Origin of the sequence: Antrihabitans auranticaus, from assembly GCF_016481275.1 — a bacterium.
In the GTDB taxonomy this organism is placed as follows: domain Bacteria; phylum Actinomycetota; class Actinomycetes; order Mycobacteriales; family Mycobacteriaceae; genus Antrihabitans.
The window spans coordinates 1-57,327 of record NZ_JAEMNW010000012.1 but is presented as its reverse complement, the minus strand read 5'-3'; the positions used below and the strand labels follow the sequence as shown (position 1 = coordinate 57,327).

Annotated in this window: 53 protein-coding genes and 1 tRNA gene (1 of these 54 only partly in view); 26 read left to right on the top strand and 28 right to left on the bottom strand. The window is 64.3% G+C overall.

Annotated elements, in window-relative coordinates; all coding sequences use genetic code 11:
- The 4 genes from JGU72_RS28750 to JGU72_RS28735 form a co-directional block, all read right to left on the bottom strand.
- Positions 1-650, bottom strand: the 5' portion of a protein-coding gene (locus tag JGU72_RS28750; protein WP_199687721.1) for an ammonium transporter. Its footprint begins 37 nt before the window's first position; only the first 650 of its 687 coding nucleotides appear in the window; it begins with the start codon at positions 648-650; the stop codon falls past the left edge of the window.
- A gap of 441 nt (positions 651-1,091) precedes the next feature.
- Positions 1,092-4,136, bottom strand: a complete 3,045-nt coding sequence (locus tag JGU72_RS28745) for a (Fe-S)-binding protein (protein ID WP_199687720.1) — start codon at positions 4,134-4,136, stop codon at positions 1,092-1,094.
- A 131-nt stretch (positions 4,137-4,267) separates the two neighbouring features.
- On the bottom strand, positions 4,268-6,208 hold the full coding sequence (locus tag JGU72_RS28740) for a dipeptidyl-peptidase 5 (protein WP_199687719.1): 1,941 nt from the start codon (positions 6,206-6,208) through the stop codon (positions 4,268-4,270).
- Positions 6,209-6,224: 16 nt separating this feature from the next.
- Positions 6,225-7,112, bottom strand: coding sequence for a DUF4344 domain-containing metallopeptidase (locus JGU72_RS28735; protein ID WP_199687718.1), 888 nt, complete (start codon positions 7,110-7,112; stop codon positions 6,225-6,227).
- A 168-nt stretch (positions 7,113-7,280) separates the two neighbouring features.
- On the opposite strand from JGU72_RS28735, the gene JGU72_RS28730 reads away from it, so the two are divergent.
- Both JGU72_RS28730 and JGU72_RS28725 read left to right on the top strand, forming a co-directional pair.
- Complete coding sequence (locus tag JGU72_RS28730; protein WP_199687717.1) at positions 7,281-8,543, top strand: pyridoxal phosphate-dependent aminotransferase; 1,263 nt, start codon at positions 7,281-7,283, stop codon at positions 8,541-8,543.
- A gap of 313 nt (positions 8,544-8,856) precedes the next feature.
- Positions 8,857-10,158 carry a YibE/F family protein gene (locus JGU72_RS28725; RefSeq protein ID WP_199687716.1) on the top strand — a complete coding sequence of 434 codons (1,302 nt, stop codon included), beginning with the start codon at positions 8,857-8,859 and terminating at the stop codon, positions 10,156-10,158.
- 10 nt (positions 10,159-10,168) lie between these two features.
- Here the strand turns inward: JGU72_RS28725 and JGU72_RS28720 are convergent, their stop codons facing one another.
- From JGU72_RS28720 to dcd, 3 genes are all read right to left on the bottom strand, one after another.
- On the bottom strand, positions 10,169-11,602 hold the full coding sequence (locus tag JGU72_RS28720) for an Hsp70 family protein (protein WP_199687715.1): 1,434 nt from the start codon (positions 11,600-11,602) through the stop codon (positions 10,169-10,171).
- 187 nt (positions 11,603-11,789) lie between these two features.
- Positions 11,790-13,298: a sugar transferase gene (locus JGU72_RS28715; RefSeq protein ID WP_199687714.1), complete on the bottom strand. Its 1,509-nt coding sequence runs from the start codon at positions 13,296-13,298 to the stop codon at positions 11,790-11,792.
- A 174-nt stretch (positions 13,299-13,472) separates the two neighbouring features.
- Positions 13,473-14,051 carry a dCTP deaminase gene (gene dcd / locus JGU72_RS28710; RefSeq protein WP_199687713.1) on the bottom strand — a complete coding sequence of 193 codons (579 nt, stop codon included), beginning with the start codon at positions 14,049-14,051 and terminating at the stop codon, positions 13,473-13,475.
- A 90-nt stretch (positions 14,052-14,141) separates the two neighbouring features.
- Here dcd and JGU72_RS28705 point away from each other — a divergent pair.
- Positions 14,142-14,212: transfer RNA gene (locus tag JGU72_RS28705), tRNA-Gly, on the top strand.
- On the opposite strand, the gene JGU72_RS28700 is transcribed toward JGU72_RS28705, so the two are convergent.
- Both JGU72_RS28700 and JGU72_RS28695 read right to left on the bottom strand, forming a co-directional pair.
- Positions 14,204-14,359: a hypothetical protein gene (locus JGU72_RS28700; protein WP_199687712.1), complete on the bottom strand. Its 156-nt coding sequence runs from the start codon at positions 14,357-14,359 to the stop codon at positions 14,204-14,206. The genes JGU72_RS28705 and JGU72_RS28700 overlap by 9 nt on opposite strands.
- Before the next feature lie 119 nt (positions 14,360-14,478).
- On the bottom strand, positions 14,479-14,868 hold the full coding sequence (locus JGU72_RS28695) for a hypothetical protein (protein WP_199687711.1): 390 nt from the start codon (positions 14,866-14,868) through the stop codon (positions 14,479-14,481).
- On the opposite strand from JGU72_RS28695, the gene JGU72_RS28690 reads away from it, so the two are divergent.
- Positions 14,867-15,085, top strand: coding sequence for a hypothetical protein (locus JGU72_RS28690; protein ID WP_199687710.1), 219 nt, complete (start codon positions 14,867-14,869; stop codon positions 15,083-15,085). The genes JGU72_RS28695 and JGU72_RS28690 overlap by 2 nt on opposite strands.
- Positions 15,086-15,593: 508 nt before the next feature.
- Here the strand turns inward: JGU72_RS28690 and JGU72_RS28685 are convergent.
- The 4 genes from JGU72_RS28685 to JGU72_RS28670 form a co-directional block, all read right to left on the bottom strand.
- Positions 15,594-16,604, bottom strand: a complete 1,011-nt coding sequence (locus tag JGU72_RS28685; RefSeq protein WP_199687709.1) for a hypothetical protein — start codon at positions 16,602-16,604, stop codon at positions 15,594-15,596.
- Positions 16,605-16,623: 19 nt separating this feature from the next.
- Positions 16,624-16,899 (bottom strand): hypothetical protein, encoded by a 276-nt coding sequence (locus JGU72_RS28680; RefSeq protein ID WP_199687708.1) that lies wholly within the window; start codon positions 16,897-16,899, stop codon positions 16,624-16,626.
- Between the two features lie 190 nt (positions 16,900-17,089).
- Positions 17,090-17,638 (bottom strand): ImmA/IrrE family metallo-endopeptidase, encoded by a 549-nt coding sequence (locus tag JGU72_RS28675; RefSeq protein ID WP_199687707.1) that lies wholly within the window; start codon positions 17,636-17,638, stop codon positions 17,090-17,092.
- Positions 17,639-17,666: 28 nt separating this feature from the next.
- Positions 17,667-18,041 (bottom strand): helix-turn-helix domain-containing protein, encoded by a 375-nt coding sequence (locus tag JGU72_RS28670; protein WP_233533180.1) that lies wholly within the window; start codon positions 18,039-18,041, stop codon positions 17,667-17,669.
- A gap of 111 nt (positions 18,042-18,152) precedes the next feature.
- Here JGU72_RS28670 and JGU72_RS28665 point away from each other — a divergent pair, with 111 nt between their 5' ends.
- From JGU72_RS28665 to JGU72_RS28655, 3 genes are read left to right on the top strand one after another with little or no spacing between them, the layout of a single operon-like run.
- Positions 18,153-18,437: a multiubiquitin domain-containing protein gene (locus JGU72_RS28665; RefSeq protein WP_199687706.1), complete on the top strand. Its 285-nt coding sequence runs from the start codon at positions 18,153-18,155 to the stop codon at positions 18,435-18,437.
- Positions 18,412-19,599 carry a ThiF family adenylyltransferase gene (locus JGU72_RS28660; protein ID WP_199687705.1) on the top strand — a complete coding sequence of 396 codons (1,188 nt, stop codon included), beginning with the start codon at positions 18,412-18,414 and terminating at the stop codon, positions 19,597-19,599. Before JGU72_RS28665 ends, JGU72_RS28660 begins: the two co-directional genes overlap by 26 nt.
- Positions 19,596-20,051, top strand: coding sequence for a ubiquitination-like system serine protease family protein (locus tag JGU72_RS28655; RefSeq protein WP_199687704.1), 456 nt, complete (start codon positions 19,596-19,598; stop codon positions 20,049-20,051). The genes JGU72_RS28660 and JGU72_RS28655 overlap by 4 nt, the downstream gene beginning before the upstream one ends.
- A 362-nt stretch (positions 20,052-20,413) precedes the next feature.
- Here JGU72_RS28655 and JGU72_RS28650 read toward each other — a convergent pair whose 3' ends face one another.
- Positions 20,414-22,027: an anti-phage dCTP deaminase gene (locus JGU72_RS28650; RefSeq protein WP_199687703.1), complete on the bottom strand. Its 1,614-nt coding sequence runs from the start codon at positions 22,025-22,027 to the stop codon at positions 20,414-20,416.
- Between the two features lie 1,283 nt (positions 22,028-23,310).
- Between JGU72_RS28650 and JGU72_RS28645 the strand changes: the two genes are divergently transcribed.
- The gene (locus JGU72_RS28645; protein ID WP_199687702.1) at positions 23,311-24,510 is read left to right on the top strand and encodes an FAD-dependent monooxygenase; all 1,200 of its coding nucleotides are present in this window, start codon (positions 23,311-23,313) and stop codon (positions 24,508-24,510) included.
- Positions 24,511-24,533: 23 nt separating this feature from the next.
- Here the strand turns inward: JGU72_RS28645 and JGU72_RS28640 are convergent, their stop codons facing one another.
- Positions 24,534-25,571, bottom strand: a complete 1,038-nt coding sequence (locus JGU72_RS28640) for an LLM class flavin-dependent oxidoreductase (RefSeq protein WP_199687701.1) — start codon at positions 25,569-25,571, stop codon at positions 24,534-24,536.
- A 51-nt stretch (positions 25,572-25,622) separates the two neighbouring features.
- Between JGU72_RS28640 and JGU72_RS28635 the strand changes: the two genes are divergently transcribed.
- Positions 25,623-26,651: an AraC family transcriptional regulator gene (locus JGU72_RS28635; protein ID WP_307828648.1), complete on the top strand. Its 1,029-nt coding sequence runs from the start codon at positions 25,623-25,625 to the stop codon at positions 26,649-26,651.
- Here JGU72_RS28635 and JGU72_RS28630 read toward each other — a convergent pair.
- Both JGU72_RS28630 and JGU72_RS28625 read right to left on the bottom strand, forming a co-directional pair.
- A complete protein-coding gene (locus tag JGU72_RS28630; protein ID WP_199687700.1) occupies positions 26,642-27,160 on the bottom strand; it encodes a glycine cleavage system transcriptional repressor in 519 nt (172 codons plus the stop codon). The genes JGU72_RS28635 and JGU72_RS28630 overlap by 10 nt on opposite strands.
- A 34-nt stretch (positions 27,161-27,194) precedes the next feature.
- The gene (locus JGU72_RS28625; RefSeq protein ID WP_199687699.1) at positions 27,195-28,025 is read right to left on the bottom strand and encodes a phosphotransferase; all 831 of its coding nucleotides are present in this window, start codon (positions 28,023-28,025) and stop codon (positions 27,195-27,197) included.
- A 148-nt stretch (positions 28,026-28,173) separates the two neighbouring features.
- Here JGU72_RS28625 and JGU72_RS28620 point away from each other — a divergent pair, with 148 nt between their 5' ends.
- Positions 28,174-28,920: a tyrosine-protein phosphatase gene (locus JGU72_RS28620; protein ID WP_199687763.1), complete on the top strand. Its 747-nt coding sequence runs from the start codon at positions 28,174-28,176 to the stop codon at positions 28,918-28,920.
- A 23-nt stretch (positions 28,921-28,943) separates the two neighbouring features.
- Here JGU72_RS28620 and JGU72_RS28615 read toward each other — a convergent pair whose 3' ends face one another.
- Together JGU72_RS28615 and JGU72_RS28610 are read right to left on the bottom strand one after the other, a co-directional pair.
- Positions 28,944-29,420: a DUF488 domain-containing protein gene (locus JGU72_RS28615; RefSeq protein WP_199687698.1), complete on the bottom strand. Its 477-nt coding sequence runs from the start codon at positions 29,418-29,420 to the stop codon at positions 28,944-28,946.
- A 34-nt stretch (positions 29,421-29,454) separates the two neighbouring features.
- Positions 29,455-29,856, bottom strand: a complete 402-nt coding sequence (locus JGU72_RS28610; protein WP_199687697.1) for a RidA family protein — start codon at positions 29,854-29,856, stop codon at positions 29,455-29,457.
- A 92-nt stretch (positions 29,857-29,948) separates the two neighbouring features.
- Here JGU72_RS28610 and JGU72_RS28605 point away from each other — a divergent pair, with 92 nt between their 5' ends.
- A complete protein-coding gene (locus JGU72_RS28605) occupies positions 29,949-30,923 on the top strand; it encodes a helix-turn-helix transcriptional regulator (protein ID WP_199687696.1) in 975 nt (324 codons plus the stop codon).
- On the opposite strand, the gene JGU72_RS28600 is transcribed toward JGU72_RS28605, so the two are convergent.
- Positions 30,905-31,804, bottom strand: coding sequence for a DMT family transporter (locus JGU72_RS28600; RefSeq protein ID WP_199687762.1), 900 nt, complete (start codon positions 31,802-31,804; stop codon positions 30,905-30,907). The two genes, JGU72_RS28605 and JGU72_RS28600, sit on opposite strands and share 19 nt — an antisense overlap.
- 157 nt (positions 31,805-31,961) lie before the next feature.
- Here JGU72_RS28600 and JGU72_RS28595 point away from each other — a divergent pair, with 157 nt between their 5' ends.
- Positions 31,962-32,879, top strand: a complete 918-nt coding sequence (locus tag JGU72_RS28595; RefSeq protein WP_199687695.1) for a LysR family transcriptional regulator — start codon at positions 31,962-31,964, stop codon at positions 32,877-32,879.
- Positions 32,880-32,900: 21 nt separating this feature from the next.
- On the opposite strand, the gene JGU72_RS28590 is transcribed toward JGU72_RS28595, so the two are convergent.
- Positions 32,901-36,380 carry an indolepyruvate ferredoxin oxidoreductase family protein gene (locus JGU72_RS28590; protein WP_199687694.1) on the bottom strand — a complete coding sequence of 1,160 codons (3,480 nt, stop codon included), beginning with the start codon at positions 36,378-36,380 and terminating at the stop codon, positions 32,901-32,903.
- A gap of 179 nt (positions 36,381-36,559) precedes the next feature.
- Between JGU72_RS28590 and JGU72_RS28585 the strand changes: the two genes are divergently transcribed.
- Positions 36,560-38,425 carry a helix-turn-helix domain-containing protein gene (locus JGU72_RS28585; protein WP_307828647.1) on the top strand — a complete coding sequence of 622 codons (1,866 nt, stop codon included), beginning with the start codon at positions 36,560-36,562 and terminating at the stop codon, positions 38,423-38,425.
- A 13-nt stretch (positions 38,426-38,438) separates the two neighbouring features.
- Here the strand turns inward: JGU72_RS28585 and JGU72_RS28580 are convergent, their stop codons facing one another.
- Positions 38,439-39,104 (bottom strand): TetR/AcrR family transcriptional regulator, encoded by a 666-nt coding sequence (locus JGU72_RS28580; RefSeq protein ID WP_199687692.1) that lies wholly within the window; start codon positions 39,102-39,104, stop codon positions 38,439-38,441.
- Positions 39,105-39,328: 224 nt separating this feature from the next.
- On the opposite strand from JGU72_RS28580, the gene JGU72_RS28575 reads away from it, so the two are divergent.
- Genes JGU72_RS28575 through JGU72_RS28565 form a run of 3 tightly spaced genes read left to right on the top strand, consistent with a single transcriptional unit; the run spans position 39,329 to position 42,724 of the window.
- Positions 39,329-40,609, top strand: coding sequence for a cytochrome P450 (locus JGU72_RS28575; RefSeq protein ID WP_199687761.1), 1,281 nt, complete (start codon positions 39,329-39,331; stop codon positions 40,607-40,609).
- Position 40,610: 1 nt separating this feature from the next.
- On the top strand, positions 40,611-42,266 hold the full coding sequence (locus JGU72_RS28570) for a 4Fe-4S binding protein (RefSeq protein WP_199687691.1): 1,656 nt from the start codon (positions 40,611-40,613) through the stop codon (positions 42,264-42,266).
- Positions 42,267-42,310: 44 nt separating this feature from the next.
- On the top strand, positions 42,311-42,724 hold the full coding sequence (locus JGU72_RS28565; protein WP_199687690.1) for a DUF1801 domain-containing protein: 414 nt from the start codon (positions 42,311-42,313) through the stop codon (positions 42,722-42,724).
- Between the two features lie 8 nt (positions 42,725-42,732).
- Here the strand turns inward: JGU72_RS28565 and JGU72_RS28560 are convergent, their stop codons facing one another.
- Entirely contained in the window at positions 42,733-43,257 is a 525-nt protein-coding gene (locus JGU72_RS28560; RefSeq protein ID WP_199687689.1) for a putative immunity protein, read from the bottom strand.
- A 62-nt stretch (positions 43,258-43,319) separates the two neighbouring features.
- Here JGU72_RS28560 and JGU72_RS28555 point away from each other — a divergent pair, with 62 nt between their 5' ends.
- A complete protein-coding gene (locus JGU72_RS28555; protein WP_199687688.1) occupies positions 43,320-44,531 on the top strand; it encodes an FAD-dependent monooxygenase in 1,212 nt (403 codons plus the stop codon).
- Positions 44,532-44,578: 47 nt separating this feature from the next.
- Positions 44,579-44,878, top strand: coding sequence for a hypothetical protein (locus JGU72_RS28550; RefSeq protein WP_199687687.1), 300 nt, complete (start codon positions 44,579-44,581; stop codon positions 44,876-44,878).
- A 31-nt stretch (positions 44,879-44,909) separates the two neighbouring features.
- Here JGU72_RS28550 and JGU72_RS28545 read toward each other — a convergent pair whose 3' ends face one another.
- Positions 44,910-45,764 (bottom strand): oxygenase MpaB family protein, encoded by an 855-nt coding sequence (locus tag JGU72_RS28545; RefSeq protein ID WP_199687686.1) that lies wholly within the window; start codon positions 45,762-45,764, stop codon positions 44,910-44,912.
- Positions 45,765-45,874: 110 nt separating this feature from the next.
- Here JGU72_RS28545 and JGU72_RS28540 point away from each other — a divergent pair, with 110 nt between their 5' ends.
- Entirely contained in the window at positions 45,875-47,422 is a 1,548-nt protein-coding gene (locus JGU72_RS28540) for a helix-turn-helix transcriptional regulator (RefSeq protein WP_199687685.1), read from the top strand.
- A gap of 4 nt (positions 47,423-47,426) precedes the next feature.
- Here the strand turns inward: JGU72_RS28540 and JGU72_RS28535 are convergent, their stop codons facing one another.
- A complete protein-coding gene (locus JGU72_RS28535; RefSeq protein WP_199687684.1) occupies positions 47,427-47,702 on the bottom strand; it encodes a DUF4242 domain-containing protein in 276 nt (91 codons plus the stop codon).
- Positions 47,703-47,883: 181 nt separating this feature from the next.
- Here JGU72_RS28535 and JGU72_RS28530 point away from each other — a divergent pair, with 181 nt between their 5' ends.
- The 4 genes from JGU72_RS28530 to JGU72_RS28515 are packed head-to-tail and all read left to right on the top strand — an operon-like array spanning position 47,884 to position 52,533.
- Positions 47,884-49,320, top strand: a complete 1,437-nt coding sequence (locus JGU72_RS28530; protein ID WP_199687683.1) for a GntP family permease — start codon at positions 47,884-47,886, stop codon at positions 49,318-49,320.
- Between the two features lie 14 nt (positions 49,321-49,334).
- A complete protein-coding gene (locus JGU72_RS28525) occupies positions 49,335-50,591 on the top strand; it encodes a CaiB/BaiF CoA transferase family protein (protein WP_199687682.1) in 1,257 nt (418 codons plus the stop codon).
- The gene (locus tag JGU72_RS28520; RefSeq protein WP_199687681.1) at positions 50,588-51,520 is read left to right on the top strand and encodes a beta/alpha barrel domain-containing protein; all 933 of its coding nucleotides are present in this window, start codon (positions 50,588-50,590) and stop codon (positions 51,518-51,520) included. The genes JGU72_RS28525 and JGU72_RS28520 overlap by 4 nt, the downstream gene beginning before the upstream one ends.
- On the top strand, positions 51,517-52,533 hold the full coding sequence (locus tag JGU72_RS28515; RefSeq protein WP_199687680.1) for a 2-hydroxyacid dehydrogenase: 1,017 nt from the start codon (positions 51,517-51,519) through the stop codon (positions 52,531-52,533). The genes JGU72_RS28520 and JGU72_RS28515 overlap by 4 nt, the downstream gene beginning before the upstream one ends.
- Here JGU72_RS28515 and JGU72_RS28510 read toward each other — a convergent pair.
- A complete protein-coding gene (locus tag JGU72_RS28510) occupies positions 52,508-53,293 on the bottom strand; it encodes an IclR family transcriptional regulator (protein WP_199687679.1) in 786 nt (261 codons plus the stop codon). The two genes, JGU72_RS28515 and JGU72_RS28510, sit on opposite strands and share 26 nt — an antisense overlap.
- A gap of 99 nt (positions 53,294-53,392) precedes the next feature.
- Here JGU72_RS28510 and JGU72_RS28505 point away from each other — a divergent pair, with 99 nt between their 5' ends.
- Positions 53,393-54,352: a glycerate kinase family protein gene (locus JGU72_RS28505; RefSeq protein WP_199687678.1), complete on the top strand. Its 960-nt coding sequence runs from the start codon at positions 53,393-53,395 to the stop codon at positions 54,350-54,352.
- A 25-nt stretch (positions 54,353-54,377) separates the two neighbouring features.
- On the opposite strand, the gene JGU72_RS28500 is transcribed toward JGU72_RS28505, so the two are convergent.
- On the bottom strand, positions 54,378-54,995 hold the full coding sequence (locus JGU72_RS28500) for a TetR/AcrR family transcriptional regulator (protein WP_199687677.1): 618 nt from the start codon (positions 54,993-54,995) through the stop codon (positions 54,378-54,380).
- Between the two features lie 168 nt (positions 54,996-55,163).
- On the opposite strand from JGU72_RS28500, the gene JGU72_RS28495 reads away from it, so the two are divergent.
- Together JGU72_RS28495 and JGU72_RS28490 are read left to right on the top strand one after the other, a co-directional pair.
- Positions 55,164-56,198, top strand: coding sequence for an oxygenase MpaB family protein (locus JGU72_RS28495; protein ID WP_199687760.1), 1,035 nt, complete (start codon positions 55,164-55,166; stop codon positions 56,196-56,198).
- Positions 56,195-56,755: a peroxiredoxin-like family protein gene (locus tag JGU72_RS28490; RefSeq protein WP_199687676.1), complete on the top strand. Its 561-nt coding sequence runs from the start codon at positions 56,195-56,197 to the stop codon at positions 56,753-56,755. The genes JGU72_RS28495 and JGU72_RS28490 overlap by 4 nt, the downstream gene beginning before the upstream one ends.
- 70 nt (positions 56,756-56,825) lie before the next feature.
- On the opposite strand, the gene JGU72_RS28485 is transcribed toward JGU72_RS28490, so the two are convergent.
- Positions 56,826-57,327: HNH endonuclease signature motif containing protein (locus JGU72_RS28485; protein WP_233533179.1), on the bottom strand; the 502-nt coding region annotated here is incomplete at its 5' end.

Genomic DNA, 57,327 nt, shown 5'->3' with positions numbered 1-57,327 from the left:
TTCCACTTCGTTGTGCCCGGTGGAGCGTTGAGCGTGTTGATCAGTTCCTGTCCGGCTGCGATCACGGTTGGCCCGCCGGCAATGACCGTGCCCAGAATGCCTCCGATTGTGGCGCCCACGATAGCTGCGGGAATGCAACCAACACCGAAGAACGGCAGACCGAGTAAGCAACCCCCGATAGCACCGGCCACTACACCGAGTGCTGTCCCGACCAGCCCGCCAACAGTAGTTGCGAGCGCCAACTCCGTAAGGAACGAATCTTGCGCACGTTGGTTCTCGAGTGGCGACGCGACGGGGGTGACCGCGACCTGCATGGCCTTCGCGGGATCCATGTCAGGCGTCAAAGACAGCGTCTTGCCCGCGTTGCTCACAACTGGAAGTAAAGGGTGTGCGACCTGATCGATCGAGAATGCGAGCGGAACAGTAAGAACGGCGTTACCAGCCGAATCCTTGACGGCGAACAGCTGCGCGTCCGGGTCTATTTCGAAAGTTCCGCCGACCAAGTCCGTGACAACCGTCTTATCGACCAGTCTCGACTCGTAATTGATCACACTCGGCTCGGTTACCGGTTCCGCGTACGTCGTTCCCGACGCAACCCCCATAGCTCCGATCACCATCGCAGCTAGTGCGACGGTCTTCCGCAACATCATTCTCGACCCCAGTCTCTTGGATCTTGGTCCGCATGTCCCATCTCCGAGAGCGCGAAACTTGATCGCCGACTCCGAAATGCTGTTCACTTCCACCCCGACCGTAAATGTGAGGTAGGACACGCGATTAGGTAGTGCGAGCGTAGCGGAGTTGCTGGAGAGAAGCGAGCTACCGTAACAGTTGGGTATCGAGATCGCGTCGCCATAGTTCCAATTCGCTACTAGAACAAGCTTATCGCCGCCAGAACAACGCAATACAACGAATAATCGGGTCGCGGGTTCGCAAACTTTGAGCAATACCGCACGCCGTTCTCGTTCAAGTGCGTATCGAAACCGGGCGACAGGAAAATTCAGGACTTACGACCCTGTACAAGCTCCGACAATCGGCCTACCCTCCCGCGCTGGTCTGGGAGGATAGGCCGACCGCGAATGTCGCGTTGCCGGCTAGTTGCGCTTGCCCGGCGCCTTCGCTCCCGACTTGAACCCCAGGCCGCCCGGCTTCGCTTGCGGCGGTGCCACGGCGGGAGTCGAGGACTCTGCCGGCGTATCGACCGCTTCCGGTTCGGCAGGTTCGGCGGCGGCCTTGGCTTCCGGAGCAGGTGCCGGTTCGGCGGCGGCCGGTTCGGCGGGCTTGGGAGCCGCCGAGGCCGTCGCGCCCGGTCGGGCACCGGGCTTCTTGAACCCTGACTTCACGGCGAGGCCCTTCGGCTTGACCGTGGGCATCGACGTTTCCGCCGCAACCGGCGCTGCAGTCTCAGCGGGCGCAGTGACCTCAGCCGCCGGTGCTGCCGGAGTCGCCTCCGCCGCGGCGGGCGTCGGTGTCGCGGGCGCCTTCGCACCCGGCGCCTTCGCGGCGCCCTTCATCTGCAGACCCTTGCCCGGCGCCTTTGCGCCCGACGCCAGCCCCAGACCCTTAGGCTTCGGAGCTTCCGCCGCAGGAGCCGACGAAGCAGCGGGGGCAGCAGCCGCAGCGGGCTTGCCCGGCGCCTTTGCGCCTGGTGCCTTCGCGAGGCCCTTCATCTGCAGACCCTTGGCCGCGGGAGCTGCGGGAGCCGCGGGAGCCGCCGGTGCGGCCGGTGCCTTCGCACCTGGCGCCTTGGCGCCGGGAGCTTTCGCCAGGCCCTTCATCTTCAAGCCCTTGGCAGCGGGTGCATCGACCTTTTCGATCGGCGGTGCTTCGACTCCCGTCGACGGCGACTCGACTGCAGTGGACGGCGATTCGACAGCAACCGCGGGCGCTGCGGCGCGCGCCGCACGAACACGTTCTCGCTTCGGCCGGACCGGCAACTCGGGCTGACCACGCTTTACCGAATCGAGCAGTAGCTGTGACACGTCCGTCACTCCGACTCCGACACCGGTGCCTTCGTCGGCACGCTGGGTGAGTCCGTCGTCGACCATCACCTTGCAGAACGGGCAACCGGTGACAACCGTGCCTGCGCCGGTGTTGATGGCCTCGTCCACCCGGTCGAGGTTGATCCGCTTACCGATGTGCTCTTCCATCCACATGCGGGCGCCACCGGCACCACAGCAGAACGAGCGATCACCGTGGCGAGGCATTTCAGCCGAGACCATGCCCGTTGCCTCGATGAGTTCGCGCGGCGGTGCGTAAACCTTGTTGTGGCGGCCCAGGTAGCACGGGTCGTGGTAGGTCACCGACGGTCCGTTGGCTTCGGCAGGCTTGACCGGGATCAGCTTCTTTTCCCGGACCAGCTTGTTCAGCAACTGCGTGTGGTGAATGACGTCGTAGTGCCCGTCGAGCTGCGGGTATTCGCGGCCCAGTGTGTTCATGCAGTGCGGGCAGGTCGTGACGATCTTGCGGTGCACCGGCAACCGGTTCTCGAACACGTTGTTCAGCGTCTCGATCGTCTGCGCGGCGAGCTGCTGGAACAGGAACTCGTTACCCGCACGACGCGCGGAGTCGCCGGTGCAGGTCTCGTCGAGTCCGAGCACGATGAAGTTGACGTCCGCGCGGTAGAGCAGTTCCGCAGTGGCCTGGACGGTCTTCTTCGCCTTGTCGTCGAATGCGCCCGCGCAGCCGATCCAGTAGAGGTACTCGACGTCGGGCATCAGCTGGCCGTCGTAGACCGGAACCTCGAAAGGCAGGTCCTTCGCCCAGTCCATCCGGCCGGAGTTGTTCTGACCCCAGGGGTTGCCCTTGTTCTCCAGGTTGCGGAAGACGGTGCCGAGTTCGCCGGGGAACTCGGATTCCATCATCACCTGGTAGCGGCGCATGTCGATGATGTGGTCGATGTGCTCGATGTCGACCGGGCACTGCTCGACGCACGCACCGCAGGATGTGCACGACCACAGCACGTCGGGATCGATGACACCGCCCTGTTCGGCGGTTCCGACGAGCGGACGTAGCGCCTGGTCCGGACCGTGGCCCATGATGCGCTCGAAGCCGGACTCGGGAACGTGGTGCTCGCCGTCGGCATGCTCGGCATCTGCGAGCTTGCCGAAATCGACCGAGCCTTCTTCGGGCATCGGCTTGCCCTCGATCAGGTACGGCGCCTTCGCGAACATGTGGTCGCGCAGGTTCATGATGACGAGCTTCGGCGACAGTGGCTTACCCGTGTTCCAGGCAGGGCACTGCGACTGGCAGCGACCGCACTCGGTGCAGGTCGCGAAGTCGAGGCGACCCTTCCACGTGAAGTCCTCGATCTTGCCGCGGCCGAGGACATCGTCCTCGCCCGGATCCTCGAAGTCGATCGGCTTGCCGCCGGATTCGACCGGCAGCAAAGGACCGAGCCCGTTCGGCAGGCGCTTCGCACCGACGTTGATCGGGGCGACGAAGATGTGGAGGTGCTTGGAGTTCAGCACGATGATCAGGAACACGAGCATGACGCCGATATGCAGGAGAAGGCCTGCACGGTCGAGGAATTCGTTCGTGCTTTCGCCGAGTGGATGCAGCAGCTTCCCGAGCCCGATCGAGACCCACGCGCCGTTGGTGTACGGCAGGTGCCCAGCCGCCGAGGCCGCGCCGCGGAACAGGAACATCGTCCACACGACGTTGAAGATCATGATCAGGATCAGCCAGGCGCCACCGAGGTGCGAGCCGTAGAACCGCGATCCGCGCTTCTTGTGCTCAGGCGCGTTCTGGACCCGGATGATGGCGAACACGCCGAGGGAGATCGCACACGCGACGGCAATGAAGTCCTGCAAGAATCCGACGATCGGCCACGTGCCGACGATGGGAATGTGCCAGGACTCGTCGAACAGCGCACCGTAGGCCTCGATGTACACCGTCGACATGATGATGAAGGCCCACATGGTGAAGAAGTGCGCAAGGCCGGGAACCGACCACTTGAGCAGCTTCTTCTGTCCCGCCACCTCGACCAGTTGGGTCGCAAGCCGCTCCGGCACCTGCTCGGTGCGTCCACTCACCGGCTGCCCGGTCGAGATGAGCTTGAACAGCCAAAAGACCCGTTTCGCGGCCAAACCGAGAACGACCAGCGTTCCCAGTAGGCCAACCACCAAGGTCACCACCATGGCAAGTTCCTCCTCGTACGACACAACCTGTGATCCAAGCCATAAGGTAGCGCGGCCAAAAACGCCGAAAATTATTTGGGTAACCTAATTCGCAGACGTTCGGGCTGAATCACAAACTATCCGGCAAACAACTACTCCGCTCGCCAAAGTTGCAGCTTCGGTATATCCGGGGTTTCGAATCCCAGTACCTGGCCGTAGAAAGAAAGCTCCGCCTCGCGCGAACTGATCTGGTTCTCCAGCTTCCGGAACCCGTGTGCCTCACCGGCATACTCGAGGTATGCATGCGGAATTCCCTTGGCCACCATGGCATCCCGAAAGCGCTCAGCTTGGGACGGTGGCACGATGGGATCGTCGAGACCTTGCAGCAGCAAGACGGGGCACGACAGCCTGTCGACGTTCGTGACGGGGGCACGACTCTCGTAAAGCTCGGCAGCTTCCGGCAGCGGACCGATCAGCCCGTCGATGTATCGGGACTCGAAGTCGTGCGTTTCGGCGACGAACATCGTCAGCTCGGCGACCCCGTAATAGGATGCGCCGCACGCGAATACATCCGAGTTGGTCAGCGCGGACAACACCGTCCAGCCGCCGGCCGAACCGCCTTCGACGGCCAGCCGCCGCGGATCCGCAAGACCTGCCGCAACGAGTCCGCGCACCGCTGTGACCGTGTCTTCCACATCTACGACGCCCCATTGCCCGCGGAGGCGATTTCGGTACTCCCGGCCATAACCGGTGGAACCGCCGTAGTTCACGTCGACAATTCCGATACCACGGCTCGTGAAATAGGCGACGACGAGATTCAGAGCCGGTGCGATGTGCGCGGTCGGACCGCCGTGAACGAATGCAACATACGGCGGAAGTTCGCCGTCGGGTGCAATCCAATCGGGGTTCGTCGGCGGATACACCACCGCGTGGACCGCACGGTTCGCGCCCTGAAATGTGATCGGCTCGGCGACCGGCAGGTACGCGGTGGCCGGCGGCGCGTCCACCGACAGGCGGATGTCCGTGAGCTCGCGGGTGGCGAGGTCGAGCACTCGCAGACCGCTCGGCGTCCGGGCGCCGCCGCACCGTAGAAGAACCTGTTGCCCGCGGACATCCAGTAGCTCGATCGTCGAGATGTCGCCGAGGTCGATCCGCTCCACCGCACCGGTTGTGGGATCGATCCGAAGCAACGAGTCGACACCGAACGTGGCAACAGCCAGCACGTTGTCATCGTCGGGAACCTGCAGGTACCAGCGGGTTCCGAGCTTCCACAGCGGTCCGCCGACGTCTGCTTCCGCGTCGAAGACGCGAGTGATCTCGCCGTCCGACCAGCGGTAGAGATTCCAGAAACCGGACCGATCGCTGAGAAACAGCAGGGTGTCGTCGTCGACCCATTCCGGCTGCAACACCGATTCGTCGGGTCCGCCCGCGATGGTCGTCCACCCGTCGCAGCGCCCGGTCGGATCGAGTGTGCCGACCCGCAATTCGGTCCCGTCCCATGGCATTTGGGGGTGGTCCCACGCGACCCATGCGATCCGCGCACCGGCCGGCGCGATCCGCGGGTAGGCGATGAAATGCGAGCCTGCCACCACGGACCGAATCCGCCCGGCATCGGTCCGCGCGGACCCGTCGAGTGGGACCACGCAGATATCTCGGGCCAGGACGTCGCCGTGTGTCTCGCGCACACACCACAGCTCGTCGCCACGTACGAACAGTTCGCTGTAGCGAATGCCCGCCTGGTGCGGCGGCCGCGGCGTGATCGGCAGCGGGATCGTGGCGCCACGCGCAAGCCGGTAGACGCGCTGATCGCCGAACTCGGCGAACAGGACCGCACCGTCGGGGGCGACGGTCCAGGCACTGCCCCCGTACTCGTGCACCCGGGTACGCGCATTCCACGGTGCGGAAAGAACGTCGACGACGCGGTCTGCCGCGAGGCTGCGGATCGCTGTTCGACCGCCACCGGCCGGATTCAGTTCGGCCCACACAATCCGATCGCCGACAAAACGGCCGTCGGCCACCGGATGACCCGCCGCTGCTACGTCGGCAGCGGAGATCGGCGAACGCCACGAACCGTACGGAGCTGTCTGGGGCACAGCGCGAGCTTAGGTGCTAGCGCTGGGGTTTGATGTATGGCTCGAGCAGCTGATACCAGGAGTCCTCGATCTGCTGGTATTCGTCCTCGCAGCGGACGGCACGCTCTTCGGGAAGCTCGCTGGACGTGATCTGCTGGCCGACGCCTTCGGGGTCGGATCCATAGACCCAGCAGAGAACGTTGAAGTTACGCTGCGCATTCAATGAGTGCTCGTCGGCGAACGATCCCGGCGACAGGTCTTCCATCTGGCCGAGCAGCTCGAACGCCCTTGCGTAGTACAGCGCGTAGGACTGCAGTTCGGGATCCTTCTCGTTGAGCAGGAGGACCGCAGAAAGCTGGTCTGCCACATCTTCCTCTTTGCCGAGGGTCGGCAGATCGAACAGCGAGATCAGCGCGTGGCCGAGTTCGTGAAAGAAGACCGCGGCCGTGGTGGCGAGCGCCGCGCCCTCCGGATCCGGGTCCCGATCGTCCTCGAACAGCTCCACGAAGAGCGTGGCCAGTTCATAGCACATCGTGATGGTCTCGGCCTCGGGGTCCCAGAACGCGTTCGGTGTACCGCATTCGGCGCCGATGATCGGTACGTCTTTCGGGAGCGTCAGATACTTGTTGACGTTGTTGGCGAGGATCTGGAGGAGTTGGTTGTCCTCCATGAGCTTCTTGCCGGCCTTGCCATCCGAGCTCGAGGCGCCGTCGTACTCCGGCTTCATCTTGAACTTGGGATCGACATCGATCCCGGTGCCGTCCGAGGTGGTCGACGACTCGGCACTCGACGTCTCCGCCTTCCCGGATTTGTCGGAAGACTTGTCCGAATCGCAGGCGACGACCGACAACGCCGCAACAGCTGCTACCGCGGCAACCGCGATGCGGCGCCGGACCGACGCCCCGCGCGCACGTTTCTCCGACATGTGTACTGCCCCTCTCGAACCGGCCGCGGCCACTACCTTCGCCAGCATTTTCGTTGATCTCCGAGGGGATGTATATCCGATCGGTGAATGCGGGGCCACATATTGGGCGCCGAAACGGAGTGTCCAGTGCTGCATTCACCAGGAAACCAGTGGACAAAGGATGGCACGATGAACACCGTGAGCACACCGAGCCATCACCATCACCATCGGCCGCCGCGCCGACTGGACCAGTCGACCAAGCTTCAGAACGTCGTCTACGAGATTCGTGGACCGGTGCACGCACACGCAGCTCGCCTCGAGGCAGAGGGTCATCGGATCCTCAAACTCAACATCGGCAACCCCGCGCCGTTCGGCTTCGATGCGCCCGACGTGATCATGCGCGACATCATTGCCGCGTTGCCGTATGCGCAGGGGTACTCCGAATCGAAAGGCATCCTTTCGGCGCGCCGGGCGATCGTCACGCGGTATGAACTGGTTCCCGGATTTCCCGAACTAGACGTCGACTACGTCTATCTCGGCAACGGCGTATCCGAGCTGATCACGATCACGATGCAGGCGTTGCTCGACAACGGCGACGAGGTCCTCATTCCAGCGCCGGACTACCCGCTGTGGACCGCTATGACGAGTCTCGCGGGCGGCACTCCCGTCCATTACCTGTGCGACGAGTCCAACGACTGGCAGCCCGATATCGCCGACATCGAAGCGAAGATCACACCGAAGACCAAGGCGCTGCTCGTCATCAACCCGAACAACCCGACAGGTGCGGTCTACTCCGCGGAGGTGCTCTCGCAGATCGTCGACATCGCGCGCCGGCACCGGCTGCTGCTGCTCGCCGACGAGATCTACGACAAGATTCTCTACGACGATTCCAAGCACATCTCGCTGGCGACGCTTGCGCCCGATTTGCTGTGCCTGACCTACAACGGCCTGTCGAAGGCGTACCGCGTTGCTGGTTACCGATCCGGGTGGCTCGCGATCACCGGGCCGAAGGAGCACGCGTCGGGCTTCCTCGAAGGTATCGATCTGCTGGCGTCGTCCCGCCTCTGCCCGAACGTCCCCGCCCAGCATGCGATTCAGGTTGCACTCGGCGGTCATCAGAGCATCGAGGATCTGATCCTGCCCGGTGGCCGACTGCTCGAGCAGCGCGATGTCGCATGGGAGCGGCTCAACATGATTCCCGGCGTCTCGTGCGTCAAGCCCCGGGGTGCGCTCTACGCATTTCCCCGGCTGGACCCGGAGGTCCACGAGATTCACGACGACGAACGACTCGTCCAGGATCTGCTCCTACAGGAGAAGATCCTCATGGTGCAGGGCACGGGATTCAACTGGCCGGACCATGATCACCTGCGGATCGTGACGCTCCCCTGGGCGCGCGATCTGGCAGTGGCGATCGAGCGATTCGGCAACTTTTTGGCGAGTTACTCCCAGTAGCACGCGGTCCGCAAAGCAACCGGCACCCAAAAGCAAGACACATAGCCCCTCCCGAGAAAAGCCCCCAATTATCCTGTACATTGGTTCTCGGCACCATGGGTGCCGGTTCTGGCCGCCCACCCCCCCTGGGCCGCCCGGACCGGGTGGCGGGGACATCCCCCCTGCTCTCCGCCACCCCACTAAACTTTCAGCAAACCATCAACCACCGGCCAGTCCTGACCGGTGGTTTTTTGTTGGGTCACTACGCTTAGCCGGTGCGCAGCGAGCCCCCGATTCATCCGATGCCTGGCGACGAGCAAGATCGGCACCGCGAATGAGCCACGGGCACGGTCATGGCCACGACGAGCCCATCGCAATCAGCGACACCGCGAAGAAGGTCGTCATCGGCTTGCTCGTCGCCATCGGCATCGTCACGCTCGCCGGCTTGATCGCGCTCTGGCCGAGCACACGCAGCGTCGACATCCCATTACCCATGCAGACCGCCGCGGGCGGCGCATACGAGACCGAGTCGGGCACCGTCCTCGCGCAAGAGTTGACGACGTGCGGAAGTGCCTCGGCCGGCCGGGTGTTCACCGGTAATCCGGAAAAGGCGCCGCCCTCGCCCTACCAGCAGTATCAGTGCCTGCAGACAGTCGTCAGCATCGACTCCGGCCCCAATTCGGGCGCCCGGACCCTGCTCGAAATCCAGGGCGATCCCAACCAGGCCGAGTTCGTTCTCGGACCGGGACAGCCTGACCTCGACGTCGGGGATCACATCCGTCTCGTGCGCGGCACAAACGAGACGGGCACCACCTACGGATTCAACGATTTCGCACGCGGTTTTCCGCTGACCATCGTGGCGCTGGCCTTCGTCATCGTGATCGTCGCCGTCGCGCGCTGGCGAGGTCTGCGCGCGGTCCTGGGCCTCGCTTTTGCGTTCGCCGTGCTCGTCGGCTTCCTGCTACCTGCGCTGCTCGACGGCAAGCCCGCGATTCCGGTCGCGATGGTGGCCGGGTCACTGATTCTCTATGCCGTGCTCTACCTCGCGCACGGCCTGAACCTGCGGACCAGTTCGGCGCTGCTCGGCACGCTTGCGTCGATGATCGTTGCCGCAGTGCTGTCCTACGTCGCGATCGCCCTTACCCACGTCACCGGGCTGTCCGAAGAGCAGAACGCCAATGTGCAGGTTTTCCTCGGCAATGTGAGCATCACCGGACTGTTGCTCGCCGGCTTCATCATCGGTTCGCTCGGCGTGCTCAACGACGTGACCATTACTCAGGCATCGGCGGCGTTCGAATTGGCGGCCCTCGACGACGACGCCTCACGCAAAGACATCTTCACCTCCGCGATGCGCGTCGGCCGCGACCACATCGCCAGCACCGTCTACACGCTGGTACTCGCGTACGCAGGTGGGGCACTACCGCTACTGCTGCTGTTCAGCGCTGCAGACCGGTCGATCGTCGATGTACTGACCGGTGACGCGGTCGCGATCGAAATCGTGCGGTCATCGGTGGGCGGCATCGCGCTCGCGCTGTCCGTACCGCTCACGACCGGAATTGCAGTCCTTTTGGCTCGGCCACTGGCCGGCACCAAGACGCACGATCACAAATTGCCGAGACGACGCCACGCCAAGTAGGCCAACCCGATCAGGGGAACGGCGGGATATTGATGACCGGCAACTCGGGCGGCGGTGGGAGCACCGGCGGCGGAGGCAGCTCCGGCATCGGGGGTGGCGGCGGCAACTGCGGTAGTTCAGGCAGCGGCGGTGGCGGTGGGGGTGGCGGCGGAATGAGCTCCGGCGGGATCGTCGGCAGATAGATCGGCGGCAGGCCCGGGATGCCGATGGTCGGCGGAGCCGGAGTCGTGGACAACGACGACGACGTCTGGTCGGTCGTCCGCTGAAGTTCTTCCGTGGTCTCCGGCGGCTTGGTCGTTGTCGTGGGCATTGCGACAGACGTCGGAACGGGAGCTACCGCGATAGACGGCTCGCCGATCGTCGTGCGCGGCGGAACCTGCGGCAGCGTAGTGGTCGGGCCACCGTTGCCGTCCGCGGCACCGTCGAGCATCTGACCGCCGTATCCGAGTGCAAGGCCGATGGCCGCGATCACCGCGAGCGAACTGACTGCGAGACCCGCACCGCTGATTTCGCGGCGGTGATTCATCTTGAGCGGCGCGATCGGCGACCACGTTGCGACTCGGGGGGCGTCCTGTCGCACTGCGGTGGCAGCCGGGCGCGCGAGCATTGCCGCGCCGCGAGCCGCGATCGACTCGGGATTGTCGGGCAGTATCACCGGCAAACTCGTCCAGCGCTTGAGCACGTTGCTGACGAGCGGAATCCGGCTACCGCCGCCGACCCCGACGATTGCTTCCACATGCTGATCCGACCGCATGATCACGTCACGGGTCAGGCGCGCGGACGCTTCGATCGCGAGCGTGATCAACGCGTCGAAACTGTCTCGAGAAAGCAGAATCAGTCCGGAATCGGACGGGGTGGCGACAGCCGAGTTAGCCGATAGCCGTTCTTTTGCGTCTTTACAGAGCAAATCGAGCACCGCGAATTCGACAGGGCTCTGCGGTGCACCGACTCGGCCCGCCGCGATCTGCTGCTCCCGAACTAAGGAATCGAAGTAATCGCCGCTGATTTCCGACGTGCGCTCGGCGTAGACAACCTCGCGGCGGTCGATGTCCACGACGCTGATCGACAGTCCAGAACTACCGAGGTCGTACACGGCGACGGTCGAAAGTCCTGCGATCTCACCGGTCGCCTCGAGGTGTTCGACGATCGCGGTGATCTCTGGAACGAGCTGATAGTTGTCGAGGTTTTGGCGCGCCATCGCGGCCCGCACGGCCTTGGCCTGCGGCGCACTGCGGTAGGCAACGCTGGTCGCCGAGATCTCCTCGCTCGATTCCATCGCCACGCCGATAGATTCGGCAGCGAGTTCCTCGGCGCGACTGCGCGTAACGTCCACCGACTGGATGTCGAACGACTGCCCGGTGCCACCGTTTTCGGGGACAGCAACGGAGGGGCGCGCGATACGAATCGCACTCGCCCCCACCGATACCCCGAGAACCGAAGTCATGGACAGCCCTTTTTCATTCGTCGTGCGCTAGATGCACACAAGCCCCCGTTGCTTGTGGTCTGCAGTGATTCTACCGGTACGTAACGACGAGTTGCCCAGTGAATTCTGCCAGTCCTGACGACTGCTGGGCAGAGCATAGACGGACTATCCGAATAGACCAAGAGCCTGCCACTGCGCTGCAGGTCGCTCAGTATGCTCCGTCGCTGTTCGCGACCGCACTGAGGGTCTTCTTGATGATCAGCAGATCCTGCACCATCGACCAATTCTCGACGTAGGAGAGGTCGAGCCGGACCGACTCGTCCCAGGACAGATCCGAACGTCCACTGACCTGCCAGAGGCCGGTCACGCCCGGCTTGACCAGCAGACGGCGGCGTACCTTGCCGTCGTAGGCCTCTACTTCGCGACGCAACGGCGGCCGCGGTCCGACGACGCTCATCTCGCCGCGCAGCACGTTGAAGAACTGCGGAAGCTCGTCGATGCTGAAACGTCGCAGGACCTTTCCGACCGCCGTCACTCGCGGATCGTCTTTCATCTTGAAGAGCAACCCGGCGCCTTCGTTCATTTCCATCAGCGCAGTGAGGTGCTTGTCGGCATCCACGAACATGCTGCGGAACTTGATCATCTGGAACGGCTTACCGTCGATACCCATGCGCTCGGACTTGTAGAACACCGGTCCGTGGCTGGTGAGTTTGACCGCGATCGCAACCGCGATGAGGACCGGCGCAACCGCGAGGACCGCAAAGAAAGCGAAGCAGAAGTCGAACAACGTCTTACTGAACGACTTGGCGCGGTCGTACTGCGGCTTCTCGACGTGCACGAGCGGCATCTCGGCAACAGGCCGAACCTCGATCCGCTGACCTGCGACGTCGACGACACCGGGGTTCACGACCAGGTCGATGCCCAATGGCTCGAGCTCCCACAGGAGTTCCCGAAGCCGCTGGGCGCCGAGGCGTTCGGTTGCGGCTACCGCGACCGTGTCGGCACCGGTCATGCGAGCTGCGTCGGCAACCGAGGTCGCATCGTCGATAACGGGGATCTCGAGGCCTTCCACATGAAAGGTCGGCGCATCGCCCTGCCGGCGCGACGGCGTGCATACACCGACGACGCGGAAACCCGACGACTTGTCGCGTGCGAACGCTGTCGTCATCGCCCGCGCGGCGTCGCGACCGCCGACGACCAGCACCGACGTCATGTAGTCGCCGTTGGCACGACGAACGAGAACGTTGCGGCGCCACGCGCGGCGGCTCAGCATCAGACCGAGCAAGCCGAGCGGCAGTGCGATCGCGAGATATCCGCGAGCAAACTCGACTCGGAACAGCAGCGAAACGATGGCAATGAGGCCGAAGAGACGAAGGGTCGCCGACGTGATGCGCCGGTACTCCTCGGGCCCCACGCCGATCACTCGCGGCGAACGGGTGCTGAACAGGGACAAGCAGCCGATCCAGATCGCGGCGATGGCAAGCGAGACCGCCGTGTAGCCGACCTCCGTGTTGCCGAACCAGCTCAGCGAGCCTTCATCGACGCCGCCGAAGCGCACGACCTGCGCCACAGCAACCGACGCGCAAACTATCAGCGTGTCTGCGACTTGGAGGCGGCGGCCGTATTCGGCCTGCCACCGTTCACGCTCGGAGTGCCAATGAGTTTCCGAAAACTTTGGGACGTCGACAGATGCACCGCCGCGGTCTCGAAAGCTCATAAAAATGCACCAACCCTCAGGAGAGCAACTGTGAATGTTTGCCGTCCCCCCGAAGGACGTCAGACTCGAATACTAGGGGGTAACTCACACTTTGGGTAGGTGGAGGGCCACGATTACATACTTCTGGTTTGTTTATCGAACATTTTGGTCGTTTGGAGCCCGCAAACAGGAGAACTACTCGTACGTCCAGTTCTCGAAGTTAAGATATGCCTTCGAGGGGGTCGGACCGCGTTGACCTTGGTACTTCGACCCGACGACAGCGCTCCCGTACGGATTCTCCGCCGGGCTGGTCAACCTGATCAGGCACAACTGGCCGATCTTCATGCCGGGCCACAAAGTTATCGGAAGATTAGCCACGTTGGACAGTTCGAGCGTGATGTGCCCGCTGAAACCCGGATCGATGAAGCCCGCCGTGGAGTGCGTCAGCAAACCCAGGCGACCGAGACTCGACTTACCCTCGAGCCGTCCGGCGAGATCGTCGGGGAAGGTGCACAGCTCGAGCGTCGACCCCAGCACGAACTCGCCAGGATGAAGCACGAACGGCTCACCCTTGCCAGGTTCGACCAAAGTCGTCAGCTCGTCCTGCTGCTGCGCCGGGTCGATGTGCGTGTAACGCGTGTTGTTGAAAACACGGAACATCCGGTCCAGCCGGACGTCCACACTCGACGGCTGGACAAGGTCCGCCCGGAACGGCTCGATGCCTAGGCGACCAGCGGAAATCTCGGCGCGAATATCGCGATCGGAGAGCAGCACAGTGCTGAGGCTAGCCGGTGCCCGTACGGGTCCCGCGTCCGGCAGCAACCGCTGCTAAAGTGGGGCCTCGCGAGGCTGATCGCCGCGCACGCCGATGTAGTTCAATGGCAGAACGCAAGCTTCCCAAGCTTGACACGCGGGTTCGATTCCCGTCATCGGCTCAACGGGGTATTTCCCTCGTGTGGGGGTTCGAGCGGCAATCCTTCGTCGACTGCCCACGACACGAGCGCGGTGACCTCGCCGATCCGGCCGGCCGACACTTTCGCACGCGTGTTCGTCGGGTACGCCTCGCGGATCACCGACCGCACGAACGGCCCGATCAGTGACCATTTCTCAGTCGCGATTTGCGGCGTTTACCGGGCGAGCAACTCTTCTGCGGTGCGCGCCACCATCACGACCCTCCTCCGGCGAGCCAGCGCCAACCGGGTCAGCCGATCTCCGCCGCGGGGAGGTATGTGGAAAGGTCCGAAAAGGCTTTGCCGCTGACGATTGCCGCCGCTGCGAACACTTCCCCTAGTGCGAGGTCGGTCAGCACAGAGGTCAGCCACGTCGACCGCAGTCGCGCGACGGTCAGCCGGGGGACATCCCGGGGCGTGTCGAAGGATCCCACCAGGGCGGCGGCCTGATCAGGCCCCCGTCGCCGCGAGACCACCAGCGGGTCGTCCCCGGACGCAGTACACACGCGTCGCACCGGCCGCACACAATCGTGACGGACCGGTACGACGCGCCCCCACGGGTATACGCAGACACCGGTCAGCCAAGCTGATAGGAGCGACGCAGGCCTGGCGCGGACAGGCGACACGAGAAGTATCGTCATGAGTGCAGAACTCCTCATGCAGAACGCCATGACGGTTAATCGCTGGCAGCTGATCAGAATGACACCGATTGCCGTAAGTGTCTTTCACCATGTGCGAGGCAATTGCCGGATTAGATCACCACCCTTAGGCATCGGCTATCGAGTCGATCGTCGCCTGCGCGACAATCCTGCTGCCGCACCCGATGGGCACGGTTCGATTGTGGTGACCGATTATTGATCATCCTAAATCCGCGGCCCGACAGACGGAACCTCGAGAATGCGAAATCCGGTGTGTTAGCACTGGTGCTGCGTTTACCCGAACGGGGTTTCCTGAGCCGACGCAGCCACGCTGCCAGTCGTTGCGGCCGGCGCACAAAGGAGTTCACGCGCGACTACACGCAGCAGCAGTGCTGCGGGCAAACGGGATCGGCCGAAATATCGCCCAGATCCCGAGAGGAGTTCACGAAGACCCGCTGAAATCCGATCCGCAACCCGCGGCGCGTGTGAGATCTGTGAGCTGGACCTGCTTCGTCGCTGGGCTGTCGACGCTTTCGCACTGTCGCGTTAATCTGAAAGGGTCCACGCGCTACTCGACCTGCCCGGCGACGGTGCGTGCATCAAGTCCCGTGCCGTCCGCGGTTAAGTCGGCACGTGCGACGACCGATAGAGGTGGCGCCGTCCCCTGCTCGAGTGGTCGACATCGGCATCGCAAGATAAAACGATTGCGGCACTCTGTACCCCGGTGTCTAGGTCATGCGCCGGTGCAGGTCGTCGAAGAATTTCGTCAGCATGTCTTGCGCGTCCGGCGCCGTGAGTTCTGCACCGCCGAATCGATAGACCTCGTACCCGTCGAGTCGGAGCCGGCGATCTTCGGCGACCATTCGAGCGTAGAGGGCCGGATCGGCGCGACCGTTGCCGTCGGAGTAGTGCTGCTTGCCGTCGAGTTCGATGACAACCCTTTGCCGGTCGCTGAAGAGGAGCAGGAAGTCCATGCGCTGACGTGCAAGCGGCTTGTTCTTGTCACCACGGTGCCGACTCGTGTACGGGTCGTAGTGAAGGTAGACCTGCGGGATCAGGGCGGGAATTCCGAAGCCGTGCGCCCTGTAACGGCGGCAGTAGACGTCGAAGATCAGCTTTTCGGCGTCGTTGTCGCCCAGGCTCTCGACGAGCCGTTGATGGAGACCCAGCCCGACCGTACGGTCGTCGAGGTCGTCGCCCATGCGCTCGCGCCGCCGCCACCAGTCGACCATGTGCGCGAACGTGAGTCCGTCTGCCGGGACGGGGTCGTCGAAGACGAGGCAGAACTCCGCGTTCTTGGTGATCTCGATGTCGTTGTTGACAGCGTCGCGGAGGACGAGTTCCGGTTTGGGACCGTTCGCGGCGAAGATCAAGTTCTTCGGGGCCGCTGCGACCCCGCCGCGCTTGTCGAACTCGGCGATGAGCTGCGGCAACTCGCTGGTTGCCGGTGCGTCGCATTCGGCGACGACGCGCCTCGCCAGTCCGATGAGCTGCGGCAGGGTCCAGTCCTCGGTGTAAGCCGAAATCAGGTCGCGTTTCGTGTAACGAGGATCCGAGGGGGAATCGTCCTGTGTCCATGGCATTTTCAGCTCGTCGGCGAGAACGACCTCGAGATCGATACGCGTGTAAGACATCAGCGCAGCCTCGATCGCGGCGCGAATGGTTCGCACCGACACCACGGTCCTTTGGGGAGCGGCGGGCTCCAGCGAGTCGACGAACGACGACAGCCAATCGGTCACAAGATGATTGTCCCTTCTGTCATCGACTGTCGGTGCGGTAGCGGTCGACCACGGACTGCGGGTCGGTACTGTCGCCGCCGGGACGGACTTCCGGGCTGCCGCCCTGGTTGACCAGCACGATCCGACCCGGATAGGTGTGCCGCGCGATGACGGCGTCGCGCTCGTCGAATATCCCGGTGAACAACAACACGCGGCCGTCGACGAGTTCGCTCTTTTCGACCGCGGTGGGCCACCGGTGCACGAAAGAGTCGATATCGAACGGCATGTCTGCCGGAGGCAAATCGGGTCCATGCATATTCACGATTGTCCTCGCACCGAATCAGCCCGACGAAGAGAGTTCCGAACCGTCGGGGCGAGCTGGCCGGGCTCGGTTCTGCGAACGGGTGCTGGACTGACGCGGGCCACCGAACTCACTGTCGGACCGCACCGGCTCGTGCGAACCGAGCCGGGCGCGGGTCATATCACCGTTGATCCCACGGTGAAGGCTACCGGGAGATTCCGAATTTCTTTGCGGCCCGTTCGGCGATCACCCTGGCGCCATACATTCGCATCTGGGCGAACTGTTCACTGACGGCGAAGGCGCGGGCAACCTGGGCGTTGTCCCAGTTGTCGTATGCGGCGCGGCGAGCGGCTTTGTCGGGAATCAGAAGTTCACCCGACATGAACTTCGCCTGCTTTTCCTGGTGGGTGTCGAACTGCCGCTTGTGGTCCTCGCCGAGGATGACGTTGTCGAAGGAGTGCTCGAGGAGATGGTGACCGAGTTCGTGGGCAATGTTGCTGCGCCGTCGCACCAGCGAGTGCGCATCGTTTTCGACGATGATTCTCGCCGTATCGAACGGGATTAGAGCAGCCGACCACGACGAGGTGCTTGCTCCGTGGAAGTGGTCCAGGGCGTCGGGTTCCAGATCGTGGTCGCGCAGGTCGGATAGGGTGTATACGGGTATGCCGTGCTCGCGGGCGAGGGCATAGGGGTCGAGCGGCTCATGGTCGTTCAACCCGAGGCCGCTGCGTTCCTCCTGGGCGACCTCACGCATGCGCGATTGTGTCCACGCGGTCCGCCGTCTAATCGGGGCTCTCTTCGCGCTCGGATTTGAATCGGCGGGCGGCTGCTGCGATGACGTCTTCAAGGTAGGAGACATCCTTCTCGGTCAGGTCGCTTCGTGCTCGAAGCAACGGTCCTAGCGACGCCACGAGGTCCGGGTCTCGATCCGATCGATCAGCGTTCTGATAGAACTTCTCGGCCGGCATCCGGAGCCAGGTGGTCATTGCCGCGAATGCGGTCACGTCAGGCCGAAGACCTTGTGCCATCCGAGAGATGGTCGAGGCGCTGACTCCGAGTTCTTTCGCGACTTGTCGCCACGACAGGCCGGCCTGCGCGCGGGCTGCGTCCATCGCCGCGTGTAGCGACTTCACATCGACGGTGGGCCCGCCCGTCAACGTTGCCCCACATTGCGTGCACTGCTCGACATGTCGGTCATGCCTGCTATGCTAGCACTGCTCGATATTTCGAGCAGTGCGTTACATTCGATACAGAACAGGAGCAGCGTTATGACGGCACCCGAGATCGAGACGACGGTCGGTCACGAGCACCACGACCGCACGGTCACGATTGTGGTGAACACGCGACCGCACGAGTGGGCGGAGCGGACGATCTCCTACGAGGAGGTCGTCGAACTCACGTATCCCGGCCATCCGGTCGGCGACGGCGAGGAGGTGACGGTCCGGTTCACTCGCGGTCACCAGGACAAGCGTGAGGGCTCGCTCACCCCGGGCCGCAGTGTCAAGGTCAAGAACAAGATGGTGTTCGATGTCTACCGCACCTCTCGCTCGTGATGGCGACCTCCGCCGTCTCCTCTACGACGGATACGACGTCAGCATCGTGGCCAACCACCTTCTGATACGCCAAATCCCGTACGTGACGGTCGACAGGACCGTCACCTACGGGTTCCTCACCTACCCCGTGACCGTCAGCGGTGAGCGGATCGTCTCCGACACCGACCACCGGATCTGGTTCGGCGGCACGACACCGTGCAACGAGCACGGCGTGCCGCTGAGCCTGGCGAACCCCGAGGCCCGAGTCGTTTCGGACGAACTCGCCGCGCGGTTCATGTTGTCGAGCAAACCCGGCCCTGACGGCTACCCGTCCCAGTACGAAAAGGTCACCGCCTACGTCCGCATTCTGAGCCACCCCGCGATGGCGCTCGACGACAACGTGATCGCCACGCCCGGCGCGGCGTGGCAGGAAGCCGAAGACGACCTGCCCTTCCGTTACCGCGACACCGCCTCTTCGCGCGCAGGGCTCGCCGCGCTCAACCAGGTGTTCCTCGAGCAGCGGATCGTCATCATCGGACTCGGCGGCACCGGCGGCTACATCCTCGACCAGGTCGCCAAGACACCCGTCGAGAGCATCCTGCTCGTCGACGACGACACCTTCGACAACCACAACGCGTTTCGGGCCCCCGGTGCAGCGGCCCTCGACCAGCTGCGTGAACGCCCCGCGAAGGTCGACTACTTCGCCGATCTGTACGGGCGGATGCACACCGGCATCGCAACCGAGCGCACATGTATCACCGCCGAGAACTTGGCCCTCCTCGACGGCGCAACCTTCGTCTTCGTCGCGATGGACGACGCGACGATGAAGCCGACGATTGCCGCTCATCTGTCCCGGCGCGGGATTCCGTTCATCGATGTCGGTATGGGTGTGGAAGAGATCGACGCCAAGCTGTCGGGTTTGCTCCGGATCGTCTTCGCCGCACCCGGCGGCGACACTGCTGCGGCGTTGGCGCGGATCCCGAAACCTGCAGTCGAACGCGACGACTATGACCGCAACATCCAAGTAGCCGACCTGAATGCGTTGAACGCGACGCTCGCCGTCGGCCGGTGGAAACGCTCTCTCGGCTTCTACGCCGACGGCACCGGTGAGACGTTCGCGACCTACTCGATCTACACCAACGACGTCACCAACGAGGCGCCCGACGAGGAGACCGGCGAGTGAAGATCGAACGCCTGAGGCCCGAGTTCGTCGACATGTTCCCGACCGCCCCTGACGCCGGCGTGTTCTACGTGTCCATCGAGTTCGGCACCTGCATGCACCTCTGCGCCTGTGGATGCGGCCAGGAGGTCGTCACCCCGCTCTCCCCGGCACAGTGGTCCATCACCTACGACGGGCACAACATCTCGCTGTGGCCGTCCGTGGGGAATTGGACCCTGCCATGCCGGTCCCACTACGTCCTCGATCGTGGGCGCGTCCACCCTGCTCGACAGTTCTCCCCGATCGAGATCGCCCGCAACCGGACACAGGACCGATTTGCGCTCAAGTACGATGAATGGACCGGTAGCGACGACGGACCGTTAGACATACCCGACGCGTCGCACAAGCCGGAAGGTAAGCAACAGCACAGTACGCGGTGGGACCGACTACGCCGAAGGCTCTGGCGACAGGAATGAGTATCCAGCATTGTGAGGCCCGTTGACTCGCCGACTTACATGCAGTGAACCAGTCGCGGTGTTCCCGCAACCGGTTCGTCCAGATACTCGACGGTTCCGATTGCTACCTCGTCGTACCCTTGCTGCTTCGGGTCGACGACGAGCGATTGCTCCGCATGACACTCGCGCGGGTGACCGGGGTCGACCGAACGATTACCGGTCGAGAACCACCCTGAGAATTGTTACTTGCACGTGCCTCGGCTCGGGCAAACTCGGCCATCATTCGCGATTCGCTCAACATACCCTCCAGATCCACCCAAACCATACCCTTGTAGATATCTCACCACACGACACCGACAAATCTAGAGATCCGGGACACGGGGTCAGCTCTGCACGGCTTTCTCGCTGTCGGCGTGGCTCCCACCTGCGGGAAGGAAGCCGAGTTCAGCGAGCACTTTCCGTGTTTCGCCGATCACCCCCTGCTCGACGTCGATGACGGAATGGATGGCTTCGGCGTCCGCGACGAGCCGGGGTGCAGCCTCAGCCGCATCCCACGACGCGTATTCGCCGGTCAGGTCCTCTCGCCCGCGGTCAGGCATCATGAACACAGATCGATACAGGCGTGGAGCCACACCCCGGAACGGTTCGAACGTCACTACGTCCGATCGATTCGTAGTCGGAGCACTTCCGTCGACGATCTGATGGGGATACATCTCCGGCACCTGAGATTTCGGGTACGGATCGATGTACACCACCCGTTGTATCCCGCTGGCAATGATCAACCGAGCACATTCATGGCACGGATAGGTGGTCGAGTACATCGTTTCACCACCGATCGCAGTCCCCCGACGCGCCGCAGTGCAGATCGCCGCCATCTCGGCATGCGCAACCCGACCGAACTCGAGAATGCCGGTCACACGACTGTCGGTCAACGGTCCGTCGACGACCGCTCGGTGCGCCAGCTTGCTCAACTCCTCGTCCTGACACTTCGCCGACAGCCAGCCCCCTGCCTGCTGCAACTTCGCCAGGATGTCGGTGATCAGAGTGAGTTTCAGCCGTTCGTTGACATCGAAGCCGGACTGAAAGTCTCGATGATCCGGATTGTGGTCCGGCCAGTACTGCCCGCCACCAGGTTTGGGAACCTCGTTGACCCCGGTCACCAAGATCTCACCGTCCTCGTCGGCGACAACTGCGCCGACCTGCCGACCGGCATCCGATGAACGCAGGCTTGCGGCTGCCGCGTGAGCCATGGCGTGCTCGTCGCGAGTAGGTGTGATGAATGGGCTCCCGAACAACAACTCCACGATCCTGCTGATTTGATCTGCGGAATCTTGTCCTGGGATGAGAGCCACGAAAGCGTCAGCCAGTTCGAACGTTTTCCGTACGCTTTGACCGAGCGGCTTGGTGGCGTCTTTCTCGTCGCGCTCGGTCAGCCGCGCGGCATTGTCGGTATAGAACGACGCCGACTCTCCCGGATGATGGCTGCGTAGCGAATCTTGGGTGGCTTTCCGTCGCTCCTCCTCCGGCGCCCAAGCACCGATCAGGATGAACCTCGGTCCGTATACAGCTCGGAGCAGCTGGACTTCCTTCGGATGCTTCAACTGTCGGACGATTGTGGCAAAACCTTCACGCTCGGCGCGAGACTCGCCGCCCGTAAGACCCTCGTTTCGTTCGCCCGCGATCTCGGTGATCGCGAGCGCTGCAGCCGCACCACCGTGCTTGATCTGTTCGCGAAGAAAGTCGCCCTGGTCCATCAATCGATCGACCTTGGTGAGCGATTCCGGTATCTCGGCGGCTCGGCGAGCGGTGGCCTCCGTGATCGCCGCGCTCACTCGAAGACGGCTCGTCCGGTAGCCAACACTCGTGAGCGCGCGCTCGAGCTTGGCCTCCACCTCACCGAGTCGCGTTCCAATCGCCCCGACAAGGCCGATCACGATCTCCGGCCGATCGACATCGATGCCAGAAAGAAGCCGGTCCTTCTCCTTGTCGGACTTCATGCAATATTCCTTCCGGGGATCGACCCGACGACCGGACGGCACCAGCCCGCCAGTTCACGTGTTGAACATTCGTATCATCAATACGGATGAGCATCCGGCGGAACTCTCCACGCTTTTCGGATGCGGGCACAGCTGCGGCCTCGGAGCGCTAGTTGCTCTCCCCACGGGACAGTGCCCGGCCGTCTGGACTGCCTGCTGCCGTGTGTGCTGCGGGTAGCTACGAAGTCGAGCGGTCCCGGCGTTGCCGACAAGCCGGACAGCACCGCCAGTTCGGCGTACGGCCTACCGTCCGTACAACGACCGAGGAGGCATATCACCGAGTGCTGCTGAATCCCGATCCACATCGTTTGAAACGTACCCATTGTGTGCAATACCGTGCCGTTAAGTACGGTATTGCACCTGACAGTGTTTGATCGTGTGCTGGAGGTAGCCGTCGAGAACCACGGTTACCTCACGGTCGTGGACGCTGCCGCTGCCGGGATCGACCCGGTTCGACTCCGCTAACTCGCGAGACATTCTGCGGCGGACGGCACGACGACCTCAGCGAAGTGCGGAGCGGGGTGACGATCGACGATGTCGCCGAACAAGCACCACTCGGCCTCATCGTTCCCGCACAGCTCGGTCGTACTGACCGATGTGTCCTGATCTCGAACGACGACATGAACCGCCTAGTCGAGTTTAAAGGACTCGCGGCCCAGCCGTATCGACCTAACGGTTCTCCGAGCCGCACGGCGTGGGAAGCCGGCGGCGAAACACGCCCATGCCTGAGTCTTCATGCAGGCGAAAATGATCAGGCCGTACGCGTCGCACGACAAGACCGCGCGGTTTGGTTGGGGACGGATTGACCGCCCGCAGTGCAATAAATGCGGCCAACTTTTCCTACCGATTGCCGGGCGCAGTGAGTACTGCGCCAAGTGCTCGATCCTCGGGCGGATCAGCACCTGACCGGGCGACCGCCTCACAGCCGCGTGAAACTGAGCGGCGGTGTGTCGGCACGCGTTGCAGGTCGTCGCCATCCAAACGCGAGCAAGAAGCACCGTCACGACGTAAATGACCGCCTGCCACATGCGTGCCCAGCGAGTCGTTAACACGTGCCTAATCTACGAAGGCCGCACAGGATTCGCACGCCGGACCATTGGTGAACACCTTTCAACAGGACGAGCACCAGACGAGTCCCTCGACCGTCACGGATCCACGTATCATCCTCGCCGGGCTCGTTAGCCGTGCGAACCAAGCCGCTGTACGATCCGAAAAGTGGCCTGGACGGGTGAGCGGGGGCGAACATGAGCGGTATCAAAGTGTTGGTTGCGGGGGCGAGCATCGCGGGACCGGCGTTGGCCCACTGGCTCTTTCGGCGCGGGGCCGAGGTCACCGTGGTCGAGCGGGCGCCCGGTTTGCGGCCCGGTGGGCAGGCGGTCGATGCGCGTGGGATCGCGAAAGAGGTGATCCGGCGGATGGGGCTGGACGCGGAGGTTCGCGCGGCCCGCACCGATACCGCCGGCGCGTACACCGTGGACGTCGACGGGAAAGTGCTCGAGACCTACCGCGCGGACGACGACGGCGGCGACGGTTACATCTCGGAGATCGAAATCCTGCGCGGCACTCTGTCCCAGGTGCTCTACGACGACACCCACGACGACGTCGCGTACATCTTCGGCAACCGGATCGCCGAGCTCACCCAGGACGCCGACGGGGTCGACGTCCTCTTCGCGAGCGGCGACCGGCAGCGCTTCGACATTGTCATCGGGGCGGACGGGTTGCACTCGTCGCTGCGCGAGCAGGTCTTCGGGCCGCGCGAGCGGTACGTCCGCCACCTCGGGCTCGTGCTGGCCTTCTACACAGTGCCCAACGAGTTCGACGTGGACCGTTGGGTGATCGACTACCAGGAGTCTGGTCGCTCCGCCGGTCTGCGGCCCATCGGGGACCCGACCCGTGCGATGGCCATGTTGTCTTTTCCCGCGGCCGACTTCGCCGTCGACTATCGCGATATCGAGGCTCAGAAGAGCCTTTTGCGCGAGCAGATGGCCGACTTCGGCTGGTTGACTCCGCGCATCCTCGCGCATCTCGACGACACCCCGGACTTCTACCTCGACCAGGTCGCCCAGGTGGTGATGGACCGCTGGTCGAGCGGTCGCGTCGGCCTGCTCGGTGACGCGGCGTTCAGCGCATCACCGATGTCGGGTGCCGGCACCGGGCTCGCCTTGGTCGGCGCGTACCTACTTGCCGGCGAGTTGGCCGCCGCCGACTGGGACCCGGAAGCCGGGTTCGCTGCGTACGAGCGGCACATGCGCTCGTTCGTCGAGGCCAACCAGGAGATCGGCCGGTTGCATGTGCACAGCCGTGAAGCCACCGGACCGGACGCCGAACCGAGCGTCGACTTCGAGAGCGAGTGGTTCACCGACCTTATCGGGCGCGCGATCAACGGCGTCGAGCTGCCCGACTACGCAGGTGTGCCCGACTCCCGGGCGCCGATCGCGCGGTGACGGGAGCGCACCGCGCAACCGTTTCAGACTCGGCTTCCCACTCGCTGATTTGCCGGGTTCCAGCCGAGCGCCGGAGCGACATGGGTGGCGAACGACTCCAGCACGTGCATGTTGAAGTCGACACCGAGTGCCACCGGGATGGTCAGCATCAGGGTATCGGCCGACATGACGGCTGCATCGGCGCGCAGCTGCTCGATCAGGACGTCCGGTTCGGCGGCGTACGTCTTGCCGAAGGTCGATCGGTAGCCATCGATGACTCCTACCTGATCGGCATCGGTCGCGCCGAAATACGCCCGATCGAGGTCGTTGATCAGCGGAAAGACGCTGCGGCTCACCGATACTCGCGGCGTGCCCGGATGCCCGGCTTCGTCCCAGGCGGCCCGGAATCGCGCGATCTGTTCGGCTTGCAGGTCCGCGAACGGTATGCCCGCGTCCTCGGTGAGCAGCGTTGAGGACATGAGGTTCACGCCCTGACGGCCGGCCCACTCGGCGCTGTCCCTGGTCGCCGAACCCCACCAGATGCGGCTCTTGAGCCCTGGCGACAGCGGTCGGATCGGTTGCGGACGGTTGCTGCCTGTCACGCGCGGATCGCCGGCGGCGATGCCCTCTCCGTCGATTGCCGCGAGGAACAAGTCGAACTTCTCCCGCGCGATATCTGCGCCTCTCGGGTCTTTGCTGGTGGTGTAGCCGAACGCCTCGTAGCCGCGCGTCACGGTTTCGGGCGATCCTCGGCTCATCCCGAGGGCGATGCGCTGATCGGCGATCAGGTCCAGCGAGGCGGCCTCCTCGGCCAGGTAGAGCGGATTTTCGTAGCGCAAGTCGATCACACCGGTACCGACCTCGATGTGCTTGGTTCGTGCCGCGATCGCAGCCAGCAGTGTCATCGGCGCCGACTGTTGCCGGGCGAAATGGTGGACCCGGAAGTACGCGCCGTTGACGCCGAGTTCGTCTGCGCGGACCGACAGGTCGATGGCTTGGTGCAACGAAGCGTGAGCGTCGGCGACCATCGATCCCCGACCGGCGCCGTAGTTTCCGAACGATAGAAACCCGAATTTCTCCATGCGTAGTTGAACCTTCAATCATCGATCGAAATTCCCGCTACCCTCGACGACGTGGACTGGGACATGCCGCGCACGCCGACGAGCATCCTGGTCGTCCTCGGTGTGGCCGACGAGCGCGGAGTTCCGGCGCAGTTGTGCTTTGGCGGTGCCGGGCTGACCGTCGATCTACTGCGACAGCCCGACGCCGAGGTGACGGCGCGTCAGGAACAAACGGTCATCGCCAATCTGCTCGAAGAGCTCGATTACCCCGACGATCTCGGCCTCCAGGTCGGCAACCGCTATCACTTGACGACGTACGGGATTTTCGGGTTCGCCCTGATCAGTAGCCCGGCCCTGCGCAGCGCCGTCGAAGTCGGATTGCGATATCTGGACCTGACCTTCGCGTTCTCACGCATTCGCACTCGCGAAACAGACGACGAATTTCTGCTCGTGCTGGATGCTTCCGACACCCCCGACCGACTACGGCGGTTCGCGGTCGAGCGCGATGCCGCTGCGATCCGGGTGCTGGAGAAAGAGCTCTTCACAAACTGGGTCCCCACCATGCAAGCGCGGTTCACGTTCCCGGCACCGGACGACACCGCGCCCTACACACAGGCTTTCGGGGTGCGTCCCGAATTCGGCGCCGACGAGAACGTCGTCCTGCTGCCCAAGGACCTCATCGACCGACCTCTGCCACAGGCAAACGAGTACACCGCCGCGTTGACCCAGGCACAATGCCGGGACCTACTGGAGCAGCGTCAGGCTCGCACCGGCACGTCCGGCCAGGTGCGCGACCTCCTGCTGGCCCGCCCCGGCAGTCCACCCAGCTCCGATCAGGTTGCACGCATGCTTGCAATCAGCGCACGGACCCTGCGCAATCGTCTGGCTGCGGAAGGGACGTCGTTCCGGGGACTCCTCGAAGAGGTACGGCAGCGACTGGCGGAGGAAATGCTGATCTCCGGACGGCTGACGGTCGGCGAGACTGCCGAGCGACTCGGCTATGTCGAGATCTCCAGCTTTTCGCAAGCATTCCGGCGTTGGCACGGTATGGGACCGCGCGCATACCGGACCGCAAAGCTCGGTCGCACCGCTCAGGTCTGATCGATCCCGAGGTCGACGTACAAATCGGCGGCGATGCGTTCGAGTTCGGCCCGAACGGCCGCGAAGTCGGTCGGCGGCGGGACTCGAACCTCGATGGTTGCTTCGAACAGCAGGCCACCCGCCATCGGCGCTTCCCGTGTGTTGGTGGTCATCCGCTCGATACTCAGCCCGTGTGCGGAGAGCGCGGCAGACAGTTCGTGGACGATGCCCGGATGGTCGTTCCCGAGGACAGCAACCGTCAGTCGCGTCGCGTCGGGATCGGCGGCATCGGGAGCGTTGCCGACGTAGACGGAGACGTCGAGAAATCCGTCGAGAGTGCGTGTGGCCGAGATGAATTCGTCGATGCGGTCCGCCGGGATTCGCACTACGACGATGCCGGCGAACTTTCCGGCCAGTTCGGCCAGCTGGCTTTCTTCCCAGTTGCCGTCATGGGAGGCGACGACGTCGGCGAGCGCGGAAACCAGTCCGGCGCGATCGTCACCGATGGCCGTGAGAACGAGATGGGGCACGTCGGAATCCTAGCCGTCTCCGGCCGGACATCCATCAGGCTGCGAGCCGCGCCCGGACGTCCGCAGTGATCGCATGCTCGAGCGCCGCGCGATTCGCCCGAACGAACTCGATGTCCCCCTCGAGGAGCGCGACGAAATCGGCGACGGAGGCACCCGTTCGCGTGGCTTCGCTGATCAATTCGCCGACTGATCGAGCGATTCGGTTGCACACATCGTCGACGAACCCGTCGCGGTCAGCGAGTCCGTATGCGTCGAGGAATGTCGCGAGGCGGCGCGCCACGTCGGGCCGTCTCGTCCATCCGCGATGTCGGGCATGGCCGGGCGCGTGCAGGCCGACGACCTGCCATGCGGCGTAGGCAAGGTCCGCGCGACGAGTCGTCGGACCGGCCTGATCCCAGTCGATCAGCGAGTGCACGCGACCGTGCGAGTCGGCGACGAGGTTGGCGAGGCTGACATCGTTGTGCCCGATGATCTCCCCCGCCTGCAGCTCACGACGGCCACCTCGCCACAGTGCTCCGGGTGCGGGCCGAAAGGTCTCGGCCGCATCGTGATAGCGACGCAACAGGTTGGCGATGCGGACCAGGTTCTCGTCGGCACGGCCCCAGCCGGGCCAGCCCGCGTTACCTCCGCACGTCTGACCGTCGATGAAGGTCAGCACCTCGAACCCGTCCCGATCGACACCCAGCACCCGAGGTGCGCCCGCGAAGCCGACCGACTCGAGGTGCTGCAACAAGGCATGAACCGCGGGCGTCCAGGGTCCGGTCTCGCGGCGGACCGTTCCGCCGTGCCGGTAGACCTTGCCGCCCCAGCCGCCTACCAATCGTTGGCATTGCCGGGTGTTCGATCGACGCTGGGTGGTGGCCATCGCGTGTCCTCACTACGAGTCGTGCAACCGTGTAAGTGACGTTATGCAGCGAGAGGACTCACAGGGAGGTTCGAGGCGGCACCATAGTTACTAGAAGTGGCAACGTCGCAACTCACCGCCGGCAGGCTCGGCTACCGTCGACATCGTGATGGTCGATCAGTTCCGCCTTTCCGGTGCCTGGAACTTCCGCGACCTCGGTGGACTCTCGACCGAAGACGAACGAAAGATCAAGCCCGGCGTCATGTTTCGATCGTCGGAACTGTGCAACCTCGACGACGATGGGCGACTCACCCTGCTCGAATTGGGCATCACCGACGTCGTCGACCTGCGCGGTAGCCACGAGATTGCGTACAACGGTGCCGACGCGCTACCCGACGGCGTCACGCTTCACTCGACCCCCATCCACGACCACAGCAACGACCGCTCGGCGCCGCACGAGCAACCCAGGAAACTCACGCCAGCTGTCGCGGAAGCGGCACTCGAGCACGCATACAGCCGATTTCCTGTCCTCGAAGGCGCGCAGACGGCGCTGGCGCACACGATCCGACTGGTCGCCGATTCGGATGGCGGCGTGCTTGTCCACTGCGCTGCAGGCAAGGACCGAGCGGGTTGGATCATGGCAGCGCTGTTGCGTGCGGCCGGAATCAGGGTCGACGACATCCTCGCCGACTACGAGCGCAGCAACGAGGGGATTGCGCCCCTCCGTGCGCTCGTGGTTGCGCGCAACGGCGACCTGACGCAAGTTTCCGACAAGGTGCTCGGTGTCCACGAAGACTTCATCAGCGCCGCGTGGAACGTCGTCGACACCGACTACGGCGGCTTCCCCAATTATCTCGAACTGATCGGCGTCGACGCGGACCTACTGACCCGTCTACGGTCTCGTCTGCTCGACTGATCCGCACGGAACGCCATACGCCGTCACAGCGGCCGCAAGTGCTCGAACGTGATGCCGTGTTCCTCGGTCAGCCGCTGTGCGATCAACGAACGGTGGCACGCCTCGGGGTCGCGTTCGACGCACAACAACGCCGCAACCCCGCTGCTCGGCAACGCGGCCACGACCCGGGCGAGGTCAGCGCAGTCGAGTATCTCGGCGGTATAGCGGCGGGTGTATTCGGCAGCAAGGTGACGACGGGACCGTTTGCCGACCCCCTGGCGATCGTCCTCGGCGTACTGGACATGGCGCAGTTCGGTTGTCGGGGCCAGTTCAGGATGGTGCTCGTAGGCGATCCGGGCTTGGGCGAGCGCCGCCTGCAGCCGCCTCGAATTTGCCCAGGCGTACTCGGGTCCGCGCACGCCTCGCCGCTGGCGAACGTCGAGCAGGAGGCGGACGTCCGCGTGCACCAGTTGCTGCAGGAACGACGCACCATCGAACCCGTAGACGCCGACTGCCATCATTCTGAGCACCACAGATCACCCGCCTCCATGCTATTTACCCGACGGCGGTTGCCTCGAGCTCGACCAGCTGGCCAGGGATTGCCAGCCGCTCGACCCCGAGCATGGTTGTGGTCGGTGCCACCTGGGCAGCGCCCAATCGCGCTGCCAGCACGCCGTAATGCTGGAACAACAGATCCACATCGGTTGTGTAGACGTTGAGTCGGACCAGGTTGGCGAGAGCCATGCCGGCCTTGCCGAGCACGGCCTCAACGTTGTCGATACTCAGCGCTAGTTGAGCCCCCATGTCACCGTCATGCTGGGGTTTTCCGTCGCCGCTCATGGCCGTCTGCCCGGAGCAGTACAGCGTCCGGGTCTGCCCGGAGACGAGCTCGCCCTGATTGAACCCCAGTTCCAGAGACCACGTCACCGGGTTGATGGCCGTTCGTTCCGCTACCACATCAGCTCCATTCGATTCGTCGATGTACCCAGCGACAAGCCTCCCAGCGAATCACGACATCTTGTGTCGTGTATTTCGCTTAGAGTTTTCGTATGCGCGCCGACCGCTTGGTGTCGCTGGTGCTGCTGTTGCGCCAGCGTGGCCGGCTGACTGCGACCGAGTTGGCCGACGAGCTGGAAGTGTCCACCCGAACCGTGTTGCGTGACATCGAAGCGCTGTCGACCGCGGGCGTCCCGGTCTTCGCCGAACGCGGTCGGAGCGGCGGATTCGAACTACTTCCTGGGTTTCGGACCGAGCTCACCGGACTGAACCACGACGAAGCGCTTGCCCTGCTGGTCGCCGGATCGCGCCGCGGCGCCCAGCTGTTCGGGCTCGGCTCGGCGGTTGCGTCGGCAATGCTGAAGGTGGTCGACGCGCTACCCGACGGTCATCGGGATACCGCGGCGACCGCCGCCGAGCGCCTACTGATCGACCCTGAGATCGACCTGCTGTCGCGTCGGCAGATCGCCGACGACGTACCCGCTACGGTCTTGGCCGAGGTCAGGCGCGCGGTGTTCGCCGGAAACAAGTTGCGCATCCACTACGCGGCGAGCGGCCAGGCCCCCATGTGGCGCACGGTGGACCCGATCGGCCTGGTGACGGTGCGCGACCAGGGATATTTGCTGGCGACGAGATCCGGCGCGGATCGCACCTACCGGCTGTCACGGGTCTTGGCCGCCGAGGCTCTGCCCGAACCCGCGCAGCGACCGAACCGGGTCGATCTCGATCGGGCCTGGCTGGAACGAAGTACCAGGTTCCGGACCGGCGGCGACCAGGTCGCGGTGCTGGTTCGGGTCGATCCGTTGCGGCGCGAGGAACTCGTGGGCACTGCACTCGCCGTCCGAACGGAAGAAACCGACCCCGACGGCTGGCTTCGTATGGAAGTGACCTTCCAAGATTCGAGACACGCCGAATGGGCACTGTGGCAACTGGCAACGAGCGCCGAAGCCCTGACGCCGGCATCGCTGCGCACGATCCTGCGTAATCGCGCCGCCACGATCGCGACCCTCTACGCAGACCCGTCCTGATGGTCCGTCCGCGACCGGCGCAGCGGCCGAGTCCGGCGGGTGAGGACGACACCGCCCAGGCACAGCGCGCCGCCGATGAATCCGAAAATCGTCGGGACTTCACCGAGGAAGATCCAGGACAGCAAGATCGCAATCGCCGGGACGACGAGCGATGTGGCGGCCATCTTGCCGGCGTCGGTCCTCGTGAGCGCGTACGCCCACGTGGTGAATGCGATAGCGGTCGGCCCGACGCCCAGGTAGACGACACCGAGAATCGACGACACCGGCGCGTTCGACAACTCGCTCACGGCGGCGCCCGAAAAGGGTAGCACCGCAAGGAATCCCGCCACACACCCGACCCACGTCGCCGTCACTGCGTCGACGGTGCGCAGCGCGACCTTCTGCATCAGCACACCGGCGGCGTACAGCACAGCGGTGATCAATCCGAGGACGATGCCGAGCCAGTCGTTCGCGCCGCCACCGGAACCACCGACCGCGATGGTCACCACACCGACAAACGCGATGAGCATCCCGACGACCAACGGTCGCGGAAAGCCCTCGGCCATGAACACCCCGGCAAATACCGCGACAAGAATCGGCGCGAAGTTGACCAGCAAAGCCGCGGTTCCGGCATCGAGGTGCTGTTCGGCCCAGTTCAGCAAGACGGTGTATCCGGCGAACCAGGCCAGCCCATAGCCGATGACCAGACCGAGCGCGCGACCACGAGGCAGCGGCCGCCGGTAGCGCAGCGCGATCAGCACGAGCACGGCCGATCCGGCGCTCAGCCGAACCAGGGCCATGACCCCCGGCGAGAACACGGCACCGGCCGACCGAATAACCACGAAGGACGACGCCCACAGCAGGACCGTGGTGACAACCGCGAGCACGGGCAGGCTGGGCATGCCGGGCAACTCGTTGCGCCACGTCCGCCCAACGGCTTCTTCCGTGGTCACGGGCACTATCGCGGTAGCTGTCATGCATCCACTGTCGACCACGCAACACATAAGCACAAACGATTTCTACTTATCTTCAATTCAGTATTGCTGTACATTCACACCCATGATCGAGCTGCATCGACTTCGCGTCTTCCGCGCGGTTGTGGCCGACGGCTCCATCAACGGAGCGGCAGCAACCCTCGGCTACACCCCATCCGCGGTCAGCCAGCACCTCACGGCGCTGCAACGCGAAACGGGCCTGAGCCTGATCGAACGGCAGGGGCGCGGCGTCGTTCCGACTGCCGCCGGCCGTGCAGTCGCGCACGAGGCAGGCTGCGTCCTGGAGCGAATGGCCGAGTTCGAATCCTTTGTCGCCGACATTCGCGACGGACACACCGGCCGATTGTCGGTCTGCTACTTCGCGTCAGCCGGGTCGGCCTGGATACCGCCGATCATCGCGACGATCACCAACGAATTTCCCGGACTACGGATCGATCTGCGACTGATCGAGTTGGCAGTCGACGCAACACCCGACCCCGATATCGAGATCTTCGTCGAGGGCAGCCCATTGGCGAGCAGCACGGAGTACGACGTTGCGCCGCTGCTCGAAGAGCCGTACGTGGTCGTACTGCCGAGAGGCCATCGGCTAGCCGACCGTACGGAGATCAGGATCGCAGAGCTCGAAAGCGAACGCTGGGTCGACAACGACGTCGCGCGCGGGCCATGCCGCGATGCCACCCTGAAAGCCTGTGCTGCAGCAGGTTTCACACCGACCTTCCACATCGAAACGCACGACTACTCGACCGGGATCAGGTTCGTCGCGGAGGGGGTCGGCATCACGGTGCTGCCCGTTCTCGGCTGCGGCGAGTTGCCACGATCGGTGGTCGCGGTACCGCTCATCGACCCCACACCGACGCGTCGAATCGCGGTACGCACCCGGGCCACGTTGCGAACGAATCTCGCGGTGCGACGCGTCGTAGATCTGCTTCGCGACCACATCGAGATCGGGCGCCTCGAGGCCGGGCTGGCTCCGATCAGGTAGAGCCGCCCAGCCGCGCGCTGCTCAGTCGCCAACCTGCTCGGCGAGTTTTCCTGTGTCGATGCCCAATCCGGCCAACTTCGCGCAATAGTCCGCTACAGCAACGAGTTTGATTCCCTCGTAGCCGCGGACCGCGTCGGCGAGCGAGGCTGCTTCGACGGCGACTTCGTAGCTGTCGGGTCCGAGATCTGCGGCGAGCCGACTCACCATCTCCGTGTACTGAGCAAGCAACGCCCGCTCGACCTTGCGAACGTGTGCGTAACCGAACGGGTCCAGTTTCGTACCCCGCAGCCTTTTTCCGTGAGCCAGAAGCCGCAGTGCACCATGGCTTTTCGGCCGCAGCCCGATCTTCTTCTTGCGGCCGAGGGCGCGCAGAGCCGGCGGGTGCAACTTGTAGGTCAGGTTCTTCCCGTTCGGCACATCGCCCTCGACCGAGGCAAGGAACGCTGGATCGACCAGCAACCGTGCAACCTCGTATTCGTCCTTGTAGGCCGTGAACTTGTACAGGCCACGAGCCACAGCTTCGCTGAAAGAAGTCCGCGTTGTCACGGCCTGCTCAGCAGCCCACACCGACTGCACCAGGTCGACATATCGCTTGGCGACCAACACATTCTGGAAATCGACAAGTTGACCGGCGCGAAGTTCGACCAAGCGGCGGACCTCACCCTCGAACGTCGCCCCGGAGAACAACTCGGCCGGAGCCACACTGCGCGGCGCAACCTCTCCGCTCGCCGTGGCGGCGGCGAACGCTGCGGGATCGGCGACAGCTACTCGCCCCCAGCGGAACGCGGCGATATTCGCCGAAACCGCGACACCGTTGATGCCGATTGCTTCCTCGACCGCTGCGGGCGGCAGCTTCAGTCCGCCGGCTTGTACGGCGGCACCGACCAGAAGGAAGTTCGCAGCGGCTGTGTTGTTGCCGAACAGCTTCCCGGCCGCCTGCAATGCATCGAGCTGGACGAGCTTCGACGACACCGTCGCCATGCGCGACACGAGCTCGTCGGCAGCGGGGTACCGAACGTTCTTGTCGTACACCATGTCTCCGGTCGGAGTCGGACTCGTCGACGCCACCGCGACAGTCCGCGCAGGACTTCCGTAGGCGAGGTTTTTGTTGTCGGTTGCGGTCAGCAGGTCGAATGCGACGATGCAGTCCGCACTGCCCGGCGTCACGCGGTTCGACGGGTCGAGGGCGTTCGCAGCGAACCGCAGGTGCGATACCACTGGTCCTGCCTTCTGGCTCAGTCCGATCTGGTCGAGGCTCTCGACCTCGAACCCGGCGCGCAAAGCCGCCGTTGCGAGCACCTGATTGACCGTGACGATCCCGGTGCCGCCGATGCCTGCGAGGAAGACGTTCTGCGTGGCCACCGGTGCTTCGTACGGCAGATCGGCGAGGACAGGCGGTTCGGTCCGCTTCTTCGAAACCTGCTTCCCCTCGGGCACTTCGACCGTCACGAACGACGGGCAATCACCGTCGAGGCAGCTGTAGTCGGTGTTGCACGACGTCTGGTCGATGCGGGTCTTCCGTCCGAACTCGGTCTCGACAGGTTGCACCGACAGGCAGTTCGACTTGACACCGCAGTCGCCGCAGCCTTCGCAGACCGCCTCGTTGATGACGACACGGGTATTGCGCGTGGGCAATTCGCCACGCTTACGTTTGCGCCGAGCGTCGGCGGCGCAGTGCTGGTCGAAGATCAGCACCGTGACACCGGGAACCTCGCGGAGCAGCTTCTGCGCCTCGTCGAGTCGGTCGCGGTGCCACAGCAGCGTGCCCTTGGCCAGCTGTCGTTTCTTATGGCGTTTCGGTTCGTCGGCGCAGACGATGATCTGCCGGACACCTTCGATCGTCAGTTTGTGCGTGAGCTCCGAAACGGACAGGGCCCCCTCCGCGTCCTGTGCTCCGGTCATCGCGACGACGTCGTTGTAGAGCAGCTTGTAGGTGATGTTCACCCCCGCGGCAACGCACGCCTGCACGGCGAGCTGTCCGGAGTGGAAGAACGTTCCGTCGCCGATGTTTTGGAACAGGTGCGGCACATCGGTGAACGGTGCCTGCCCGATCCACTGGCTACCTTCCCCGCCCATCTGGGTCAGGCCGGTGACCGCACTGTCCTCGCGACCGGACAGGGTGACGAGCGTGTGACAGCCGATGCCGCCACCGCCCATCGAACCCTCCGGGATTGCGGTGGACCGGTTGTGCGGGCAACCGCTGCAGAAGTAGGCCGTGCGTTTCGACGGTAGTACTTCCAACGGAAGGGCGAGCGGCAGAGCCGGTTTCAGCGGAATGCGATCGCGGAGGACGCGCCGCAGGGACGCTACGAGTCGGACGGCCGTCAGTTCGCCGCCGACCGGTACCAACGGCGCTCCGGCGGCATCGTGCTTGCCGAGGATCTGTGGTGCATGCGCTGTGCCGTAAAGGATTTCCCGGACCTGAGTTTCGATGAACGCTGTCTTGTCTTCGACGACGAAAATCTGGTCGAGTCCGCGCGCGAACTCGGCGATCCGCTGCGGGTTGACCGGGTACGCCATGCCGAGCCGCAACAGTCGAACGCCGGCGCGATGCAGCGCGGCATCATCGACTCCCAGATCGAGCAATCCCTGGCGCATCGCATCGAAAGTCGTTCCTGTCGAAACGATTCCGAGTTCCGCGTGCGGCGGGTTCAACTCGACGCAGTCGATGTCGTTCGCGGCGCCGTAGGCGTTCACGACAGCTCGGCGCGGACCGTACAGGTCGGCTTCGGCCGCCATGATGACATCGGGGGAAACAACCATCGCGCGCTGCGCGTACTCGAATGGACGTCCCTGCCAATGTACTTCGGGGATCGTGGTGTCGAGATCGGACACCGACCCGTCGACGGACCACGCGCCGTCAGCGACGTCGGCGACGATCTTCACCGCCACGACGCAGCCGGACGCACGCGACAGAGCGACAGCGTGCATACCGAACTGGACAATCTCGGTCGCGTTGCGCGGAAACAGAACCGGGACACCGAGGGCTGCCAGCGAGCGTTCGCTGACCGCGGGAACGGTCGAGGACTTGGAGGCCGGGTCATCGCCCACGTACAAGACGACACCGCCACGTGCATTGACCCCGAACATGTTTGCGTGGCGGATTGCGTCGGTCGCACGGTCGACACCGGGGCCCTTGCCGTACCAGACGCCGACCACGCCGTCGTGGGTCGCATTACCCACCGGGAGGTCGGCTTGACTGCCCCATACCGACGTCGCCGCCAGTTCTTCGTTCAATCCCGGGACGAAGGTGATGTCGTGCTCGCCGAGCACCTTGGGCATGCCGAGCAGCATTCTGTCTACGCCGCCGAGGGGGCTGCCCTGGTAGCCGGAGACGAAGGTCGCGGTTCGACGACCGCTGCGAAGATCCCGCGCGTGCTGCTCGACGAGTTGGCGGGCAATCGCTTGAACACCGGTCAGCAAGACGGGCCGAGATCCGACTCGGTACCTGTCGTCCAGGTCGTACACGTCCGCAGCTTCATGTTCGAGGTAAGTCGTCATGTGCGTACTCCGCTTCGTCGAGGCGCTGGATCGCAGCACTTCATTGGGGGTCCGCGAGCGGGGGTTGCTGCTCGCGGAGTCTCTCGACTGTAGTGGCGACAAGACGGAGGAACCATGTAGGTTTCGTCTATCAAAGGACAAGTCGTGTAGATGGAATCTCCATGCGGCAAGGTGGGCCTGTGCACGAAGGTTGGTTGCAACTGTTGCTCGACGGCGCGGGGCCGGAGGCGCTCCGCGCGCATCGGGACGGGCTGATCCGGTCCGGAACCGATCCCGGCCCGGTCGAGCAGGCCGCCCAGGCCGCGTTTGCGTTGCATTCTCTGCTCGAGCAACGGCGGCAACGCGCAACCGAACTCGCGGCGCTGAACGAGATCGCGGCACAGCTCACGACACTGCACGATCACCGGGCACTCATCACCGAGATCGTCACCCAGGCGCGACGCCTGCTCGGCGCGGATGTCTGCTACATCGGCTTGGTCGAGCCGGACGCGATCGTCGTCAACTACGCGAGCGGCGCGCATACGTCGAGCTTGATCGGTATGGCGCTCCCGTTCCACGGGGGACTCATCGGTCAGGTCGTCGAAAAGGGGATTCCAGCGCGTACCGCGGACTACCTCGCCGATCCGACCATCTCCCATGTCGGTCGGGCCGATGTGGCAGCGCGATCGGAAGGGATCAGAGGGCTTCTCGGGGTGCCCTTGCAGGTCGGTGGCACAGTGATCGGCGGCCTGCTCGCAGGCTCCAGGCAGAAGCGAAAGTTCAGCGACGACGAGACGTCGCTGCTCGTTGCGTTGGCCGCCCACGCCGCCGTTGCCATCGACAACGCCCAGTCGATGGGGCGCTATCGCGAGGCACTCGACGAGATCAGCGTCGTCAACGCGGATCTTGCCGCACACACAGCCGAATTGGAGCAGACACTGCGTTGGGACAAAGCCTTGACCCAGATCGTGCTCCAAGGTGGTGGTCTTCACGACCTCATCGCAGAAGTGTCTGCGACCGCACACTTTCCGGCGTTCTTCGTGGCCGCGCCCTCCGATGTGCCTACCGAACTCCGTGCGCATCGGTCTGCAGTGGAGACCCTCTTCGAGCACGTGTCGAGCGGTACCGGTGAGCAAACGCTGAACGTGGCGAGCGGTGACCGGGTCGTGCTCGCGCGCCCGGTGCAAGCTGCCGGCGACCACCTCGGCCTGCTGCTGATCGTCGCGCCGGAGGCCGACCCGTCCGCACTGCTCGTTCTCGATCGCGCAAGTCCCGTCATCGCTCTGGCGCTGACCGCCGAACGAGCGGCACGCGAAGCGACTCGCCGGACGAGCGACGCATTCGTCCTCGATCTGCTGACGCGCACACCGCCGACCCAGGACGAGATACGTCAGCAGTTCCGATTGGCCGGGCTGAATATCAATACCGAGTACACGGTTGTGGTCGCACGATCCGCGCGTGACGTTGAGCGAACTCGAACCGCCGTGGAGCGCATCGCTTTTCCGTCCGGGACGGTCGTCGCCGGACAAGGTTCGCGGGTGATCCTGCTCGTGCCGGCCCTGCACCCAGACGATGTCCGGACCAGATGGGTGCAACCGGACACCCTGCCGACAGTGGGTATCGCCGAGCCCGCGGTCGGTGGTGAAGGGCTCGCCCGCGCATACAACGAGGCACAGCAGACGATCGACGTGCTCGACACTCTCGGGCGAGATTCCCGAGTGGTCCGGTCACGAAGCCTCGGCATCTATCGAATTCTGTTGAGTCACACTGGAAGAGCCGATCTCGCGGCAGTGACGGAGGAATACCTCGGCCCCATCCTCCGCGAGGAGGAACGCAAAGGTGTTCCGCTACTCGAGACCCTGCAGTCCTATCTGAACAACGACCGGCGCCATGCAGCAACCGCGAACGAGCTTGCAATACATGCCAATACGCTTTACCAACGACTCGAGACGATCGATCGGCTGATCGGTACGCAGTGGCGTGAGCCCGATCAGGCGCTGGATCTGCGGCTGCTGATTCGGCTCCGCACAAGTGCCGCCCGGCTGGGCCCCGCTCGGGCTCCCTGATCCCGTGCTCCGCTCACTGAGCCACCGCCTGCACCGGGCCGACGACCGCGCCCAGACCGACGGCGGCAAGCCCCGGCCAGACGAGGTCGGTGATCTCGTCGACGAGCTGTTCGCGTGACCTGTCCCGGCGGATGTTCCAGTCCTCGGCCGCGAGCAGCGTGGCACCGGCGATCGCCGCAGCCCAGGTGCGCGCCGCCGCGGGGTCTACGCCGACCTGTTTCATCGCGCCTTCGAGGATCGAGGACGCCCAGTCAGCGATCTCCGAGAACAGCGGACGCTGTGCGTGCTCGGCAGATTCGACCACGATCATCTGCATGACGAGGGGATAGAGATCCGAACAGGTTTCGACGAACTCGCAAACCACCTGGATAGTCCCGCTGATCATTTCGCGCATCGAATTGGCCTGCCCGACACCGTGGTCGGCAGCTGCCAGCAGCCTGTCGGTATGGCGCCGCCCCAGCGCCTTCGCCAGTTCCCCGCGATCGGCGAACGCGGCGTAGACCGCGGTTCTCGCATAGCCGGCCTCGGCTGCGATCTCCGCGAACGTCGGTTCGCGAACGCCGCGTTCGATGACGCGTTCGGCGGCATCGAGGAGTTCTTCGCGCCGCTGAGCGGGGTCCACGGGCGGACCCGCAGGGCGGCCACGACGGCGTTGCCCGTCCGATTCGACCCTTGACATCGTGCACCTCCTCGGTTGTAAAGTACATTACGTACTTTAAAAGTACGCCGTGTACTTTTCAAGCGGTTACTTCGAGGAGTGTTGTCGTGCTGAAAACGTTGACTCGGTTTGCTCGGGCGGGCGCAGTCCGGTTCACAGAAACCGTGCCGTGGTCCACGACGCCGTTGGCGACACCGCCGCCGGGTTCGGGACTGCAGCCTGTGCTGGGCGACCGGGGGCTACCGATGATCGGGCGCGGACTCGCGATCCAGCACGACGTCATCGACCTCATCCGCGAGCGCTACAGGCGCTTCGGCTCCGTGAGCTGGACAGGGATGCTCGGCACCCGATCGGTGCTCGTCGTCGGGCCCGACGCGATCGAGGTCGTCGTGAACAATCGGGACAAGGCCTTCGCGAACGGCCCGGGGTGGGAGTACTTCATCGGCCCGTTCTTCAACCGCGGAATCATGCTCCTCGATTTCGAAGAGCACCTGCAGCACAAGCAGATCATGCAGCAGGCGTTCACGCGGGATATGCTGCGCCGGTACAGCATCGGACTCGACGCCGGTATCACCCGGGGGATCGCCACCTGGCAACCCGGCCCGAATTTCGCGCTCTACGACGCCGTGAAACAGCTCCTGCTCGACCTCGCCACCGAGGTTTTCGTCGGTGCCGAACTGGGTGCACAGTCCGACCGCATCAACGAGGCGTTCGTCGACACGGTCGTGGCGGGTTTGTCGATCGTCCGCGCCAACGTTCCGGGCGGCGGCTGGCACCGCGGGCTGACAGGCCGCGCACTGCTCGAGGAGTACTTCCGGGAGTTGCTGCCCGCGAAGCGCGTGAGCACGACCGACGACCTGATGAGCGTGCTCTGCCGCGCCGAAACCCCCGACGGCGTCGGATTCAGCGACGACGACATCGTCAACCACATGATCTTCGTCTTGATGGCCGCGCACGATACGACCACCATCACCTCCACCACGATGGCCTATTACCTCGGCAAGCATCCCGAGTGGCAGGAACGGCTGCGGACCGAAGTTCGCAACTACGGCAAATCCGCAATCGGCTATGACGACCTGGAACACCTACCGCTGCTCGACCGTGTCTTCCGAGAGGCACTTCGCATCAATCCGCCCGTCGGGCTCATCATGCGTGAGGCCGTGAAAGACACCGACATCCTCGGGCAGTACGTGCCGGCCGGAACCAAACTGATGGTCGCACTCATCGGAACGCACCGACTGCCGGAGTTCTGGTCGAAACCTGACGAATTCGATCCCGACCGGTTTGCGCCGCACCGGCGCGAGGATCGCGCGCATCCCTTTCTGTGGTCGCCCTTCGGCGGCGGTGTGCACAAGTGCATCGGGCTCTATTTCGGCGGTTTGCAGGCCAAAACGATTCTCTACCAACTCCTTCGCAACTACCGGTGGTCCGTCGCGCGGGACTACGCACCGCCGATGGAGTACGGCACCGGACTGCATCCTGGCGATGGGCTACCGGTCACGCTCGAGCGACTCGGGAGCGAGTGACATGCACGTCATCACACAGAACTGCTGCAACGACGCCGCCTGCGTCGCCGCGTGCCCGGTCGGCTGCATTCATCCCACGCCCGACGAACCCGGCTACGACAGCGCCGAAATGCTCTACATCGATCCGGAGGCCTGCATCGACTGCGGTGCCTGCATCTCGATGTGCCCGGTCGACGCGATCCGCACCGCCGACGATCTCGGCGACGAATTCGCGCGGTATGCGGAGATCAATGCCTTCTACGCTGCGAATCGGCCGCAACAGCCGCGACCGCTGCTGCGCATCGAACCCACTCGAACCGCTCCCAAGCGTGTCGAGCGACTCCGCGTCGCCATCGTGGGCGCCGGCCCAGCTGGTCTCTACGCTGCCGAAGACTTGCTCACCAGACACGGCGTCGATGTCGAGGTCGACGTGTTCGACCGGCTACCAACGCCTTTGGGACTCATTCGCGCGGGCGTGGCACCGGACCACCAGGCGACCAAGGACGCGGGCCAGCAATTTCGCTGGACCGAGCAGCGAACGGGCTTCCGTTATCACCTCGGCATAGAGGTCGGCCGCGACGTCTCGCCTGCCGAGCTGGCCGCACACTTCCACGCCGTGATCTACACCCATGGCGCCAGTGCTGATCGGCGCCTCGACATTCCTGGCGAGCACCTGCCGGGTAGCCACTCTGCTGCCGAGTTCGTCGCCTGGTACAACGGACATCCTGACTTCGCCGACCGCAATTTCGATCTCTCCGGCGAGCGCGCCGTCATTGTCGGGAACGGGAACGTTGCGTTGGATATCGCCCGGATCTTGCTCGCAGACCCCGCGACCCTGAGCCGCACCGATATTGCCGACCATGCTCTGAAGCTGCTGCGCACGAGCACAATCCGTGAGGTTGTCGTCCTCGGCCGACGTCGCCCGTCCGATGCCGCATACACCGGTCCGGAGCTGGAAGCTCTCTTCCGGCTCGACGACGTGGACGTCGTCCTGGAGCACGATGCAGACCCGGATAGCGCCCCGGAACAGAAAGCAGCGGCTCTGCTCAAGACACGATTGGCCGCTGAACTCGCAGCACGACCGATCTCCGGCGCAAGCAAGCGACTGGTATTGCGCTACCTGCGCTCGCCGGTGGAGGTGCTCGGAACGGACAGGGCGACCGGTCTTCGAATCGCACGCAACACCCTGCGCGCCGGCACGGACGGTACCGTACGCGCCGAAACTACCTCCGATACAGAGATATTGGAGACAGGACTCGTATTGCGCGCGATCGGGCACCGGGGCATTTCGTTGCCCGGCCTGCCGTTCGACGACGCACGCGGGGTCGTCCCCAACAGTGCGGGTCGGGTCCTGGGCAGCACCGGTACGCCCATGTACGGGACGTACACGGCGGGCTGGATCAAACGCGGCCCGAGCGGCGTCATCGGCACGAACAAGAAGTGCGCCACCGAGACCGTCGACCGACTGCTCGACGATGCACGCGCGGGGCGCCTGCCCGCACCCGACCGGGACCGCCGGTCACTCGACGACCTGCTGCGGCTACACCGCTCGCATTACATCGATCGCAGCGGTTGGGCGGCTATCGACCAGCACGAGCGAAATACCGGCGCCGAAACCGGTCGGCCACGGGTCAAGGTCACGAGCATCCCTGAGCTGCAACGCCTCGGGGTGCGGTGAGCACGACCCGACGCGGCCATCGCTGACGGTCGTACGCTGTGGGAATGGCGACGCAACCGACCGATGTCGACGTACAGACGTTCCTCGACGCAATCACCGATCCGCGGCAACGCGCGGATTCCGACCGCCTTGTGCAGCTGATGACGGAGGCTACCGGCGAGCTCCCCAAGATGTGGGGCGCGTCGATCGTCGGATTCGGCAATTACCACTACCGGTATGCCAGTGGCACGGAGGGCGACGCACCGCTCGTCGGATTCTCACCGCGCAAGCGTGAGCTGACGCTGTACTTGACCACCGAACCCGAAGTGCGGGAGGAACTTCTCTCCCGAGTCGGCCCACATCGGGCCGGCGCGGGTTGCGTCTACTTCAAGCGACTCGACACCGTCGACCCCGCGGTCCTGCGCGAGTTCGTCGAACGTACCGTCGCGTTCACCCGCGCACAAGACGTCACCGGCTGACCTTTCCTTCAGCGCAGCGACGCATCCAGTTGCCGGATCAGCTCCCCAACCCGTCCACCGCCACCCGGAGCGGCGGGGTAGCGCCGCAGCACATCGACGACGACCGGACCCGCCAGAAGCCGCGCCCGCTCGAGGTGGCCGGCACCGACAGCGGGATCGCCCCCGGCGGCGAGTTCGAACGCACGCGCTGCGTACGCCGCCGATCCGAGGATGTGCTTGACCTGCGTGGCCTTGGCCAGGGGATGCAGGAACGCCGCCCCGACGGTGTTCCCTGCGGACCGCGCCGCATCGCTCGCCGCGGCCTGCCCCGAATCGCGGGTCTCCTGAGCCGCCCGGTGCGCCGCCCACGCGCTGTCCCGTAGCGCTTTGGTCCGCTTGGCGCCGTCGGCGAACTCCTGTGCAGCGTCGATCGCAGCCCGCGGACGACCGTCGCCTGGGCATTCACCCTCGAAGATCGCCAACACCGGCCGCGCGCAGGCGACCGCATAGGCGGCCACCGCACGGATTTCAGCCAGGCTGAGTTCCACAGTCATCGAGTCATTCTGCACCGTGAGTACCCGAGCGAAACGAACCGCACGCATCTACCCTGGCTGCCATGACCGTGCCGACCATTCTCGTCAGTGGCGCCGGAATCGCCGGACCCGCTCTTGCACACTGGCTCACCGAATACGGGTTTCGCGTGATCGTTGTCGAACTGGCCGACGATATCCGCCCCGGCGGGCAAACCGTCGACCTGCGAGGCGCCGGCCGCGAAGTCGTGCAACGCATGGGCCTGCTCGATGAAATGACCGCGCGGGGATTGAAACAGGAAGGCGCGGCCTGGGTGCGCTCGGATGGCAGCAGACGCGCGGAAATGCCGGTGACGGCATTTCACGGCAACGGCCTGATCTCCAAGCTGGAGATCTTGCGCGGCGATCTGGTCGACGCGCTGTACCAGGCGACGAAGGATCGCGTCGAATACCGTTTCGGCACAAGGATTTCGGACCTCACACCGAACCCTGACGCGGTTACCGTCACGCTGACGGATGGCACGACCCTGACGGTGGACATGGTCGTCGGTGCGGACGGTCCCCACTCCGCTGTACGGCGTTTGGTGTTCGGGCCGGAGGAGCAATTCGTCGAACCGCTCGGTGGCTACCACGCGTGGTTCACCGCACCGGACACCGTCGGCCTCGATGGTTGGTATCTGCTGTACCAGGCTCCCGGCGTCAACGCCTCGATGCGGCCGTCCCGTGATCCGCGGATGGCGAAGGCCGGCCTGGCGTTTCGCTCCGAACCGATCGAGTACGACCGCCACGACCTCGCACAACAGCGCGCCCTGCTCGCGGAACGCTTGTCCGGCGCTGGCTGGCAGTGCGACGAGTTGCTCGCCGCGGCGGCTGTAGCGGAGGACTTCTATTTCGATTCGTTCGCGCAGGTACGCATGCCGACGGTGTCGCGCGGCCGGGTCACGCTCGTCGGCGACGCCGGATACTGCGCGTCACCGTTGAGCGGCATGGGCACCAGTTTGGCTCTCGTCGGCGCGTATGTGCTCGCCGGTGAACTCGGCCCCGCGGAGTCGATCGATACGGACAGGATCACCGGAGCTTTCGAGCGCTACGAAGCTCTCATGCGGCCCTACATCGCGAGTTGTCAGCATCTGTCGAACGACCTCGACACGTACATGCCGCCGACCACCAGCGAGATCGCGATCAGAACTGGCATCATGAAGTGGATGCAGCGCTGGCCTTTTCGGCCGTTCGCCGAGCGGAAGTGGTTCACGACGGCGGACGCGATCGAGCTGCCGCACTACACTCACACCTCCTAACCGCCGAAAACCTATCGCCGCAGCTCTGTACCTGCGAAACTGGTGCGATGAGGTATCGCGGATTGTTCGTCGCGGCTGTCCTCGGTGCTGCGGTAATCGGTGCGGCACCGGCTCAGGCGGAACCTGTTTCACCCACGCCAGTTGTCGATATGTCCACCTGCACGTCGGGACCGGTGCTCTGCCCGATCTACGGCGTGCTGCTCGGACTCGGCGAATTCACGGTCGGCAACACGATGGCGCTGCTGACCTACGGCTTCTGCTTGGGTCCGGTGGAGCCGGGCCACGGAGCCATCCTGCCGCCGATCATCTACGACTTCCGCCCCTGGTGCCCAGCCCCTGCGGCCTGAGCAGCGGGGTGGTCGGCAGCGACCACCGGGATCAGACGATCACGCGTCCGGTTACATACCGCAGGCGCAGATCCCAGACGTATGCCTTCATCGCGACGCGCATCAGCACCCGCGGTGTCAACCGGTCGAGCACCCGGAAGACGAGCAGCCACTCTTCGAAACGACGCTGATCAGCCGCGGTCCATTCGTGCCCCAACTTCTCGCGCAACTGCGCCGGCAGAAAGCCGAGTGCGAGAAACTGATTCCATCCGCCGATCAACTTGGAGACCGGTCGCGGCAGAAAGGCGAGCCGGGCGATACCGTCGAGATAGTTCCGCGTCTTCTCGTCGATCGTCACCTTTTCCAATTCGCTGTTCCAATAATTCTGGAACGCTTCATGATTCGCCGGCCACATCGCTCGCGGCACTTGCAACATGGTCGCGAACACCGATGCTGCCTGATAGATCGCGTCCGGGTCGGCGTGAGTGCGACCACCACGGATCAGCCGTCGCGAGTCCTCGAAAACCGAGCTCATGCAGGCGGCAACCCAGAGCTGTAGTCCAGGGTCGAAAGCGTTGTATCGCACCGGACTTGCCGCGTCCGAGTGCACATGCACATGCACGCGGTTGACGGCCTCGCGGTAGATCTCCCGATCCCGTGCCGTTCCAGCAATCGCGACGGCGATGTAGGTCAGTGTTGTCCGACCACGTTTGATCGGATGTTCGTACAGATTCCCGCTGTGAACTTTGCTTTCCATCACGCCGTAACCGACCGCGGGATTGGCCAACTGCATGATGACGTTCGCCGCGCCGTAGGCCGGTGGCAGAACGGCCATTTCGTCCGCGAGGAATCTGGTGTCCACACCGTCGGTCGCACGGCACGGCGCTGGCTTCTCGACTGAACCCATCAGGCAGACCTCCGCAACGTTGCGAACCGCTCGTCGATACACGCGGCGACCTGAAACTATCCCAGTGCGACATGGGCAACAAGCGGTGCCGCCGCCTTACCCTTAGGTCTATGTCCGCGGCCGACGAACACAGGTCGAGTGCAGAGTCCGCGTGGTGGTCGGGCCACATCGACGAGTGCCTCGAGTCCTACGCCCTTGCCTACCGCGACTACGTCGAGGAGGGGCGCCCGGCGGACGCAGCCATGGCGGCGTTCTTCCTCGGTCTGCACTTCGGACTGAAGGGCGATGGGCCACAAGGTCGGGGCTGGTCGAGCCGATGTCAGCACCTGGTCGATTCCATCCCGGAATGCGCGGTCCATGGCTATCCGCTCTACACCGCAACCTATGCCGCCCTGGGGACCGGCGATGTAGACGCGGCGATGACCCACGCTCTCGATATGCAGGCGATCGGTAAGCGCCACGCAGACCCGAACCTCGTTGCGGTTGGCGTACTCAGCGAGGGCCGGACCCTGATCAAACAAGGCCGGGTCGAAGAAGGTTTGTGCCTGCTCGATGAGGCCATGCTCGCGGCGTCGTCGGGCGAGCTGGACCCGTTCTGGGCGGGCGCGATCTACTGCCATCAAATGGACGTGTGCCATCAACTGCTGGACCTGCGGCGAGCAACGGAGTGCACGCGTGCAGCGGAGCAGTGGTGCAAGCCGATACCCGACGCCAACCTCTATCCGGGCGTCTGCCGGGTACATCGGGCACAGGTACTGACGTTGCGCGGCAACTGGTCTCAGGCCGAAGAGGAGGCGACGCGAGCGTGCGTCGACGCCGCTCGGATCCATCCGGTGACGGCGGCCGAAGCGCACTACGAGATCGCTGAGATCCGGCGTTTTCGGGGCGACCTCGCGGGCGCAGAGGATGCACTGCGCCGGGCACACGAGCTCGGCGCCGATCCGCAACCGGGATTGGCGTTGCTACGGCTGGCGCAGGGACGGAAGGATGCTGCGGGGACCTCCATTCGCGCGGCGCTTGCCGACGCGACCCTCGATCGCCTCGGCCGCGCCCGACTCGCCGTCGCACAAGTGGACATTGCACTCGCCGGTCACGACACGGAGACGGCTCGCACGGCGACCGACGAGCTTTCGAGAACTGCGCTGACACATCCGGGTTCGGGCATCGACGCTGCCGCGACGCGGGCGCGGGGAGCGGTGCTTTTGGCCGACGGCAACGCCGCGGCAGCACTTCCGGTGCTGCGGGCAGCCTGCCGGCTATGGCAGGAACTGGAGGCTCCGTACGAAGCCGCCCGGACCCGCCTATTGCTTGCCGACGCGCTGCGAGCGCTCGGCGACGAAGACGCCGTCGCACTCGAATGGGATGCTGCGGCGGCCGTATTCGATCGTCTCGGCGCGCGCCTGGACGCCGCAAAGGTCACGGCGTTGCAAGGCCGCGACGCGGTACTCGCGGGCGGGTTGAGCGCCCGCGAGGCGCAGGTGTTGACAATGATTGCGGCCGGCAAGTCGAACCGCGACATCGCATCGGAACTATTCCTCAGCGAGCGGACCGTCCACCGTCACGTGTCGAACATCTTCGCCAAGACAGGCGTCAATTCTCGTTCGGCCGCTACCGCTTTCGCCTTCGAGCACGGCGTTGTGCCCGGTCGGCACAACTGACCGATCAGCCTTCCCCGGTTGTGGGGTCGATGATCGAAACCACCTCACTGATTTCGTTCGCCGGCAGACCGGCGAGATTCGCATGCTCCCGCACCGCGGCAACATCGTCTGCGATGTAGACGCAGTAGATCTTGTCGGCGGTCACGTAGCTGTGCTGCCACTGCACTCGGGGCGACAGCTTGGCAAGCACATCGTTCGACTTCTGCGAAGCTGCGCACAGCTCGGGCTGGGTCGAGCTTCCGACATCGGTCATATTTCGTTCGATCACGTATTTGGGCATGACTCAAAGGTAGAAATTCGCCGCCGCGCCGCCATCGGCACGAGCTGCCATATTCGGAGTCGGGGTGTGGGCATTTCTACCCAAGAACCCGATTCAGGGGTTGCTTATATTGTGGGTTCATGTTCATAATATGGGTACACTGTGGCTCAGGTCACTCACCCGTACTCGATGGGACCAGCAAATGTCAGACCTCGCGATATTGATCAACACCGCGGTCGCGGTGCTCGCCGTAGTGGTGATGATCGTGCGTTTCAGGTTCAACCCCGTGGTGTCGCTCGTCGTCGGATCCGCCTATCTGGGCCTAGCCGTCGGGCTCGGCGTCGAGGGCACGATCGACACGATCACCAAGGGATTCGGCGACATCATGGCCGAGGTCGGGTTGCTGATCGCCTTCGGCGTCCTGATGGGCGCGATGCTCCAGGAGACCGGGGCCATCCAGCGCCTGGTCGGCGCGCTACTGAAGACCTTCGGGCCGAAACGGATCACCTACGCGCTTTCGCTGACGATCGCGACGATGCTGCAGTCGATCTTCCTCGACGTGCTACTCGTCATCTCCGCACCGCTCGCACGCAACCTCGCACCGAAGATCGGAAAGAACGGCACCGCCCGCATGGCCACCGCGATGGCGATCGGCCTCGAATGCGGCATCGTGCTCACCGTGCCCGGCGTGGCGTCGGTCGCGCTCGCCGGACTGCTCGGAGTACCGCTCGGCAAGATGCTGCTTTTCGGTATTGCCCTTGTCATTCCGACCGTTGCAATCTCCATCGCGATCATGTCCTTCTTCTTCAACCACGGATTCTGGAACCCCGAGCGCGACGAACAACCCTTCATCGGTGAGGATCCGACGCCGCAGGACGTTGCCGAAACCGACTCTGCGCCTGATGTTCCCGTAGTCGACGACGACGCACCCACCGGCTCCGGTGGCGTCGCACAGCAAACCCTCGTCAAGCCAGCGCCTGCCAAGACGAGGCGCCACACCCCGCTGATCGTCCTCCTCGCTCCCCTGCTTGCATCGCTGGTTTTGATTGCGACCGGCGCCATCCTCGATGTCGCCGACATTCACAGCCCCATAGTCGCTTTCGTCTCGAGTCCGGTGATCGCACTACTCATCGGCCTGATCGGCACAAGCTTCATCGGCCGCTACGCAATCGGCGCCCCGCGCATCGAAAAGGCGATCACCACAGGATTCAAGGAAAGCGGCCAGATCCTCATCCTGACCGGCGTCGGCGGATCTCTGGCCGCGACGATCGCCGCGAGCGGAATGGGCGACATCCTCGGCGGGTACTTCACCGCGAGCACCGCCGCACCGCTGCTGGTCGTGTGGGTGATCGCGGCCGCCCTGCACGTCGCAGTCGGTTCCGTGACGCTCTCCGCCATCACGTCGGCAGGCATTCTCGCCCCGGTCGCGCCGCTCATCGGCCTCGATCCAGTGTTGATTGCGCTTGCCGCAGGCGCCGGCTCCCTGTTCGGCGTGCACGTCACCAGCAACACCTTCTGGTTGCTGCAATCGCTGCTCGGTCAGACCACGCGGGGCGCGCTGAAGACCGTCACGGTCGGCGTATCTGTCGCTTCGGTGGTCGCAATCCTGCTCATCATGCCCGCTAGCATCGTCTTCTGAGATCGGGAAAGTACATGAACCAGAACGTAATCCGCCCCCTCGACGGAGTCCGGGTGCTGGAACTCGGCAACTACATCGCTGCGCCCACCGCGGGCCGGATGCTCGCAGACTTCGGAGCCGAGGTCATCAAGGTCGAGCGGCCGAAGACCGGAGACGAACTGCGCAATTGGCGGCTCTACTCCGGTGACACATCGATGCTCTACCGGACGATCAACCGGAACAAGAAGTCCATCGTGCTCGACCTCAAAACCGACGCGGGGCGTGCAATCGTGCTCGACCTCGTGAAGCATTGCGATGTGCTGCTCGAAAACTTTCGTCCCGGGACGCTCGAGAAGTGGGGCCTGGGACCGGAGGCACTCGACGCCGTGAACCCCGACCTGGTCATCACACGCATCTCCGCGTTCGGCCAGACTGGACCGATGTCCCAGCGTCCCGGTTTCGCCGCCGTTGCCGAGGCGTTCGGCGGCATGCGTGAACTCGTCGGCGATCCGGACCGTCCACCCGTCCGAGTCGGTGTCTCCATCGGCGATTCCATTGCCGGGATCTACGCGGCATTCGGCACCGTCATGGCACTGTTCGCGCGGGAGGCCAAGAAGGGGCCGGCTCCGATCCCGCTCGCGAGCCGCATCATGGACGTCGCGCTGAACGAATCCATCCTCTCCGTCATGGAATCGCTGGTACCCGATTACCAGGCCTACGGCGTGAAGCGGGAACGGGTCGGCGGGCGGATGGAGGGCATCGCCCCGAGCAATGCGTACCCCTGCAACGACGGCACGAGCATCATCATCGCCGGCAACGGCGACGGGATTTTCCGGCGCTACATGGAGCTGATCGGTCGTATCGATCTGGGTTCCGACCCCGGGTTACAGAACAACGCGGGTCGCTGGCAGCGCCGTGACGAACTCGATGCCGCAATTGCGCAATGGACGCAAGAGCTTTCGCGTGACGAAGCATTGAAGCGACTCGACGAAGCCGGCGTGCCGTCGGGCCCGATCTACACCGCAGCCGACATCTGCGCCGACGAGCAGTACGCGGCCCGAAACATGATCCAGCAATTCCAAGTCGATACCGGTCACGGCGAACCCGCGACGGTCGGCTTCACCGGAATCGTTCCCGTGATCGGTGGTCGATCGCTGCCGATCCGCAATGTGGGCCCAGACCTGGGTGCCGATACTCGCGAAGTCCTCGCAACAGTTCTCGGGATGTCACCCGCCGAGATCGACGCGACCACCGAGAGCCAGATTCCTCACGAAAGCACGGTGCAGGCATGACATTCACCTACGAGCCGCAAGCAATCTTGCGCGACGTGACGCTCCGCGACGGTCTGCAGCTGACGGGCAAACTGCTGCCGACCGCGCGAAAGCTCGAAATCATCCGGGAGCTACTGGCATTCGGTGTGCCGGCACTCGAAATCGGGTCGCTGGCACGACCAGACCTGGTGCCGCCGATGGCCAACACTGTCGAGGTCATCTCCGAACTCACGCCGGCGGAACTCGAGAAATGCTGGGTCTGGGTCGCGACACCGCGGCACATCGAGAAAGCCGCGGCCGCGGGTGCGCGCAACTTCCAATACTGTTTCTCCGCTTCGGATTCCCACAACAAAGCGAACATCGGCCGGACAACGGAGGAAAGCCTCGCCGCGATGCCTGCCGCTGTCGAATTGACCGAAGCCGCAGGCGGATCCATCCAACTCTGCATCGCCACCTCGTTCACCTGTCCGTTCGAGGGGGTGGTACCAGAGCAGCGGATCGTCGACATTGCGAACGACGAGCGCACCGCAGGCTCCGCCGACATCGTCATCTGCGACACCCTCGGGCAGGCCGTCCCGGCTCAGGTCAGCAGCCTGATCGGCACCGTGCGTACACGAACACCGCAGCGCCGCATTGTTTTCCACGGCCATGACACGTGGGGGCTCGGCGTGGCCAATACGCTCGCGGCGATAGACGCAGGTGCGGCGATGGTCGACGGTTCGCTCGGCGGACTGGGCGGCTGCCCGTTCGCACCCGGCGCGAGCGGCAACACCTCGAGCGAGGACCTCCTTTTCGCCACCCGTCCCGAATGGTTCACGCCCGCAACCCTCGCCGGCATGGTCGAGGTGACAGAGAAGATGCTTGCCGAACTCGGTGAGCCCAACCGCTCGAAGGCAGCTCAGGGTGCTCGGTCCAAAGCGAAGGCGTTCGACTGGGTGATCGGCCAGTGAGCATGCCACGCTTTCTGGTCACCACCGAAATCCCCGAGCCGGGCATGTCCCTGCTGCGAGCTGCCGGAACCGTTCAGGTTCCGGCCACCCAGTTGAGCGCGGATGATCTCGCTTCTGCCTGTGCTTCAGGCGATTTCGATGTCGTGGTCGCGCAGATTCGTGATCGTTTCGACAAGGCCGTGCTGGCGGGCGCGCAGATCTCCGGCGTCTCGAACTACGCCGTCGGCTACAACAACATCGATGCGGACGCCGCGACGGCGAATGGGATCATGGTCGCCAACACCCCCGGGGTGCTGACCGACGCAACAGCGGATATCGCGCTCCTCCTGATTCTCGCGACTGCGCGCCGGTGCGTGGAGGCCGACTCCTTCGTGCGCAACGGGCAGTTCACCGGCTGGGAGCCGAGCCTGCTGCTCGGCCACGATGTATCGGGAATGACGTTGGGGTTGGCCGGTTTCGGCCGTATCGCCCGCGCAACGGCCAGGCGCGCAGCGGCCTTCGGTATGCGAATCGCCTTCTGCCCCCGTCCACCGGGCGACCGGCCGGTCTCCGACGACGAACTGGGCGAGTTTGCCGGCCGCGTCGAACATGTCTCCTGGACCGACCTCGTCGGTATGAGCGACTTTCTCTCCATCCATGTTCCGCTGAACGACGCCACGCATCATCTCGTCGATTCGGACGTTCTGCGGGCAATGAAGCCGACTGCGATATTGATCAACACTGCGCGCGGTCCGATCGTCGACGAGGCTGCACTCGTTGCCGCACTGCAGTCGGGTGAGATCGCTGCGGCAGGCCTGGACGTCTACGAGGACGAACCTGCGCTCGCACCGGGACTGGCCGAGTTGCCCAACACGGTGTTGCTCCCGCACGTCGGCAGTGCGACCGTTGCGGTCCGCGCCGAAATGGCCAGGTTGTGCGCCGAGAATGCGATCGCCATGGCGCACAAGCGCATTCCGCCGCATCCGGTGAACCCTGAAGCATGGAGCGCTAGGCCGGAACCCGGCCGCCGATAGTCCGGGTGATTTTTTCGGCGTACTCGACGACGAGGTCGACCCATTCTTCGCACACCGCGCGGGGCATCCGGATCGTCGGACCGCTGATCATCAACGCGCCCAGCACATCCCCTGCGGTGTCGAAGACCGGCGCAGACAGTCCAGAGGCGGAGTCTTCACGTTCGCCCGCGCTGATCGCGTACCCGTCAGCCTTGGCCTGGGCGATGAGTGACCGCAACTCCGCGGCGGTGGTGACGGTGCCCCCGGTCAAGGGGTCCAGCGGACCGGCCAGAACCTTCTCGGCGAGGTCCGGATTCCAGGCGAGCAGAATTCGGCCTGCCGAACCGGCATGGATCGGAATGATCTTGCCGACGTACATGTCTCGACGTAGCGCATGCCGCGTCTCCGCTACAGCGACACAGACCCGGTGGCCCTGCTCTTCCCTGAAGAAGCATGCGGTCTCACCCGTCCGGTCGCGCATCTCCTTCAGCACCGGATTGACGATGGCCAGAATATCGAGGCCCTTGACCGCCGGAGCCGCCCAGAAAGCCATTTTCGTGCCGATCCGAATCTGGTCCCCGACCCGATCCAAGAAGCCTTGCGCGACCATGTTGGTCACCAAGCGTTGCACTGTCGACGTCGGAAGCCCTGTGGCCTGCTGGATCTCGCCCAGAGTCATCGACGGACGCGTGAGCGAAAAGGCGTCGAGAATCTCGGTTATCTTGCCGAGCACGAGCAACGGCTGCAGCTTCGACGATCCCTGCGCGTCGTCCGTTGACATGGCTGCAAATCTACCGGGCGTTCGGCGATCGAGTGCTGCGACTTCAGAAACTTGCTTACCCATATTGTGATTATAGACTCACAATGCGAACATTGATCCATGACAATCGTTGTTGCACCCGACAGCTTCAAAGGCACACACACCGCGGCGGAAGTAGCACGCGCGATCGCGTCGGGAGTGCGTGACGAAGGCGGTTCCGCGCACGAGTTGCCGCTCGCGGACGGAGGCGAGGGAACGCTCGAAGTGCTGCGGGGCCCAATGGAACTCGAGCTGGTCGACATGGCATCCGTCGGACCGTGGGGCGATCCGGTCGCAGCGCGCTACGGCATGAACCGGGCCGGAACTGCGGTCATCGAACTGGCAATGGCCAGCGGAATCGACCTGCCGTCGAAGGGGTATCGATGCCCGGTTGCGGCCGACACGTACGGAACCGGTCTGCTGATGGCTGATGCCGTTTCGCGCGGCGCACGCGAGATTGTCGTGGCGTGCGGCGGTTCGGCAACGACGGACGGCGGAGTCGGCGCCTTGCAGGCCCTCGCCGAGGCGGGCGGCACAGGGAACACCCGGATCGTTGTCCTTGCCGATGTCACAACGCATTTCGTCGACGCAGCGCGCGTGTTCGGTCCGCAGAAGGGTGCCGACGCCGATGCAGTCCACGTGCTCTCCGAGCGACTCCGCCAGCTTGCCGAATCGTGGCCGCGCAACCCGTCCGGCGTCGCAAGAACCGGCGCCGCAGGCGGTTTCGCGGGCGGCATGTGGGCCCACCACGGCGCGAGCATGGTCTCTGGAGCTGATTTCGTTCTCGACTACGTGGGCTTCGACGCCGCTGCTCGCGAGGCGTCGATGGTGATAGTCGGCGAGGGCCGGCTCGACTCGCAGACCGGTCAGGGAAAGATCATCTCCGCCGTCCTGTCACGTTGCGGGACGACCCCGGTCGTCGCATGCGTCGGATCGATCGGCCCCGACCTCGGCTCTGCCCGCGATCGATTCGCGCACGTCCGCGTGGCCTCGACCCTCGAGGAGCTCAGAGCCGCGGGACGGGAGCTTGCGCGCAGTTGACCCCACTGCACAGCATGGATCAGCGTTAGTAGACATCCATCCGGCGAAACCACGACTCGACGCTGTCGACGAACGCCACCGTCGCGATTTCGCGCGTCGTTGCACCGAGAGAAAACCCAACCGCCAGTCCGACGCCCGTCGCAAGCAACGCGGCGACCGCGTGTTCGAGCAGGTCAGGGTCTACGGCGTCTATGCCGAGCGAGTTCGCCTGGGCCACAATCAACATTCCGATTCCAGCAGTGAACGCACCGACGGTGTCGCGGTTGGACTGCTCCTGAACCGGGTCGCTCCGCGTGGCGATCACAAAGTCGGCGGCAAGCCGAATCCAGGCCGGCTGCGCGAGCAGTCGCTCCCACTGTTGTTGTGTTGCAGCAAGTTTGGCCTGCCCGCCTTCGGCGGCCAGAACGGCACCCGCGAGGCCTGCGAGGACATGTTCGAAATGGCTGCGCAGCACATGAAGACACAGCTCTTCCTTGCCTGCGAAGTTTCCGTAGATCGACCCGTGGGTGCGGCCGGCGTCCTCCGCAATCTGCGCGATTGTTGTCGCGTTGTACCCACGCGTCAGGAAGACCCGTTCGGCAGCGGAGACGATCAGGTCGCGGGTCTGCGCCTGCAATTCGTCGCGCGTCAGCGCCTTCGGCATCGACAAACCCTTCTACGCGCTGCGCTGGTATCAGCACCACGCTAGCTGGCGAACCAGCCCTGGGCGACTCTTGCCATGATGCTCTCATCCATATAACGTCATAATACAAATTGGCTCATAATATTAGTGGCAATCCGAGAGCAGGGGCACGTGAGCTTCATAAGAGAAATGATCAGCAAGACTCCCGACGAGCGTCGCGCGGTCGACCGGAAGTACGACTTTCTGCTCAGGCTGCACGGACGCAACGGCGAGAAGGCGCTTGCCCTGGCCGAGGCCCCGCGAATCGACGATGGGTACTTCGGCCCGGACTCGATCAGCTGGAAGGTGTACGAGAACGTACTGGTCGCAGGGATAGGCGCAATGTCCGGGCTGTTCATGGCCATGCTCGATCCGGTCGGCGCGTACGGCGTCGGGCAGCACACCGTGTACTACTACGACACGCTCGGGCGGATGCGCCGCAGTCTGCTGTTCTTCGCCGGCGCGGTCTTCGGCGACAGTGCGACCGCCGACAAGGTCGGTCGCGATCTGTTTCGCAAGCATGCGCACGTCAACGGCGAGATCCCGGCAACCGGCGAAGAGTTTCGCGCAAACCACGTCGAGGCGCTGAAGTTCACCTACGTCACCGGGTGGGCGCTGCTGTGGCGGGCTTACAAGACGTACGGAGATCCGAATGCCACCGAGGACGACGAGCGCCAGTTCTACGCAGAACAGCACATAGTGGCCGAACTGCTCGGCATCCCCGCGGGCGAACTGCCGCTCACGCCCGAAGCGGTGCAAGCGTGGGTGAACGATGCCGAGCAGAACACAATGGCCTTCACCCGCCCAGCGCAGGAAATCCTCGACTTCCTCACTGCACCACCGTGGACACCGGTGTGGCCGCTCGGAGCGCTCAACCTCTTCGTGCGCATGTTCTTCTGGTCGTCAGTTCCCCTGCTGAGCCCGTACGTTCGCGAAATCGGCGGGCTCGCAAACATTCCGCTGCGCACCAAGCTGTCCAGCGCCGTCATCGCACAGGCCGCCAAGCTTGCCACCCACCCGATCGTGGACCACCTGATCGTGCCGTTCGTCGGCTACGAGATGTGGGGATACGCCCACAACGCACTCCGCCATACCCCGGAAACCGGACGGGTTCCGTTCACTCACAACCCCGGACTTGCGCTCCAGCATGGCAAGGGCGGCACGCTGCAGGAGGCAAACCGATGAGCCGGGTCGACGTCATCTCCAACGAACGGCTGATCGACGATCGCCACCACTTTCATGAGATTCAGGATTTCTGGCAGGACGGTCCGGTGGCGCTGGTCTTTCTGCGTCAGTTCGGCAGCGCGTTCGCACTCAAGCAGGCCATCGATCTCAGCGCTCGCTACTCCGACATCACCGCCGCCGGCGCCAACGCGGTACTGATCGGGCTGGGAACTCCCATCCAGGCGTTCACATTCCGGAAAAGGTCAGGGACCCGGTTCCCTGTGCTCACCACAACGGACCAATCGCTCTATCGCACAATGGGACTGACGCGAGGATGGGTCGCAGCAACAGGTCCGGCAAACCTCGCTCCGCTGATCGGGCTCGTCCGCGCCGGGGTGTACCCGTACCAACCGACCGGGGACAACCGGCAACTCGGCGGCGCCTTCGTCGCAGCACGGGGTGGCAAGAAAGTGGTCTGGGACTTCCGGGCCCACAAGGCGTCGGACATCGCACCCGTCGACGAGATCGTGGATGCTCTCGTCAGCGCAGCGGCGCTGAACCGAGCCGTAGTCGGGTGATCTTCCGGCATTCAAGGCACGCCCTTTGGCCCGTCACCGGGTGGTGGCGGGCTGATCGGGCTTGGGTTCGTTAGAAGGGTGGCGGTTCGTAGTCGCCCTCGTTGTGGGCGCGTTCGCTGCGGGTGCGGGCTTCGTGTTGCTGGATTCTTGTGCGCCGCTTCGGGTCCGGTGCCGTGTCGGGCATCGGGCGGTCGGGTTCGGTCCCGCCCAGCAGCGGGATCGGACCGGTTTCCGCGACCGGATAGGTTTTGCCGTGCGGGGAGGTGATCGACAGTGACCCGTCCTCGCCTTTGGTGAGGTCCCACCCGCCGAACGTCTTCCCCCGGTGATGTTTGCGGCAGAACGGACCCAAATTCTGCGTTGTGGTCGGGCCACCCGCACGGGGATTGTCATGGTTGTACGGGTCACGATGATCCAGGTCGCAGTCCCACGCCGGTACGTCGCAGTTCGGGAACATGCACGACCCCCACAACGCGCGGACATAGTCCTGGACCTGTTCGGTGGGTGTGTAGGAGTCGGTGGTCTTCTCGTCGGGGGTGGTGAGTGGCCGCACGATCGCATCCTTAGCGATA

Coding starts and splice junctions, on each gene's coding strand:
- JGU72_RS28575 (WP_199687761.1), top strand. CDS start 39,329: ATGATCGGGCGCGGACTCGCGATCCAGCACGACGTCATCGACCTCATC.
- JGU72_RS28555 (WP_199687688.1), top strand. CDS start 43,320: ATGACCGTGCCGACCATTCTCGTCAGTGGCGCCGGAATCGCCGGACCC.
- JGU72_RS28625 (WP_199687699.1), bottom strand. CDS start 28,025: ATGGCCACCACCCAGCGTCGATCGAACACCCGGCAATGCCAACGATTG.
- JGU72_RS28665 (WP_199687706.1), top strand. CDS start 18,153: ATGACGGCACCCGAGATCGAGACGACGGTCGGTCACGAGCACCACGAC.
- JGU72_RS28570 (WP_199687691.1), top strand. CDS start 40,611: ATGCACGTCATCACACAGAACTGCTGCAACGACGCCGCCTGCGTCGCC.
- JGU72_RS28640 (WP_199687701.1), bottom strand. CDS start 25,571: ATGGAGAAATTCGGGTTTCTATCGTTCGGAAACTACGGCGCCGGTCGG.
- JGU72_RS28675 (WP_199687707.1), bottom strand. CDS start 17,638: ATGCGTGAGGTCGCCCAGGAGGAACGCAGCGGCCTCGGGTTGAACGAC.
- JGU72_RS28490 (WP_199687676.1), top strand. CDS start 56,195: ATGAGCCGGGTCGACGTCATCTCCAACGAACGGCTGATCGACGATCGC.
- JGU72_RS28620 (WP_199687763.1), top strand. CDS start 28,174: ATGGTCGATCAGTTCCGCCTTTCCGGTGCCTGGAACTTCCGCGACCTC.
- JGU72_RS28535 (WP_199687684.1), bottom strand. CDS start 47,702: ATGCCCAAATACGTGATCGAACGAAATATGACCGATGTCGGAAGCTCG.
- JGU72_RS28525 (WP_199687682.1), top strand. CDS start 49,335: ATGAACCAGAACGTAATCCGCCCCCTCGACGGAGTCCGGGTGCTGGAA.
- JGU72_RS28680 (WP_199687708.1), bottom strand. CDS start 16,899: ATGCATGGACCCGATTTGCCTCCGGCAGACATGCCGTTCGATATCGAC.
- JGU72_RS28590 (WP_199687694.1), bottom strand. CDS start 36,380: ATGACGACTTACCTCGAACATGAAGCTGCGGACGTGTACGACCTGGAC.
- JGU72_RS28660 (WP_199687705.1), top strand. CDS start 18,412: ATGTCTACCGCACCTCTCGCTCGTGATGGCGACCTCCGCCGTCTCCTC.
- JGU72_RS28720 (WP_199687715.1), bottom strand. CDS start 11,602: ATGACTTCGGTTCTCGGGGTATCGGTGGGGGCGAGTGCGATTCGTATC.
- JGU72_RS28530 (WP_199687683.1), top strand. CDS start 47,884: ATGTCAGACCTCGCGATATTGATCAACACCGCGGTCGCGGTGCTCGCC.
- JGU72_RS28595 (WP_199687695.1), top strand. CDS start 31,962: ATGATCGAGCTGCATCGACTTCGCGTCTTCCGCGCGGTTGTGGCCGAC.
- JGU72_RS28560 (WP_199687689.1), bottom strand. CDS start 43,257: ATGACTGTGGAACTCAGCCTGGCTGAAATCCGTGCGGTGGCCGCCTAT.
- JGU72_RS28545 (WP_199687686.1), bottom strand. CDS start 45,764: ATGGGTTCAGTCGAGAAGCCAGCGCCGTGCCGTGCGACCGACGGTGTG.
- JGU72_RS28650 (WP_199687703.1), bottom strand. CDS start 22,027: ATGAAGTCCGACAAGGAGAAGGACCGGCTTCTTTCTGGCATCGATGTC.
- JGU72_RS28715 (WP_199687714.1), bottom strand. CDS start 13,298: ATGAGCTTTCGAGACCGCGGCGGTGCATCTGTCGACGTCCCAAAGTTT.
- JGU72_RS28735 (WP_199687718.1), bottom strand. CDS start 7,112: ATGTCGGAGAAACGTGCGCGCGGGGCGTCGGTCCGGCGCCGCATCGCG.
- JGU72_RS28690 (WP_199687710.1), top strand. CDS start 14,867: ATGAGTGCAGAACTCCTCATGCAGAACGCCATGACGGTTAATCGCTGG.
- JGU72_RS28510 (WP_199687679.1), bottom strand. CDS start 53,293: ATGTCAACGGACGACGCGCAGGGATCGTCGAAGCTGCAGCCGTTGCTC.
- JGU72_RS28500 (WP_199687677.1), bottom strand. CDS start 54,995: ATGCCGAAGGCGCTGACGCGCGACGAATTGCAGGCGCAGACCCGCGAC.
- JGU72_RS28615 (WP_199687698.1), bottom strand. CDS start 29,420: ATGATGGCAGTCGGCGTCTACGGGTTCGATGGTGCGTCGTTCCTGCAG.
- JGU72_RS28695 (WP_199687711.1), bottom strand. CDS start 14,868: ATGACGATACTTCTCGTGTCGCCTGTCCGCGCCAGGCCTGCGTCGCTC.
- JGU72_RS28540 (WP_199687685.1), top strand. CDS start 45,875: ATGTCCGCGGCCGACGAACACAGGTCGAGTGCAGAGTCCGCGTGGTGG.
- JGU72_RS28520 (WP_199687681.1), top strand. CDS start 50,588: ATGACATTCACCTACGAGCCGCAAGCAATCTTGCGCGACGTGACGCTC.
- JGU72_RS28730 (WP_199687717.1), top strand. CDS start 7,281: ATGAACACCGTGAGCACACCGAGCCATCACCATCACCATCGGCCGCCG.
- JGU72_RS28550 (WP_199687687.1), top strand. CDS start 44,579: ATGAGGTATCGCGGATTGTTCGTCGCGGCTGTCCTCGGTGCTGCGGTA.
- JGU72_RS28600 (WP_199687762.1), bottom strand. CDS start 31,804: ATGCCCAGCCTGCCCGTGCTCGCGGTTGTCACCACGGTCCTGCTGTGG.
- JGU72_RS28725 (WP_199687716.1), top strand. CDS start 8,857: ATGAGCCACGGGCACGGTCATGGCCACGACGAGCCCATCGCAATCAGC.
- JGU72_RS28745 (WP_199687720.1), bottom strand. CDS start 4,136: ATGGTGGTGACCTTGGTGGTTGGCCTACTGGGAACGCTGGTCGTTCTC.
- JGU72_RS28580 (WP_199687692.1), bottom strand. CDS start 39,104: ATGTCAAGGGTCGAATCGGACGGGCAACGCCGTCGTGGCCGCCCTGCG.
- JGU72_RS28505 (WP_199687678.1), top strand. CDS start 53,393: ATGACAATCGTTGTTGCACCCGACAGCTTCAAAGGCACACACACCGCG.
- JGU72_RS28565 (WP_199687690.1), top strand. CDS start 42,311: ATGGCGACGCAACCGACCGATGTCGACGTACAGACGTTCCTCGACGCA.
- JGU72_RS28495 (WP_199687760.1), top strand. CDS start 55,164: ATGATCAGCAAGACTCCCGACGAGCGTCGCGCGGTCGACCGGAAGTAC.
- JGU72_RS28645 (WP_199687702.1), top strand. CDS start 23,311: ATGAGCGGTATCAAAGTGTTGGTTGCGGGGGCGAGCATCGCGGGACCG.
- JGU72_RS28605 (WP_199687696.1), top strand. CDS start 29,949: ATGCGCGCCGACCGCTTGGTGTCGCTGGTGCTGCTGTTGCGCCAGCGT.